Source organism: Labrenzia sp. OB1 (genome assembly GCF_001624695.1).
Taxonomy (GTDB): domain Bacteria; phylum Pseudomonadota; class Alphaproteobacteria; order Rhizobiales; family Stappiaceae; genus Roseibium.
In genome coordinates this window covers 112,401-170,071 of record NZ_JSEP01000011.1, presented here as the reverse complement: position 1 = coordinate 170,071, position 57,671 = coordinate 112,401, and the positions used below count along the sequence as shown (strand labels likewise).

The following is a 57,671-nucleotide window of genomic DNA, read 5'->3' as shown; positions in this document are numbered from 1 at the left end:
CCATGACCTGGCCGCTGGAACCTCTGGGCCTGCGCGAATTTGCCCGTGGCGCCGAGCGCCTGCTTGTCGTCGAGCACAAGCGTGGCTTCATGGAACCGCAGATCAAGGAAATCTCCTATCACTGGCCGCATATGAGCCGCCCGGAAATCTGGGGTAAACGGCGGCCGGACGGAACTCCGTTCCTGTCCGACGTGCTTGAGCTCTCGGTCGCGGAACTCATCGAAGGCCTGATGACCTGGTTGCCGGATGAGGCGGTTTCCGACGATATGCGCGCTGTCGCCAGCCGCATGACCCATCAGGTCATGTGGGCGCAAGGTCACGCGGAACGCGCGGCCCGTATTCCCTATTTCTGTTCGGGATGTCCGCATTCGACCTCCACAAAGACGCCGGAAGGATCCCGCTCGCTGCCGGGAATCGGCTGTCATGCCATGACGGAAATGGCCGGGCGCACCACAGAAGGCCAGATCGCCATGGGCGGCGAGGGCATCCTGTGGGTCGGTCAGCAGCCTTTTTCCGGCGACAGCCACGTGTTCGCCAATGTCGGCGACGGCACCTATTTCCATTCCGGTATTCTGGCGATCCGGCAGGCGCTGGCATCGAATGTGCCGATCACCTACAAGATTCTCTACAATGATGCGGTCGCCATGACCGGCGGCCAGAAAGTCGACGGCCAGCTTTCCGTTCCGCAGATTACCCGCCAGCTCGAGGCGGAAGGGGTGGAACGCATTGCAATCGTTTCGGAGAACCCGGAAAATTACGGCTCCTGGTCACCGATCGCTCCGGGCACGAAGGTCCATCACCGCGACGATCTGATGGATGTCCAGACGGAACTGCAATCCTTCAAGGGCGTTTCCGTCATTGTCTACGATCAGACCTGCGCGGCGGAAAAACGCCGCCGGCGCAAGCGCGGCCTGTTCCCCGATCCGGACAAGCGGCTGTTCATCAATGACCGTGTCTGCGAGGGCTGTGGCGACTGCTCGGTCCAGTCGAACTGCCTGTCGGTCGAGCCGCTGGCGACGCCTTTCGGCGAAAAACGGGTGATCAACCAGTCGAGCTGCAACAAGGACTTTTCCTGCATCAAGGGGTTCTGTCCGTCCTTTGTGGAAATTGAAGGCGCAGAGCTTAAAAAGCCGAAGAAGGCTGATGTCGATATCGATGCGCTGGCGAAAGATCTGCCGCAGCCGGTTCTGGCCTCGCTCGAACGCACCCGCAACGCCCTTGTGGCAGGCATCGGCGGCATGGGCGTGACGACCATCAGCGCCGTACTTGCCATGGCCGCTCATGTGGACGGCAAACAGGCATCCACGCTGGATATGACCGGCCTTGCCCAGAAGGGTGGCCCGGTCACCTCTCATATCCGCTTTGCGGCGAGCGACAGATCCATCGAGGGGCCGCGCGTTCCCGCGGCCAGCCTCGATCTGCTGATCGCCAGCGACATGGTCGTGGCAACCAATGCGGACCAGCTGGCGATGGCTCATCGCGGCAAGACGCTGACCGTGGCGAATACCAAGGTGGCGCCGACAGCCGAATTTGTCCTCAAGCAGACCCTTTCTTTCGATGAAAAACGCATGGACACCGCGCTGAGCGCAGCTTCCGGCACCTATCTTGCCGTGAACGCGGCGGATGTTGCCGAAAAGCTTCTGGGCGATGCCATCTATGCCAACATGCTGCTTGTCGGAATGGCCTATCAGAGCGGCGGCCTGCCGATCACGGATTATGCCATCGAGACGGCCCTGGAACTCAACGGCGCTTCGGTTGCAAGCAATGTCAAGGCATTCCGCGCCGGCCGTGTTCTGGCTGCCGATGCTCAAAAACTGCTGAAGGCGCTTCCGGCCGAGGCAAAGCCGCGCGAATTCAGCCTTGACGAGAAAATCGCCTTCAATGCGCAGGAACTGAGCGCTTACCAGGATGCCGCTTATGCCGCCCGCTACCGGGAACTCGTGGGCAAGGTCAAGGCCGCTGACGAGGTCCACGGGCCGGGGACTTCGCGTCTGACGCGGACAGTGGCCGATCTCCTTTTCAAGGTGATGGCCTACAAGGACGAATATGAAGTCGCCCGGCTTTATTCCGACCCGGCCTTCCGTCAGAAAATTGCACTGCGGTTCGAAAACCCACGCAAGCTCAAGGTGCATCTGGCACCGCCGATCCTTGCCCATCGCAAGGACCCGAAGACCGGCAGGCCGGAAAAGATGGCCTTCGGTCCCTGGGTGTTCAGCGTCTTCAAGGTGCTGGCGAAGTTCAGGGGAATTCGCGGCAAGTGGTTCGATCCCTTTGCCCGAAATGCGGAGCGCCGGGCCGAACGGGAGCTCATCGCCCAGTATGAGGCGGATGTTGTGGAGATCCTGAACCGGCTGCCGGACGGCAACTACGGGCTGCTGGTCGAGTTGGCCCGGGTACCGGACCTCATCCGTGGCTTCGGTCCGGTGAAGGCAGAGAATATGCACAAGGCCGCCGAAAAGCGCCTGATGCTGCTTGAACAGCTACACATGAGCAAGGACGGTGGCAACGATGACGCCGAGGCGTCAAAGCTCATGCTCGACGCCGCGGAATAGAGCGGTGCGCGTTTAAGCGGATTGATGGATTCGGGGAAACGCTTGAGGCCGCGCTTGAATTGCAAATGCGTTCGGGCGACCCCTGAAGCCAATCTAACCGGTAAAAGCTAAACACCTAGACTGCGGATCCCTGCGATCCCGAAAGAGAACGGCGGCGGTTTTCCTGTCGCGCTCTTCCCGGGTCTTCGTCGGCCAGAATGTCCCTGATTATTCCATCGGGAAGGGAGCTCAGGGGTCTGCGCCGTTTGCGGCAGGTCGACCAGCGTGTCCATGCAACAAGAAATTTTCTCAAGATACCATCGCGTTGTGTGGAGCGATGGCAGGAAGGATAAATCCGATGAATTTCAGAGGGCATGTCTATTTCCAATAAAAAAATATATCTCTTTCTTTATTATATCTCGGCACGAGTCGAGGCAATAAGAAAAGGAAAATATTTTTAAATTTCTGAGGCATCGCTGCCAGGTGTGCGAGACCTGAAGTTGCGCGGTGACCGTGCCAGGTGCCGTCTTCTCGCCCGTTGGCACAGCGCAATAAACCGGGGGAAACGAAGCTGATCAGAGATCCAGATACAGCGTCACGCAAGTTTGCCGGATCTTGTACCGGGCCATGAATATCGATCATATGAGCAGGGGTTTGGTCTGCCGACGTCTTTGCATTGCTTTTGTGCTGTGAGCAGCTTCCTGCACGAGAAACGCTTTTCCGGCGGAAATGCAGTCCGCCGGATGTCCCAGTTTTATTGCCTCAAAGCGCAGAAATTCGAGGCCGCGCGCGTTAACAGTGAATGACTGCGGCCACACCGGTGCCGGGGAAACCTCCCTCCGGAGCCTCATTCAGCATGGAAAATCGATTTCTCGGGCGGCTTGCTCACTCGGTTAACTTTGCGTGAATTTCAATAAAGTCGATAATTTTCAATTATTTAACTTCACGCCAAACCTGAAAGTTACAATTGTTCTCAATATTGAAAAAAAGATGATTACATTCTCGGAACGGGCGTTTCGTTCTTTTTTAAAACTCCGCTTCATCTTCGCAGATACCGCCGATAGGCAAAAATTTGAGAACTGGTACCGAAGCATGACGGAAGCGTTGAAAACAGAACTGGTGAACTTTTCGGAGCTGACCGGGGAAGCTGGCAGCGCCAGACGGGCGGAACTGGCCCGACATGTCGCGACACTGTTCGCATTGACCTCCGACCGGTGCTCGGACGAGCAAGTTGATATTTACGACTCGGTTCTCTTACGCCTTGTCGACATGGTCGAGGCGGAGGTCCGGCGCTATGTGGCGGATCAGATGTCCAGTCTTCGCCGCGGACCGGAAGAAACGATCCGCCGGCTTGCCGATGATGACATCGAGGTGGCCGAGCCCATTCTTCTCAGATCGACCGTTCTGCGTGACGCGGACCTGATCGAGATCGCGGCAAAACGCAGCAACGCACACCGTTTCGCGATTGCCCAGCGCGAGGTTCTGTCGGAGGAACTGACGGATATCCTGGTTCGGACCGGGGATATCAAGGTTAAACGGAAGGTGGCTGGCAACGACGGGGCGTGCCTTTCCAATGCATCGGTCATGGCGCTGATCAGCGACGCGGCATCGGATGCCACCCTGCAGCTCTCGCTGAGTGAACGGGCCGATCTTGCCCAGGCGCATATCAGTAGCCTGATCGCGGTGGCCAGCGAAGAAGTTCGCCAGAAGCTGCAGGCGGCAGGGCGCGAGGACGAAGCTGAGCGCGTTGAGGAAGCGGCGCAGGTCGCGGCGCAGCGCATGTCGAACCAGTACTGGCTGAGCCGATATGATTTCGAGACAGCACGCAGCAGGATCATCCTGCTTGCGAAGCGTGGCATGGTCAACGAAGCCGCCTTGCGCCGTTTCGCGTCCGAGGACCGCTTCGCCGAAGTTGTCGCAACCTTTGCCTGGCTGGTCCGCTGCGGCGTGGAGGAAGTGAGCCATTGGATGGTGCGTCCCGATCCGGAGCCTTTCGTGATCCTGGCCAAAGCGTTCGGCTTTTCCTCCATCACCGTCGGGTCCTTGCTTTCCATCGGCCCCTGGCGTCACCGCCTGACGCCGGAAGCCCGCAGCGATGCGATGAACCTGTTCGAGCGGATGAGCGTCGCGGAAGCCAAGCGCAAGATGTCGCATTGGCAGAACATCGTCCTTCATTGAAGTTTGGATCCTCGGCATCTTGATGCCAATCGCCTTCAGGACTTTCAATCGATCCTGATTGGAGGTCTTCAGACAAGTCTTGCGTATTGAAAGGTCCGGTTCGAGCACCGGGCCTTTTTCGTTGGATCGGAGGGCTGCAAGCCGGACAACTTTCAAAAAAACCGGAACCGTGCTTAACAAAGACAGGAACCGTCAACGCGACTTGCCGTGGGGCCCATATGCGCTTTTCAATCAGACTTCCAGCACGTTTCCATCCGGTACGGGGCGGGCTGCGAACGGCAGTCCCCTTGGTGCTGGCCCTGAGCGTTTTCAGTCTCACCGTTTTCGCTGGAATATCCTTGGGGCATGCACAGGGTATTCCCGGCACCTTCAAGGGTCTCGTCGGGGCCGAGCAAAGCGCGGCAACCGGGGCTGCAGGCGCAGCGGCGACACAAGGTGCGGCGGTTGCGCAAGGCGATGAAGACGAGGAAGACGAGGAAGGCGCGGGTGCGGGGCTGATCGAGGCACTGGAAGGGTTTTCCGACGACGCAGTCGAGGCGCGCGACGAATTCAAGTTGATCGTCGGAGAAATTCCGACAATTCACCAATCCATGCTGAACATCCTGCGCACCCATGGCGAGGACCAGGGTCTGGGATGGCTTCCCGCGGCGCTGGCCGACGTGGCGATCGCCATCGCGGTCGGTCTTGCAGCTTATGCGCTGCTTAGCAGGTGGGGGCACCGGCAGTTCGAATTCCTGTACAAGGCGGACGTCTACAGCCGCTCCGACAAGATCATTTATCTGTATCTGCGCGCGCTTTTGATGGCTGTCGGTGTCGCGTTGTTCTTCGCTGTCGGCTCGGTCGTCTATCTTATTCTCGGCACAGGCCTGCAGGCCGCCAACGAAACGGCGCTTGTTGTGCTCAGTGTCGTTTCCGTCTTCATGCTGCTGCGGGTCATCTGGCTCAACCTGCTCGCGCCCGACGCGGAGACACATCGCCTGCTCGCGCTGTCCAACGGCGAGGCAACGGGGCTTTACAGGACACTTCTTGCCGGCTCGGGTGTTTCCCTGGCCACTGTGGCCTTCTGCATCTGGATGGAACGTCTCGGCCTGTCGAATGACGCTCACAAGGTCGCTTTGATCGGCGCTTCGGCGCTCTCCATGCTGATCCTTCTGGGAATTGCCATTGTCTTTCGCAAGGTGATCGCCCGGCTTATCCGGGGACGGGAAGGCGATGCGTGTCCGTTCTGGCGCAAAGTACTTGCCCGTATCTGGCATTATACCGCGGTGCTTTATCTTATGCTGGCCTGGACCATCTCCGCGGTCCGTATTCTTCTGGATCTGCCCGATGCGACCGGACTGGTCGGTGCGCCGATCCAGGTGCTGCTTCTGGCCACCGTCGCCTATGGTGTCCTGATCCTGATTATCGACAGGGTGCTTCTTCCGCGGCTCGACACCGCGGACGCCCAGGCCAGGATTGCCGAGGACATCAAGCGGGCGGAAGAGAGCGAAGGCGGGAACGAGGACCAGGAAAGCGCCCTTGCCCAAGCCCGGGCGGAGGCAGCTGAACGGGAAGCAAGGCGCACACCCTTCCGGGACCTCTTCGACCGGGGCGCAGTCATTCTTGTCGCCTTCGGCTCTCTGGATCTCCTTGCCTCGTGGTGGGGCCTGCCGCTCGCCGGCAGCGGCTCGCTGATCGGTTCCTTTGTCGAGGTACTGCTGGTCGTGTTCCTGGGGTATATGGCTTACGAGGCGGTCAAGATCCTCATAGACCGGCAGATCGCCAAGGAAGCGCCTGCTGAAACGGACGAGGAGGCGGAAGTCGGCGGGGCAGGGGAAAGCCGGATCGCGACGCTGCTGCCCATCTTCCGGAATTTCCTGCTGATCACCATCGTGGTGATCGCCTCCATGGTGGTGTTGTCGGAGCTTGGTGTGAACATCGCCCCGCTCTTCGCCGGTGCCGGTGTCGTCGGCCTGGCTATCGGCTTCGGTGCGCAGACGCTCATCCGCGATATTTTCTCGGGGGCCTTCTACCTGATCGACGACGCCTTTCGTAAAGGCGAATATATCGATATCGGCAGCGCCAAAGGCGTGGTCGAGAAGATCTCGATCCGTTCCATGCAATTGCGCCATCACCGGGGGGCGCTGACGACAATTCCCTTCGGCGAAATCCAGCAGGTGGAGAACTTTTCCCGCGACTGGGCGGTGATGAAGCTCGCCTTCCGCGTCACCTATGACACGGATGTTGAGAAGATGCGCAAGATCATCAAGAATTTCGGCAAGGAGCTAATAGAGGACGAATACTTCGGCCCGATGTTCCTGGCGCCGCTGAAATCCCAGGGCATCATGTCCATGGAGGATTCGGCCATGATCGCCCGCGTGAAATTCACCACCAAACCCGGAAAGCAGTTCGAGTTGCGCAAGGTCGTCTATGCCGGACTGCGGGATCTCTTTGAGGAGAACGGCATCAAGTTCGCCCATCGTCAGGTGACCGTGCGGGTTGCAGGTGAGGAAGATGCGCACGGAACCGTTTCGCCGGGTGCCGCGCAGATTGCTGCGGCAGGTGCGGCCGCGGCCGGAATGATCGGGGAAGAGGACGCAGCGGAAAACGGCGCCGATGCGGACCAACTCTGAAGGTTTTCGTGAGGTTAGACATGCTGAAAAGCGGTTTTACGGTGCCGGCTACGGTTCTGGCCCTGCTCGGGGCGCTTTGTCTGCCGGCTTCCGCTGGATCCTTGCAGGACAAGGCAGGCGAGGCGGAGGCGGCTCTGGGCGCCGGAGACGGGATGGCGGCCGTCACGGCGATGCGGCAGGCCTTGTCCGACGCCTGGCGCGAAGCGCCGCTAGCAGTCGATACGGCGCTTTTCGTGACGGAACCGGCCGACGGTTACGGCATCTACACGGTCCGTACCGGCAACATATTTGCCGAAGGCGAACCGCTCAGAATCTATCTGGAACCTGTAGGCTTCGACTGGATACAGGTGGATGGCCTTCACACATCGCTCCTGACCGTCGATTTCGACCTGACTTCGCCGGACGGTCATGTACTGGCCGGACAGAAGGATTTCGGCCGCTTCGATTTCAGGAGCCATGTGCCAAACACCGAATACATGGTCAACATGACACTCAATGTGAGTGGCGCTCCGGCGGGCGACTATCTGCTGGTCCTGACGGTCAACGATGAAAACAGCGGTGCATCGGCCAAGGTCGAGCTGCCTTTTGCCATCCAATAGCGCCTGTTTGCGCATTCACGGCATGACGGGCTCCGAATTCGGCCATGACCGAATGGACCTTGGCGGCGAAATCCGATATCGGTCCCAGCAGTTAACTTGACGGGACCGGGATGCGGATCGGATTTCAGGCGGGCACGCTCAACGAACGCGGCATGAGCGTTGCGCTTCACGACTATGCAGTGGGCGTGCAGCAGGAGCTGGGTCATGAGGCCTTCGTCTTTCACAACGAGGCGAAAAGCACGCCCTCGGTGGTCGAGAAGTTCGGCCGGTCAGTGACGCTGGTTCCGATGAAACCCGATACCGACAGCCGCCGCGTCAGCGAGCCTTTCAAACTTGATTTCTGCTACTACATCCGGGAAGGGCGTGCCGTGCCTGTCGATATCACCGCCGGGCGCTCCGGCGTTCATGCAGTGTTCCGCCATTTCGAACCGCATGGCGATGTCTATGCCTATGTTTCCGACTGGCTGGCCGACTGGATGAGCGGTGGCCTGGCGCCGGCTGTGCCGCATATTGTCGACCTGCCACAGGCCGAGGGTACGCTGCGCCAGAAACTCGGCATTCCCCGGGAGGCCTTCGTGGTGGGCCGCTACGGCGGTTACGATCAGTTCAACATTCCCTTTGCGCACAGCGCCGTCGAAGAAGCGCTCCGGCGCCGGCCCGATCTTTGGTTCCTGTTCGTTAACACGGAAAAATTCATCGACCATCCAAGGGCTCTGTTTCTGCCGTCGATTGTGGATCCTGTTGAAAAGTCCCGGTTCATCGCGACCTGCGACGCAGGGCTCAACGCCAAGAAAATCGGCGAGAGTTTCGGTCTCGCCATCGCGGAATTCCTGATGGCCGGCCGGCCGGTGTTCAGTTGGGCCGGCGGTATGGACCGGAACCATGTGGTCATGACTCCGAAGCCGGACTGGATCTACCGGACTCGCCGGGAACTGGTGCGCCTGCTGGTCGATTATACGCCGTCATCTGCCGATGGCGACCTGGCGCGCCACTCGGTGAGCCAATTTTTGCCGGGGCCGGTGATGCGGAGGTTCGACGAGGTCTTTCTGTCCGGGGGATGGTCGGCGGGCGCTCTCGAGACGTCCCGTGCCTTCAGGATCAAGCGCCTTGTTCAGGAAAAAGCCCTGCGGGCCCAGTTCAGACTTTGGAAGAGCCTTTGATGCTCACGATACGCCCATGAAGATCCACGACTGTTTCGTCTTTCACAACGAGTTCGACCTGCTGGAGATCCGCCTCCGGGAGATGGGCGATCTTGTCGACCGCTTCGTACTGGTGGAGGCCAATCAGACCCAGCGGGGCGGGGCCAAACCATATTATTTCGCTGAGAACCGGGAGCGTTTCGCGCCCTGGGCCGACAAGATCGTCGATCTTCAGATCGAGTTTCCCGATGAGCTGCCACCGGCTCTGGGCGTCTACAAGAGCCGACGCAAGAAGGACTGGGAGCGGGAAAACTATCAGCGCAACTGCATCGCTCAGGCGCTGGAAAACTGTGCAGAGGACGACCTGATCCTTGTGTCGGATGTCGACGAGATCGTGCGGAAAGAGGTGCTTGAGAAGGTCCTGCGGGACCGGCTTTACATGGGCAGGCTGCTGGTGTTCGAGCAGAGCCTTCACAAGCATCACCTGAACCGGATCGTACCGGGGAAAAGCTGGTTGCTCGGTTCGCGGATGATCGAAAAGAAGTATCTGACGACGCCGCAGCAACTGCGCCGGACAAAGGCTCGGATGACCAAGAAACCCTGGGTGCCGGCGGTTCTCGCCCAACCGTTCCTGAGGCTGCGCAACAACAATCTCACAGGCATCAGCCGGCCGGTGAAAATCATCCCGGAAGCCGGATGGCATTTTTCCTCAATGGGCGGTTTGGAGGCCTTCAGGACCAAGCTGGCATCTGTCGTGCACGGGCAGACAGTCGACACCAGCGACATCGAAAGGCTCTACGAGCGGGAGCTCATCGGAACGGAACTTGTCCCGCAAAGCGGTTTGCCGGGGGCGCTCAAGTCAGGGCTGTTCGATCATATGCTGGCGGATCCGGACAGGGTATAGGAAAGCCGACGAGCCGGAAAGGCAGCGTTGTTCGCGGGTCGTGGCAGCGTTCGGACGGCAATTTCGCGCGTATCCCTCTCACAAATGCAGATACTGCTCCACATGTGCGCGGTTGGCGTTGAAGGCTTCGGTGGTGCCGCTCCAGACGATTTCTCCCTTTTCGATCACGTAGTACCGGTCCGAGATCCTGGAGAGTTCGTCAAGGTTCTTGTCGATCAGCAGGATCGAGAGGCCGCTTGCCTTCAAACGGGCGAGCATGGACCAGATTTCCTCGCGGATCAGCGGTGCCAGTCCTTCGGTGGCTTCGTCGAGGATCAGCAGGTCCGGGTTGGTCATCAGGGCGCGTCCGATAGCCAGCATCTGTTGCTCGCCGCCGGACAACTGGAAACCGAGATTGCGTCTGCGTTCCGCAAGGCGCGGAAAAGCGTCGAAGACTTTGTCTTCCGTCCATCCGCCGGGCTCCGGGCGCGCCGTGGCGCGCAGATTTTCGCTGACAGTGAGAGACGGAAAGACCAGCCGTCCCTCCGGCACTAGCCCAAGCCCCGCCTGGGCGATCCGGTAGGGAGGTTCCCCGGTAAGGTCTTCGCCTCTCACCAGAATCCGGCCTTTGCTGGGTTTCAGAAGACCCATGAGGCAGCGCACGGCGGTGGATTTGCCCATGCCGTTGCGACCCATGAGCGTGGTCACCTGGCCTTCGGCCAGATCGAGATCGATCCCGAACAGGACTTCGGCACGCCCATAGCCTGCATGCAGACCGGTAACGCTCAAAAGCGTGCTCATTGTCCGCTGTCTCCGAGATAGGCCGCCCGGGCCGCAGGGTCGTTTCGCACGTCTTCCGGGGCGCCCTGCGCCACGATCTGTCCGTCGACCAATACCGAAACCGTGTCCGCAAGCTGAAAGATCGCATCCATGTCGTGTTCCACCAACAGCATCGGGATCGTGCGGCGCAGGTCGGCGAGAATATCGATCAGCATCGCGCTCTCCACGCGGCCGAGGCCGGCCATGGGTTCGTCCAGAAGCAGGAAACCCGGAGCACCCGCCAGGGCGATAGCAAGTTCCAGAAGTCGCCTTTCCCCGTGCGACAGGTCGTCGGCGGGTACATGGGCCCGGTCTGCCATGTTGAGGCGCTCCAGCGTCTCCATGGCTGCTTCGTTCAGGTCTTTCTCGCGGGCGGCCGGGCGGAAGAAGCGGAAGCTCGATCCGGACCTGGCCTGCACGGCAAGGGCCACATTCTCCAGAACGGAGAAGGACGGCAGGACCGAGGTCAACTGAAACGTGCGTCCAAGGCCCGCCTGTGCACGTTGCCATGTCTTTCTGGTGGTGATGTCCTGGCCTGCGAGAACGATCTCGCCGGCATCGGCGTGCAGGACGCCGGAGATCTGGTGGATCAGCGTCGTCTTGCCCGCGCCGTTCGGTCCGATGAGCGCGTGGCACTGGCCTTCAGGCACGGATAGCGAGATGTTCCGGCTGACATGTAACGCACCGAAATACTTGTTCAGATTGCGGATTTCCAACGCATTCATGACGCGTTGTCCTCGCTTGTCCGGGGCATACCGGTTCTCGCGGGTGCCGCTACCGGCAAGAGAAGATGGCTTAACCCGCCCTTTGCATGAAGCGCGAGAAGCACCAGTAGCGGTCCGTAGATCAGCCTCCATTCGTGAATGAAGGACCCCAGCACTTCCTCCACGATCACAAGGAAGAACGCGCCAAGAAGCGCGCCGCTGCGGGTTCCAAGCCCCCCCAGGACCACGACCACCAGAAGATCTCCGGAACGCTGCCAGGCCGCCAGAGAGGGGCTGACAAACTCCGCATGCTGCATCGTCAGCAGCCCGGAGACGGCGGCGATCATCCCGGCAATGACATAGGCGGTCAGCCGGTATCGGAAGACCGAAAAGCCAATGATCTCAGTCCGCTCGGGATTGTCGCGCGCGGCCCGGAGCACCCTGCCGAACCGGGAGTTGCCGAGACGGTGAACGCCCCACCACACGAGCAACAGGGTCAGCAGGACCACAAGATAGAGCTGGCCTCCACTCTGCACCACGTCGCTGCCGAAAAAGGTTGCCATCGACCAGAGCGTCAGCCCGTCGTCCCCGCCATAGGGGGCCAGGGAGGTCAGCGTGAAATAGATCATCTGACCGAAGGCAAGTGTAATCATCAGAAAGTAGACCCCGGATGTCCTGAGGGCCAGCGCGCCGGTGATCAGGGCAAAGAGACCTGAGACCAGAAGCGCCAGAAGCAGGAGAACCAGGATGTTCTCGATGCCGCTTTCCAGACCGATGGCCGCTGCATAAGCGCCAATGGCGACGAAGGCCGCGTGACCCAGGCTGATCATCCCGCCCTGGCCAATCAGAAGATCGAGCGATATTGCAGCGATCGCCAGCAGCATCGCCTTGATCAGCAGGCTCAATATGTAGGTCTGGCCGATGAGCGGCAGGACGAACGGGGCGGCAAACAGGAGCGCGAAGATGAGCGCCATGAGCAGGAAGCTGCGGTCCACGCGTATCATGCGGCCCCCTTCGCGGGCAGCAGACCCTGAGGGCGTACGACCAGAATGGCGGCCATCAGGATGTAGATGAGCATCGATGCAAGCGCGGGCCCGACCTGATTGGAGAAAGACGGCGGGAACACCAGTTCCAGCCCCTCGATCAGGAGTGTGCGGCCGAGCGTGTCAAAGAGGCCGACGATCAGAGCGGCCAGAAAAGCGCCCCGGATCGATCCGATGCCGCCGATGATGATGACGACGAAGGCAATGATCAGGATATTGTCCCCCATACCGGGTTCGATCGCGAAGATCGGTGCGGCGATCACGCCGGCAAAGCCCGCCAGCATCGCCCCGACGCCAAAGACGATCATGAACAGTTTCTGGACGTTGACCCCGAGTGCGGACACCATTTCCGGCGTTGTCGCCCCGGCACGGATCAGCATGCCCACCCGGGTCCGGGTCACGGTGAGGTAGAGAATGACGGCAACTGCGAGCCCGGCGAGGATCGTGACGAAGCGGTACACCGGATAGCGCAACTGCTCGGTCAACTGGATCGATCCGGCCAAGAATTCCGGCGGTTCGATTGTCAATGTGCCCGGACCGAAGATGACCTTGGCCAGTTCATTGAGAAAGATGATGATCCCGAATGTCGCCAGCACCTGGGACAGATGATCGCGCCCGTAGAGATGCCGGAAAACGAAATACTCCAGCAACAGGCCGAGCAAAAGCGCGGCGGCCAGGGACAGCACCACCGCAGCGGCAAAGCTGCCGGTCAACTGGTGGAAGGCGAAAACCAGATAGGCCCCCACCATGTATTGCACGCCATGGGCCAGGTTGATGAACCCCATGACCCCGAAGACAAGCGTGAGCCCGGCTGCGATCAGAAACAGGAGCGTACCGTACTGGAGCCCGTTCAGGCACTGGATGAGAAGGAGGGTCAGTGACACCGCGTCAGCCTTTTCATGGATCGGATGCGCCCGCCCCAAGTCGGGGCGGGCGCGATCTGCTTCCTACATTTTGCACTCGGCATGGAAGCTGTCGGCATAGTCGGTGACGACCGTCCGCTTGGCTGTCGTCCAGAACTTGCCATCATCCCGCTTCGCCACTTCAAGCAAATGGAAGTCCTGAACGGGGTAGTGGTTGTTGCTGAAGGCGAAAGACCCGCGCACGGAGGTGAAATCCGCTGCCTCGAGCGCTGCACGCGTGGCGTCCTTGTCGCTCATGTCGCCGCCGGTCTTTTCCAGGGCGCTGGCAATCAGATTGGCCGTGTCATAGGACTGGGCGGCGTAGGAGCCCGGGACATAGCCGTATTTCTCCTCGAAGGCCGAGACGAAGGCCTGATTGGCGTCGTTCTTCATGTCCGGCGCCCAGGCACCGGCGGACAGGAAGCCGACAGCGGCGTCCTGCTGTCCAGGCAAGGTGGTCTCGTCGGTTGTGAAGACCGAGGTGAACTCGATGTTGTCACCCAGGCCCGCAGCTTCAAACTGCTTGACGAGACGCACGCCCATGCCGCCAGGCATGAAGGTGAACAGAGCATCCGCATCCGCAGTGGAGATCTGTGCCAGCTCGGAGGAGAAATCCTGATGGCCGAGAGGCGTGAAGATCTCGTCCGCCACGGTGCCCTTGAAGGTCTGCTTGTAACCGGCAACGTTGTCGCGTCCGGCCTGGTAGTTGGGCACCATGAGGACGACTTTCTCGAAGCCTTCCTCATTGGCAATCATGCCGCTCACCTCGGCGTTCTGGTTGTTCTGGTAGGAGGTGACGAAGAAATAGGGATTGCAGTTCTTTCCGGCGAAGGTCGACGGTCCGGCATTCGGGCTGATCAAAAAGGTATCGGACTGGATCACCGGCTTGAAGATTGCCTGAAGCATGTTCGAAAAGACGGTCCCGACGACAAAGTCGACTTCGTCACGTTCCACCAGCGATTTTGCCTTGAGCAGAGCCACATCAGGCTTGAGCTCGTCGTCCTCGACGATCAGGGTCACATCCTGGCCGCCCAGTTTGCCGCCGTTCTGGTCCAGCGCGAGCTGGAAACCGTCGACGATCTGCTGACCGAGCGCGGCCGGCGGGCCGGACAGGGTCACGACCATCCCGATCTTGACCTCCTCGGCAATCGCAGCTGAAAACAGCGCGGTGCTCGTTACCAACGCCGCCGCCAGGCTCGCAATCGTGAATCTTGCCTTTGCTTTCATGATCATTTTTCCTCTTGTCCCCCCTCCGGGGCTGGTTGAATTGCGGTTTTTCAAAGTGTCCGGGATGTTTTAGCGTTTTTTGTTTTCCCGTCGTTACGTAGGAGCCCTTGATCCTTGTTTTCGGTCAGGTGTCCTCTCTTGTGGCGAAACCGGCCATCTTCGCGTAGCCTTTGACAATCGCCTTGCGATCTTCATATCCCAAAATATCGTCCACGTTGTCAAAACGGCGCGGACTCCGTTTTTCGACTTCGTCGATCACGCGCTCGGGTCCGCCGATCCGGTTGGTGCGCACCACCTCGGCGGTCTTGGGCAGCCGTTCCTTTTCGTAGCGGTAAAGTGCTTCACGCGGATGCTCCGACGCGGCAAGCTCATCGGCAAGACAGCGCGCGTCCAGAATGGCCTGAGCCGCGCCATTGGACCCCACAGGGTACATCGGGTGGGCTGCGTCTCCCAGCAGGGTCACCCGCCCGTGCGTCCAGCGCGGCAGCGGATCGCGGTCGGCCATCGGATACTCGAAGATCGTTCCGCTGGCGCGGACGAGTGCTTCAAGGACCATGCCCGGCACGTTGAATCGCTTTGCATAGGGCAGCACCTTGGCAAGGGACGCCTGCTTGGACCAGCTTTCCGGTGGTGGCGGCGAAACGGAGGCATCGGCCATGCGCACGTTCACCACCCAGTTCATCAACTGCCGTCCATCTTTGGCGGGGGCGATTGGATAGAGCACCAGTTTCCCGCCGAGGCCCCCGGCGATGGCCATGGTCTCGCCGTCCTCCCAGACGGGCCATTCAGCCGCGCCGCGCCACATGACGACACCGGCCCAGCTCGGTACGCCCTCGTCGGGATAGAACTTGCGCCGGCCAACGCTGTGAATGCCGTCGGCGCAGATCAGCACTTCGGCGCGTATGGTGCTCGATCCGGCACCGTCGATGGTGTTGGTGAAATGTGCGGTCACGCCACCTTCGTCCTGCACGAAACCGGACAGGCGCCGCCCGGTCAGGACGGCGTCAGGTCCCATGCGTTCGACCGCCGCATCGTAGAGCATCTTCTGCAGCCGGCCGCGGTGGATGGAAAACTGCGGGAATTCGTGGCCGGCATGAAGCCCGCGCGGTTCTCGCCAGACTTCCTGGCCGATGCGCGTCAGGTAGCGCAGCTCCCGGGTGCGCAGGCCGATCTTGTCCAGCCGCTCCAGCAGACCGAGTTCGGCAAGCTCGGCGATGGAATGGGGCAGGGTGTTGATGCCGACCCCGACCTCGCGAACTTCCGGGGCCTGCTCCACGACCTGTGCCCGGATACCGCGCTTGTGCAGCATCAGCGCAGTGGTCAGCCCGCCAATCCCTGCGCCTGCGATCAGGACAGTCACTGTGAGGCCTCTTCTTCCGGGGGGAGGAAATCGATGGCGTGGGCCGCGGAGACTGCAACGATCTCGGCCGGATCGGCCTCGGGTCCCAGATTGTGAAGCGCCCAGAACAGATCATAGAGCTGCGCGCTTGGGGTGACCCAGAACAGCGTCTTGATCGTGCTTTCGGACTTGTTGAAAATGCCGTGCGGGATGCCGCGTGGCAGTTTGACGAGATCTCCGGGCTCGCCGACGGCTTTCTGCCCGTCGAGAAGGAAATCGAAACGGCCTTCCAGAATATAGAGAAATTCGTCCTGATCCGGATGGATATGCGGCGGCACGAAGGTTCCCGGGGGCAGGGTCGCATGCCAGGAAAAGCACTCCTCGGTCATCTGCTTGGGCACATAGGTCTGGCCCAGAATGTTCCAGCGTATCTCGTCGAGACTGTCACGGGATTTGACGATCCCGGGCACCATGGCGGTCATTTCTGTTTCCTCCGTCTCTCAGGGGCCTGAATAGTGAGGGGCTGCATATCGGGACCCTGAAGTTTGATAGTCATGTGTCCGCACCAGCTTCGTGTTGCAGCTGGTCCTGCGTAACCGAGTCGACAAAGGCCGCCGTGATCGGTGAGTCCGGTTCCCTGAGACCTTCAATGATCGTGAAGTGATTGTGATCGCCTTCAACTTCGCAGCGTACCGGAACGTCCAGCCCTGCCCACATGTCAGTGAGGAGGCGGGTCTGGCGGATGAATTCGGGCCGTTCACCGCCTCCGACCCAGCAGGTCAAGGGTGCGGCTGCCGCCGGTTGCGCCAGCACCGCGCTTTCGGCGCGGGCCTCCTCGAGATCCAGATTGAGTGTCCGGTTCATGGCGGTGTGCAGCAGTGGCCGCAGGTCATGAAGACCACTGATCGAAAGGGTATGGGCAATGCGTTCGAACACGGGGCCCGGCAGCGGGGTGTCGGAGCACAGCATGCGCGTTGCAAGGTGACCGCCGGCCGAGTGCCCGGACAGGCGGATGGGGCCGTCCACCAGCCCGGCAGCGGTTGAAATCGCCCGGCCGATCTGGGCGGTGATCTCATGGATGCGCGCTTCCGGGGCCAGGGTATAGCTGGGCAGACAGACAGCCCAGCCCTTTGCCCGCGCGCCTTCCGCGAAATCCGTCCAGTGCCCCTTTTCCAGCCGCATCCAGAAGCCGCCGTGAACAAAAACGGCAATTCCCCGAGGGGTGTCGTCCGGCCAGACGATGTCCAGCTTTTCCCGCGGATGGTTGCCATAGGGGATGTCCAGTTCCAGACGCTGCCCGCCCGCCTGCAGGTCCGCCCTGTAGGCCGCGGCCCGCGCGGCCCAGAAGGCAGGCAACTCGCCGGAGTTGGCTACATGCTTCATGTTGGCGAAGGCGTCGTCCCAATCGCACAAAGGTTCAAGTGTCATTCGGGCCTATTTCGCATCGGGGGGAGGGAGGAAGTTCACTTCGCGCAGCGCGGACAGGCGCACCAGCTCTGCGGGGTCGCTCACCCCGTCGAGTTCGGTAAACAGCTTGTAGAGTTCGCGCGCCGGCGATACTCCGAAGATGCATTTCGCCGTTCCGCCGGAGCGATTGAAAATGCCATGGGCGATGCCGCGCGGCATCTTGACGGTGTCACCGGCGCCGGCCTTGACCTGCTCATCGGCGAATTCGATGTCCAGTTCACCTTCCAGCATGTAGATCCACTCATCCTGGGTCGGGTGGATATGCGGCGGCACGAAAGTGCCATCGGGAATGGTGGCGTGCCAGACGAACGCATCTTCGCTCAGGAGCTTGGGGACATAGGTGTGCCCCACGACATTCCATGCCAGAGCGTTCATGCCGGCATCGGCCTTCAACACGCCTTTTTCCATTTTCCGGGTTCCTGCTGTTACGGTTAGGACTTTGTGCTCAGCCTACACTGCATTGCATCGGTGTAATCAAGTATCCGAAAAACGAACCCGTCTTCGGCGTCGTTTTAAGCTTGAAGCATTTTGGAAGTCATGCACAAGATCAGGCTGGACCAACCTGGAACCGTTCTGCAAGGAAACCGATGGCCACACCTCAGGCTTTGCCAACGAAGGAATATTTCACGCGCAATCCGGTGGTTCGCACCCGCGACATGGATGAGGCAAAGCACATCATTTCCGGCAAGCTGTGCGATCACAAGCTCGAGGTCTTAGGCTGCCGATCCGGCCTTTTCGTCCGCCACAATGCGGTGAGCGGGCGAAGCATTTCCGCCAATTACCTGCACTATGGCGCCGACGTTACGGTGGATCCGGGACGGCTGGATTCCTTCTATCTGTTTCAGGTGCCGCTGTCCGGAAGCGCCAATATCAGACACCGTGGCGAGGACATGACCGCGACCACGCGGATGGGAGCCATTCTCAACCCGGACCGGGGCGCTTTACTGCATTGGGGGCGCGACTGCAGCAAGCTTTTGCTGCAGGTTGACCGGACCCGGCTGGAAGAGGTTGCCCGGTCAATAACGGGAACCCCGCTCCCGGGGCCGATCAGGTTCAAGATGCAGGTCGATCTGGTCAACGGGCCGGGGCGCGAGTTGAAACGCCTTGTGATGGCCTGCGCTCAGGCAATCGAAAACGGAGACCTGTTCCAGGGTCCGCTGGCGGCAAGGGACCTGAGGGCAGAGGAGGATCTGGCGCATGCGCTGCTGACCCTTCAGCCCAGCAACATCTCGCATATCATCGAACGCTCGGACCGCCGAGCCAATCCCAGGGAAATCCGGATCGCGCTTGAGTATATTCACGCCAATCTGGCCGAGCCGATCAATCTGGCCGACATCGCGCTGGCGGCGGGTATCAACGTGCGCACGCTGCAAAAGGGATTTCAGCGAATTTTCGGCCAAAGCCCGATGCAGGTGCTGCGCAATGCACGGCTGGACAAAGTGCATTATCTGCTGTCGGCCAGAAGGGATCCGCCGAGCGTGGGCGACGCGGCCTATTCCTGCGGCTTCTCACATCTTGGCCGGTTCTCCTCTTACTACAAGGACCGTTTCGGACATTTGCCGAGCGAGCAGCGCTGACGCAATCCGGCCCCATGCGCCCCAAGTCACGTGCCGGGGGCAGCGAGCGCCGTGGTGTCACGGGCACCGGCGATTGCCGCAATTACGCTCTGCAACAAGACTTGCCGGCCTCCGGATTGGCCATGCAGGCGCCCCGCTTTGAAAAACTTCTGGTTTCCGTCGCGTTCAATTGAATTCAGGAGAACACCCGAACGCATTTGTACTGCAAACGCGGCCTTGGGCGCTTTCCTGAATAGGTGAATCCGTCTAAATGCGACATGCTTTAATTGTATCCCATTTCCTCGATGAAGGCGTAGCCGCAGGGATCGCCCAGAGGCCCGCCGTCAGGTGACTTTTCCAGATAGATCAAGGCTGCCCCTTCGAAGAAGTGGTTGGCGCCGCCGGGTAAAGCGTTCTCGCAATTCTCAGCGATGGCATAGAGATAGAGATAGTGCGGCACGCCGAGTGCCTGGATCTTGTCGGAAAATTCGACCTCCAGCGCGGTGGCATACGTGTGACCCGAGAGTGGCGAGGTCCAGTGCGGCGACGCCGGCGGGTTGGCATGGTCGAGGATGTTGACGTCGAAATCCCAATCATCGCCAACAAGCGACTTCCGGGGTTTCAAATAGCGGCCGCCATTGGGCGCATAAGCCTCTGCGCTGCCAGCGGTGAAAAACATGTTGCCGAAACCGTGCAGCGGCGGATGGCCAACCTTGGTTCCGGTGATCCATTGCGGCGTCAGCGGCGGCCAGAATTCGGCGAGGGCGAAGCAGGGGCCGGTATTCAGTCTGAGGGCGATCCAGTTGCCGCGATAGAGCGGCTTGAAAGAACTGGCGCCGGTGGTCAGGAGGTCTCTGAGGCCGTCCGGGCCGCCAGTATGTCTGCTTCCGACCGGTTGGCGCGGCGGCAGGCTTGCCGTCATCTGCCGGTCCATCCACAGACTGCCGCCGGTCACCTCGACGGCGACGCCATCGATTACGAGTTTGCCACCGGTCACGTTGAGCGCGGGCTGGGCGCATTCGTAGGAGCCGTCGACGCCGATCTGTGAGTTTGCGGCGAACAATTCCGAACCGACATAGCCGGAAAGGCCTTCCATGACCGTGCCAAGCTTGTCTTCGAAGTCCAGCGCGAGGGCGTAGTCGGCCGTTGCCGGAGGGGACCCCGATCCGGTTTGGCTGAGAAAACCGGTTCCGCTGCCCTTGAGCGCGTAGCAGCTCCCGGGATGGCCAAGTCGCCCGGACCCGGTATAGGCAACCGTGTGGCTTGGGCCGCCGCCGGAAGGGAACTTCACCGGATCGGCCGGAGGGCCTTTCGGATCGACGATTTCAAGCAGGGGCGCGAAGGAGGCCTGGAAGCCATGATCAGCCGCGTTTGGAACGACAAGGGCATTTTCAAGGGGGGAAAGGGGACCGCCCGTCGAGGCGCCGAAACCATAACCTTGCGAAAACAGATAACTGGATACGCCTCCGCTGCGCCAGCCGATGCCGACCAGGGCTCCTGCAAGGGACGAGGCCGTGGTGAGGCTTGCGCGCAGCAACTGGAACTGCACGCTGACAAGCGTCTGGTCCGCGGTCTCCAGGGTGCCGACATAGTACCACCACTCGTTTTCGAAGGCCGATTGCATGGAAAACAGTCCGGGCAGGGATACCCGGGGAACCGACCAGCTTTCGGTTGGGGCTACCGGCGGGTAAGCCGCCCCGCCGCAGCCGTTCTCGATGCGAACGGCTTGGAAACTGTTGTCGGCAGCCGTGTTGGGGATGGTGCAGCTATAGGGCATGCCGGTAGGCGATTCCGAGCACAGATCCATTGTCACTGTCCGGGAGGTGCCGTCGCTTTGCTTCAGGATCGGGACGTCGCAACTGGCGATCCGCAGCGTGTCCCAGAGCGAGCAGACATGCTTGAAGGTATCGAATCCGACCTGGCAGTCCTGAGCGGCGCAGCAAAAATAGGTTACCAGGTTCGCGTTCACATCGCGAAACTCCGACCTGGGATCCGGCGCCCAGCCGTAGCCCGTGCCGTTGCCGCAGGAGGTGTCTGGCAGTAGATTTTCATCCAGCACCTTAATATCTTCAGCCAGGCAGTTGAAAAAACTGATATCTGCTCCCCAGGAGCTGAAGCCTGCGCTTTGCAGATCCTGAGGGCGGATCGCTTTGATGTCTCTGACCGTGCAATTTTCCACCTGTACACCGACACCGTAGATTTCCAGACCGGTCGCCTTGGCGCCGGTGAAATTGCGCGTCATGCCATCCAGAACGGTCTGGGCGCGGAAGCCGGAAACGATGACATCGGCATTGAGGAACACCGACATTCCGTGGGCATCGTCACAGCATCCGGTGATATCGGCCGCCGAACAGTCATGAAAGGCAAGGCCGCAGCAGAACATGGGCACATAGCCGATGGCCGTGTGGCCGATGGTGTTCGTCTCCCCCTTGAAATGGGTCGTCAGTCCGTCGGCGCTGCAGCCCGAGCATTTCAGGTCAGTGCAGGCCAGAAAGCTGTAGCCCTGCGCGGAGCCGTCCTCGTTGACGAAATCCGAAACCGCGCAGTCCAGAAGATTGGCGCCGCTGCAATCGGTTATCTGGAAACCGGCACAGGAAGGGGCAGTGACGGTGAGATCCGTTACCCTGCACTTGGAGACCGCAACAGTTTCCGACTTGGCGATCAGCATGCCGGAGGGCGTGATGTTGGCCGCGGTGGTGTTTTTATAGCGGCTTCCGGTGACGTGGAGGTTGCCGACCTCAAGGTGAGAGATGTTCTTGGCGTAAAGGCCGTAAAGTGTCGAATTGGCGATGGTGCCGTTCTGGATGCTGACATGGTGCAGTTTGCCGTCTTTATTCAATGCGGTCGCGAGAATCGCCACCAGCTTGACATCCGGCGACGGTGCCTCGATGTCCAGCTTGAAGCCGCCCAGGTCCAGCGACACGTCGTCGGCGCTGATCAGGATGGCGACGCCCGGCCCTTGTGGCTGCCAGCTGACGTCGGTGGTCAGCCGGTAAGTTCCCGGTGTGTCGATCAGGAGGCCTTCGGGCGGAATGGAGGCAATCTCCTGGCCCTGCTGCAGGTGCGGCAAGGGATTGCGCTCGGACAACGGAAATGCGGCTTCGATATCCTTGCGGATGTCGAAGGCCTCGATCAGGGCCCTGGTATCGATATCCTTGAAGATCTCATGTGCGAAAATCCGGTCGAATGGCATCTGACTTCCCTCCCAAAACGGATCTGAAGTTTATAGTAGCATTACTTCGTTACTATAATCATAGGTTGTGTTCTTTAAATCGCAAAGGCTGCTGTTGATGAAATTTCAGCCGGTTTCCCATTGCATGCCGGAACCCGGTATGTCGGGTCCTCGATGCCGATTGAGGTCCGGTGCCGGCTATCCCGTTACGCCGCCGGTCGCATTCCGGCCAATCTGCGCCGGTTTTGATCCCGGTACTTGCAATGCTGGCGCATTTGACATAAACATATCTTTATATCGACATTATTGGCAGAGCGCATGAGTGAAGACCAGATCCTTTCCGTAGACGATACCCTGGCCGCCCTGAGGGCGGTGGGCGAGGCGACACGGTTGCGGCTGATCGCCCTGCTGGCGGAAAGCGAACTGACGGTGAAGGATGCGACCGCCATTCTCGGTCAGAGCCAGCCACGGATCTCCCGGCACCTGAAGCTTCTGGCGGAGGCGGATCTGATCCAGCGTTTTCCGGAAGGCTCCTGGGTCTATTACCGTCTGGCGGATGGACCGGAAGGCGAGCTTGCGCGGGCGCTTGTCGCGCGCATTTCGAAAGAAGACCCGGTTCTGGCGGCCGATCAGGAGCGCTGCCAGGCGATCCGCAAGGCCAAGGCCGAGGAGGCTGCTTCCTATTTCGCGGCCCGTGCGCTCACCTGGGACCGGGAACGCTCGTTGCATGTGTCCGAGGACGATGTGGAAACCGCCATGCGGGCCGCGCTCGGCGACAAGCCGTTCCAGTCTTTCCTGGATCTGGGCACCGGCACCGGCCGCCTGCTGGAAGTGTTTTCCGATCTCTATACCTCCGCGCTGGGCATCGACGCCTCCCATGACATGCTTGCGGTCGCGCGGGCGAACCTTGCCAGATCCGGCCTTGCCAGCGCGCAGGTCCGCCATGGCGACGTCTATGCGCTGAACGTGCCGCCGCGCTCTTTCGATGTTGTTGCGGTTCATCAGGTTCTGCACTTCCTTGACGAACCGGCGCGCGCGCTGAGCGAAGCCGCCCGGGCTCTGCGGCCCGGCGGTCGCCTGCTGCTTGTCGATTTTGCTCCTCATGAGCTTGAGTTCCTGCGTGAGAAACATGCGCACCGCCGGCTCGGCTTCGGCCGTGACCAGATGGAACGCTGGCTGGAAGCTCTTGAACTCGATCTGGAACAGGTCACCGACCTGGTTCCGGCCGAGGGAACCGAAAACAAACTAACCGTTACACTTTGGCTAGCTCGTGACCGACGGATTGTCACCGACCTGCCTGCCCGAGATACGTCCCGAGAGGTCGCCTGAAATGTCTGAATCTTCTTCCCGCCGGTCGCATCAGGCCGCAGCGTCGCCGATAACCGCGTCCTTCGAGTTCTTTCCGCCGAAGTCCGAGAAGATGGCGGAAACCCTCTGGAATACCGTGCAGCGTCTTGCTCCGCTCGAGCCGTCTTTCGTGTCCGTGACCTATGGCGCGGGCGGCACGACGCGGGAACGCACGCACAAGACGGTGGAGCGGATTCTGAGGGAAACGGACCTTGCTCCCGCCGCTCACCTGACTTGCGTCGGGGCCTCCAAAGAGGAAGTCGATGCCATTGTTCGCGACTACTGGGCGCTCGGTGTGCGCCATCTGGTTGCCCTGCGCGGCGACCCGCTGGAGGGCATCGGGACGCGCTATGTCGCGCATGAAAAGGGCTATGCCTATGCGTCCGACCTGGTCGCCGGCATCAAGAAAATCGCCAATTTCGACATCTCCGTGTCCGGTTACCCGGAAAAGCATCCGGAAAGCGGCAACTGGCAGACTGAAATCGACAATCTGAAGCGCAAGGTTGACGCGGGCGCCGACCGGATCATCACCCAGTATTTCTTCGACAATGACATGTTCGATGCTTATCTGGACAGGATCGCGGCGGCCGGGATCAACATTCCGGTGATCCCGGGGATCGTTCCGATCCACAATTTCGAACAGACCATGGTGTTTTCGGCCAAATGCGGCACGTCGATCCCGCAGTGGCTGGCCCGCCGTTTCGCGGGGCTCGCCAACGATCCGGAAACCCGCAAGCTGGTCGGGGTCGCGGTTGCCTGTGAGCAGGTTATGGATCTGGTGGACAGGGGGATCTGCGACTTTCACTTCTACACCATGAACCGCGCCGACCTGACCTATGCCATCTGCCACATGCTGGGCATGGGAAAGCCCGTGCATGAGGATATGGCGGCATAAGGTTCCGGGCTCCGACGCATTCCCGGGGTTCCCATGACCTCTGACCCCACCCGCAAGAGGGAGGGAACCTGGCCTCAACTGCCGGAAGACGGTGTTTGTTTTGCGGGGCGCGATTGAGTTGCGGAGCGCTGGGTTCGGCCCGTCCCGGTGAAAGCCATCGCAGGATCGCCGTGATGGGCTCGCGCTTCGCTTGCCCGGGGCGATCCGTAAAAGGCAGTGCCTGCCGCGCACTTGCCTTGCACATTGAAATTCAAGGGTGTTTCCGAACCGGAAATGCCCTGACAAGAAACAACAAACCAGAAACTCTGGCCAGACACTCTGGAAGGAAATACCCGTGATCAAGTCCGACGCCGTTGAGCGCCTCCGTGACCTTGCCAAATCCCGCATTCTCGTGCTGGACGGCGCGATGGGAACGGAGATCCAGCTTTTGAAGCTGGACGAGGCGGCCTATCGCGGTGCGCGCTTTGCCGACTGGCCGAGCGACGTGAAGGGCAACAACGATCTGCTCAGCCTGACCCTGCCCGATGCCATCCGCCAGATCCACGTCGATTACCTGGAAGCCGGCGCGGATATCGTGGAGACCAATACCTTCTCCTCCACCACTATCGCGCAGGCCGATTACGGCATGGAGGAACTGGCCTACGAGTTGAACCTTGAAAGCGCGAGACTTGCGCGCGAAGCCTGCGACCAGGTGACCGCAAACGATCCCTCGCGGCCCCGGTTTGTCGCAGGTGCCCTCGGCCCGACCAACCGTACGGCGTCGATCTCGCCGGACGTGAACAACCCTGGCTATCGTGCCGTAAGTTTTGACGATTTGCGCATTGCCTATGCGGATGCGGCGCGCGGCCTGATTGCCGGTGGCGCCGATATCCTGCTGGTGGAAACCATCTTCGACACGCTGAACGCCAAGGCCGCGCTGTTTGCCATCGACGAAGTGTTCGAGGAAACCGGCAAGGCCCTGCCGGTGATGATTTCCGGCACGATCACCGACCTTTCCGGCCGCACGCTTTCCGGCCAGACGCCGGAAGCGTTCTGGAATTCGGTCCGCCACACCAATCCGGTCAGCATCGGCCTCAACTGCGCGCTCGGCGCGAAGGAAATGCGGGCCCATGTGGATGAGCTGGGCCGCATCGCGGACACACTGGTCTGCGCCTATCCGAACGCGGGCCTGCCCAATGAATTCGGCGAATATGATGAAAGCCCGGAGCATATGGCCGGACTGGTCGGCGAATTCGCCTCGGCCGGACTGGTGAACATCGTCGGTGGCTGCTGCGGAACCACGCCGGCGCATATCCGGGCGATTGCCGAGGCCGTCGCGGACACGAAACCGCGCGAGATCCCGAAAATCGAGCGGCATATGCGGCTTTCGGGACTCGAGCCATTTGTGGTCACGAAAGAAACCAACTTCGTCAACGTCGGCGAACGGACCAACGTTACCGGCTCGGCCCGCTTCCGCAAACTGATCAAGGAGGACGACTACGCGGCCGCGCTGGAGGTTGCCCGCCAGCAGGTCGAGAACGGCGCCCAGATCATCGACGTCAACATGGACGAGGGACTTCTGGACTCCGAGGAGGCCATGGTCACCTTCCTCAATCTTGTGGCCGCCGAACCGGATATCGCCAAGGTGCCGGTGATGATCGACAGTTCCAAATGGAGCGTGATCGAGGCCGGTCTCAAATGCATCCAGGGCAAGGGGGTGGTGAACTCCATTTCCATGAAGGAAGGCGAAGAAGCCTTCATCGACCAGGCGAAACTCGTCCGCCGCTACGGCGCGGCCGTTGTGGTGATGGCTTTCGACGAGCAGGGACAGGCCGACAGTTTCGAGCGCAAGACCGAGATCTGCGCGCGTTCCTACAAGCTGTTGACGGAAGAGGTCGGGTTCCCGCCGGAAGACATCATTTTCGATCCGAATATTTTCGCGGTCGCAACCGGCATTGAGGAACACAACAACTACGGCGTCGACTTCATCGAGGCGACCGGCTGGATCCGCGAGAACCTGCCGCATGCGCATGTCTCGGGTGGCGTTTCGAACCTGAGTTTTTCGTTCCGCGGCAACGAGGCCGTGCGCGAGGCGATGCATTCGGTGTTTCTCTACCATGCCATCCAGCGCGGAATGGATATGGGCATCGTCAATGCCGGTCAGCTTGCCGTCTACAACGATCTGGACAAGGAGCTGCGCGAGCTGTGCGGTGACGTGGTACTGAACCGCCGCGACGACAGCACCGACCGCATGCTGGAAGCAGCCGAGCGCTGGAAGGGCGAGGGCGGCCAGAAACGGGTGGCGGATCTCACCTGGCGCACCTGGGACGTTGCCAAACGCATGGAACACGCGCTGGTGCATGGCATTGCCGACTACGTGGAAGAGGATACGGAAGAGGCACGCCAGTCCTTCGACCGGCCGCTGCACGTGATCGAGGGGCCGCTGATGGATGGCATGAATGTGGTCGGCGACCTGTTCGGGTCCGGCCAGATGTTCCTGCCGCAGGTGGTCAAATCCGCGCGCGTGATGAAAAAGGCCGTTGCTTATCTGATGCCCTTCATGGAGAAGGAAAAGGAAGAGCTGGGGATCACCGGTCATTCCTCGAATGGCAAAATCCTGATGGCGACAGTGAAAGGCGATGTGCATGACATCGGCAAGAACATCGTCGGCGTCGTTCTCCAGTGCAACAATTTCGAGGTGATCGACCTGGGTGTAATGGTGCCCGCCGCGAAAATTCTTGAAACCGCACGGCAGGAGAAAGTCGACATCATCGGGCTCAGCGGTCTGATCACTCCGTCACTCGACGAGATGTGCCACGTTGCCGGCGAGCTGGAGCGGGAAGGCATGGACCTGCCCTTGCTGATCGGCGGGGCGACGACGTCGAAGATCCACACTGCGGTCAAAGTCCATCCGAATTACCAACGCGGGCAGGCGATCTATGTCACCGACGCCGGGCGCGCGGTGGGAGTTGTCTCCAAGCTGATGAGCGAAGGTGGCCGAGAGCCTTATTTTGACGATATCCGCGTCGAATACGCGGACATCGCCGAAAAACATGCCGCCGGCCGGGGCGCGCAGAAGCGCAGCCCGCTTGCCGTGGCGCGCGAGAATGCCTTCAAATCCGATTTCTCCGGCAAACCTCCGGTGGCGCCGCTGAAACCGGGCAGGACGGTGTTCGAGGATTATCCGCTGGAAGATCTGGTGCCGCTGATCGACTGGACGCCGTTCTTCTCCACCTGGGAGATCAAGGGCCGCTATCCGGCGGTGCTGACCGACAATCGCTACGGTCCGGCGGCCAGGGCGCTTTACGACGATGCGCGGCGGATGCTGGACGAGATCGTCGAGGGCAAGCTCCTGACCGCAAAAGGCGTTGCAACCCTGTGGCCGGCCAATGCGGATGGTGACGACATTCGTCTCTTCACCGACGAGAGCCGCTCCGAAACGCTGGCCACGCTTCATACGCTGCGTCAGCAGATGGAACGGAACGCGGGCGGGCGGGCGAATGTTGCCCTCAGCGACTTTGTAGCGCCGCGGGGCAGCGGCATAAACGACTGGATCGGCGGTTTCGCGGTGACCGCGGGCCATGGCGAAGACGAACTCGCCGCGCGCTATGCGCGGGAAGGGGACGACTACAGCAAGATCCTCTCACAGGCGCTCGCCGACCGGCTCGCGGAAGCCTTCGCGGAAAAGCTGCACCAGATCGTGCGCAAGGACCTTTGGGGCTATGCCGCCGACGAGGCGCTTTCCAATGAGGATACGATCGCCGAGAAATACCAGGGCATCCGTCCAGCCGCCGGTTACCCGGCCCAGCCGGACCACACCGAGAAGGACACGCTGTTCAAACTGCTCGATGCGGAACGCCTGACCGGCATTCAACTGACGGAAAGCCGGGCCATGCTTCCGGGATCGTCGGTCTCGGGTCTCTATTTCAGTCATCCGGACAGCCACTATTTCGGCGTCGGCAAGATCGAAAAAGACCAGGTGGAAGATTATGCGGCCCGCAAGGGATGGGATCTGGCCTATGCCGAACGCTGGCTGGCCCCGATCCTGAATTACGATCCCGCCCGCATGGAGGCGGCCGAGTAGGCTTTTTTACCTTCTGCAAGCTGGAATTTTCACGGCCTTCCGCGGATTACCCCCGGAAGGCCGTTTGTTTTTGGCGTGAACGCCGCTGATGTAACGAAAATAATACGAATTTTGGGCAATATGCACCAAGTGCGCTCTGGATAAGTGCACAATGTGCACCTATATATAAGAGATAATGTGGTGTGCGGGAAACCCGGCGCACCTGAGAGGAGATTGAAATGAACGTCTACACTGCAAAATTTATTCTGGTACAGCACCGTCAGGACTTCAACCGTGACCGCCTGCCGTGGTTGCCGGCGCGGCTCTACCGCAGCTTTCGCGAAGCGCTCCCGAACACTCAGGAGTCCAAGCAGGCTTCCTGAGTTCAGGGCCGAGCTACACTGGCCCCAATAAAAGGAATACGCCCCCGATTAGACGTTTATCATGCTCCCGAGCGTCTACTCACCTGACTACAAGACCCGGCTTCGGCCGGGTTTTTTGTTTTGGTCCACACTTAAGCTGGAAACAGCTTGCAAAGCTCCGCGTGTCCGTTTGGGTGGATGGTCACGACCCGGCTGCCGGCTTCACGTCGCAGCCAGCCCTTGTCCTGGAACCGGTCGAAAAGCGCTGCCCCGAGACTGCCGGCAAGGTGGTTGCGCCGTTCGCTCCAGTCGAGACAGGCGCGGCAGAGTGGGCGGCGGGTGGCGCCGAGGGCGTCCAGATCGATGCCGATCGTGGAGACGAAGTTCCTGCCGCCTTCGGTCAGCCCGAGCCCGCCCTTGTCCGTCGAGACCACCAGAAATCCGCGGGTTTGAAGACTGTCGTACATCCGCACGGCCAGATCGCCGGCGAGATGGTCGTAGCAGACGCGGGCGGCGCGCATTGCCGGGTCCTTCGGGCCCGTGCGGGTGCGCAAATGGCCCTTTCGCGCCGCAAGACCCATGAGCGCTTCCACAACCGTGCCGACCTCCGGACCGGCGAGGGTGAAATACCGGTGCCGGCCCTGTTTGGCCTGGGTCAGCAATCCGCCTTCCATCAGCTTTTTCAAGTGAGAGCTGGCGGTCTGTCCGGTAATCCCGGCCTCGGTGGCAAGTTCCGTTGCCGTCAGAGCTTTGCCGCTCATCAGTGCACTGAGGATGTTGGCGCGGGCGGGATCGCCGATCAGCGATCCTATGCGGGCAATGTCCGGGCCATCTTTCATGGACAGGTCGCCTTCACGGATAGTTGGTCTTTCATGGTTCGATCCTTGTCGAAGCATTCCTGCCGCAGACCATGGCACATGGAACAGGTCAACGGCAACGGAAAGGCATGACCGTCATGATCACCTGTTTCATCCGCTATCACATCGACCCGGCGAAAAAGACGGCCTTCGAACAGTATGCCCGCAACTGGGGTCAGGCGATTCCCCGATGCGGGGCGGATCTGATCGGCTATTTCGCTCCGCATGAAGGTTCCTCCACCCTGGCCTACGGGGTCTATACCATCCAAAATCTGGCAGCTTATGAGGCCTACCGGGCGCGGTTGGCCGCCGATCCGCTTGGGCAGGAAAACTACGCCTTCGCGCAATCGGAAAGATTTATCTTGCGGGAAGACCGGACCTTCCTGAAACTGGCGTCCGCACCGCATGCCGGTAAAGAGAGCAGTCGATGATAGCCGTGATATTCGAGGTCATTCCGCATGCTGACAAGAAGCAGGCCTATCTCGACATGGCCGCCGAGATGCGGCCCTTGGTCGAACAGATCGACGGATTCGTGTCCGTTGAACGGTTTCAAAGCCTGACAGACCCGGAAAAACTCCTGTCCGTGTCTTTTTTCCGGGACGAAAAAGCGCTTGATGAATGGCGCAGCCTGACCCAGCATCGCATGGCGCAAAAGGCCGGGCGGAGCAGTTATTTCAGGGACTACAGGCTCCGCGTGGCACATGTGCTGCGCGACTACGGCATGGAAGAGCGGGACCAGGCGCCTGAAGACAGTCGCGCCGTGAACGGATAAACCAGCTCCATGCAAAACCGCTCTTTCGAATTTGCCCTGCTGGGCTTGCTCGCCCTTTTGTGGGGATCGTCCTATTTCTGGATCGCGCTTGCGTTGCCGACAATTCCGCCGGCGACGCTGATCGCCGTCAGGGTGCTGTCCGCCGCCGTCGCGCTTCTGGCGATCATGGCAGTACGGGGCATCCGGATGCCGCTCGACGCCCGCAGTTGGCGCCTGTTCTTCATACAATCGCTGGTCAACAGCACAGGGCCCTGGCTGCTGCTGGCGTGGGGACAGCAATATGCGGGCACGGCGGTCTCCAGCGTGCTCAATTCCACCTCGCCGCTCTGGGTGTTCGTCTTTTCCTGGCTGCTGATGGGCGGTGCACAGCGCCCGGGGTTTCGCCCGCTTGCAGGAGTGCTTCTCGGTTTCGGGGGGATTATCCTGATCGTGGGTGTCGGTGCGCTGGAGGATCTCGGCAAGAACCTAATCGCCCAGCTCGCAGTCCTGTCGGGTGCGGCGCTGTACGGCATCGCGGCGCTGCAGGGCAGGCGGTTTGCCGGAATGCCGCCAATCGTGACCGCCACCGGAACGCTGATATGTTCCGCGCTGGTGCTCGTGCCGTTCAGCCTGGTAGCCGAGCGTCCCTGGACGCTCTCGCCGGATGCTACCGGTGTTGTCGCGGCTCTGGTCCTCGGCCTTGTCTGCACGGCGCTGGCGTTTCTGATCTATTTTCGCCTGCTTTCGACACTGGGGGCAATGGGGACAGCCAGTCAGGCCTATCTGCGCTCCGGGGTCGGGGTCTTTCTGGGAGTGGTGTTCCTGTCGGAACGGCTGGAGCTGGAAACATTCGCCGGAATCTGTCTTGCCATTTTCGGTGTTGTTCTGATCAACTGGCCCAAGAAAGACAATTCGCGAGTCACGCCCGATGCGGGCAAGGAGGTGCCATGAGTGTTCTGACTGTCTATGAGGCCGGGTCCCGGCCGTCGCTAAAGGCGAGTTCGGAGTATTTTACCGGAACGGTGTGGCAGGATCCGGTGATCCAGGCGCCGGCGCCGGCCAGTCTGCGCGCCCTCAAGGTGACTTTCGAACCCGGTGCGCGCACCAACTGGCACACACATCCGTTTGGGCAGACCCTGCAGATTCTGGACGGTGCCGGGTTCATTCACGTCTGGGGTCAGGAGAAACTTTCCATTCTGCCGGGCGACGTGATCTGGATACCACCGGACGTGAAACACTGGCACGGCGCGGGCCCGACGACCTGTCTGGTGCATATGGCGATGCAGGAAGAACGCGACGGCAAGGCGACCAACTGGCTGGAGCCGGTCGATGAGGCAACCTATGCCGGAGGGATCGAGGCGCGGCGGTAGGCTGTTCGGGTTCCGTGAGACCGTCCGAGCGTCGACACGAAAGCAAATCCCATGAAAATCGCAATTGCCGGTGCGGGGATCGGAGGGCTTGCGGCTGCCATCCTGATCGAGCGCCTCGGACACGAGATTTCCGTCTTCGAGCAGTTTCACGAACCTGCGCCGGTCGGATCCGGGCTGATGATCCAGCCGGTCGGACTGGAGATGTTGAGGCTTGCCGGTGTTGCGGAGGCGGTTCTGGCGCATGCAACGCCGATAGCGCGGGTGCTCGGTCATTCCGCGTCAACCGGCCGGCGGGTTCTGGACGTCTCCTACGGCAGGATCCCGGGTCTGGGCATTCACCGCGCGTCACTGTTTTCCGCCCTTTATGAGAAAGCCCGCGGTCTGGGTCTGGCCTGGCATTGCGGTCATCAGGTAAGCGGATTGAAGGACGGGCGGCTTCGGTTCACGGACGGGTCGGTCTCCGAAAAATTCGATCTTGTGGTCGATGCGTCCGGTGTCAATTCCGTGCTGTCGCCTTTGAAGGCGCGCGCGCTTGCCTTCGGTGCTGTCTGGGGAACGGTTGACTGGGTGCCGGGCGTTCTGGCCGAGGACCACCTGTCGCAACGCTACCGGCGGGCCGACCGGATGATCGGCGTGCTGCCTGTCGGGCGGATGCCCGGCAAGGACACGCGCAAGGCGCCTTGTTCTGGTCGCTCAAGGCCGATGGCCATGCTGAGTGGCTGCGCCGGGGATTGCGGTCCTGGAGAGACGAGGCCGTGTCGCTCTGGCCGGAAGCCGGGCCCTTCATCGACCAGATCACCGAGCCGGACCAGATGACAATGGCGCGTTACAGCCATGGGTCGCTCAGAAAGACCTGGGGAGAGCGGATCGTCTTCATCGGCGATGCGGCACATCGTGCCAGCCCGCAGCTCGGGCAGGGCGCCAACATGGCGCTTCTGGATGCGGCAGTCCTGGCACAGGCCCTTGAAACGTTGTCGTCTGACCAGGCGCTGCCGGCCTATGGCCGTGCCCGGCGCCGGCATGTCGGCGTCTATCAGGCGATCAGCGCCATGTTCACGCCGGCCTATCAGAGCGAGAGCAGGTGGTTGCCGGTACTAAGAGACAATGTTCTTTTTCCGGTGAGCCGCGTTCCGCCCATGCCTGCGCTGCTCTCCCGCCTGATCTCGGGGACGCTGACGCCGTCCGGTGCGCCCTGACGGGTGTCAGGAAGCAAGCCGGCAGCATTCCATCCTCGCGGTTCCAGACATGCGCGACTGCCGGAGCCAATCCATCGGATCGCGCTGTGTGACCTCACAATTGCAGTCGAATTGGCATCGGAAATTGCGCAATGCACGCTGATCGCAGCCGTAGGTGCGACGGAAGTGGGTCAGACGAGTGTGGTGGTCACAAAGGCAGCCCCGCAAACAGGGATGCCGCACGTGATGTTCTGAGGGGTGCAACGGGGGGGCGGGCCATTCCGAAACGTTGCAAACGCAGGGCGATGTCTTTTTGAACCAGATCAGAGCCGCCTAAAGCTTCGGGGCGGGTGACATCGACCGACCGCAGTAAGTATCCCGGACAGGGCTCAGGTTTACCCCAGACGGCACTCTGGCGATTTCGCGCTTGTTTGCGCCATTTGCGGGGAGCCGTCTACCTGTCTTCTCCAAGCGGCAGCCTGACTTCGGCTTCCAGCCCGCCTTCCGGCCGGTTGTTCAGCGCGATGCTGCCGCCGTGGCCATGAATGATCGACCGGGTGATGGCGAGACCAAGACCAATGCCGCCGGTTTCCTCGCTGCGTGATTCCTCAAGTCTGACAAAGGGTTCGAAGACGTCCTTCAATCTGTCTTCAGGGATGCCGGGACCGCTGTCGCGGATGCGGATCACGGCTTCCCGACCTTCTCTGGCAGCAAGCACCGAGACGGCATTGGCGTAACGGATGCCGTTTTCGATCAGGTTGCGGAACGCCCGCTTCAAGGCGACGGGACGGCATGGCAGCACAATCCGTCCATCCGTCTCTACCGTGCAGTCCTTGCCGAAATCCTGCTGGTCGCCGGCAAGCGCCTCGAGAATGGCGCCGAGATCGGCGTTCTCGGCCGTCTCCGTATGGGCTTCGTCCCGCGCAAACCTCAATGCGGCCTCGGTCATCGCGGCCATTTCGTCGAGGGTCTCGATAACCTTTTCGCGGTTTTCGTCGTCGTCGATGAACTCCGCGCGCAGCCGCAGGGACGTGATCGGGGTGCGCAGATCGTGGCTGATGGCCGCGAGCATGCGGGTCCGGTCCCGGACAAAGCGGGTCAGCCTGTCGCGCATGTCGTTGAAGGCGGATGTCAGCGCCCGGACTTCACGCGGTCCGCTGGGTGTCAGCGGTTCCTGCTGCTCGCCGCGGCCGAATTTCTCGGCACTGGCCGCAAGCTCCTTCAACGGACGTGTGACACGCCGCACGGCGAGGCCGATAATAACGACCGACATCAGGGCCGTCAGGCCAAGCTGGACAAGAAGCGGGATGAAGGCGCCGGCCGGTGGCCGATAACTTGTCGCGGTGTTCAGCCAGCGCCCGTCGGTCATCTGGATTGAAACGGACAGATCCTCCGGCTTCTTCATGATCCGGCGCAGGTTCTGAGGGCGTTCCCCGGGAGGCACGGACCGCCAGCTCGCATTGTCGTCCTCAGGGGCTTCAAGCCTGCGCGGGCCGCGTTTTTCGTCCGCGTGAATGTTCACATGGACGATCTGACCGTGATCGAGATCCCTTTTCATATAGTCCTGCAAACGCTGTTCGAAGCGCGATGCGCCCGGCTCGGGCGCCAGCGGCGTCTTGCCTAGCCAGAAGACGGCAAAGCGGCTGCTGCTGGCCTCCAGTATCCGGTCCTGCAGGGCAGGTGGTGTGTCCTCCATGAGTTCGGCCAGCGAAACGGAGCGGGACAGCAGGTTGTCGCGGGCCGCGGCCACGAGCGCGATGCGCCGTTCATCGGCGAAGATCCAGATGCTCAAGGCCTGGGCGACCACGATGGCCAGAAGAAGCAGCACGATAAGTTGGGAGGCCAGTGTGCCCGGCCACAGCAAGGAAGGGGCCCTGCGGAGAAGCGATCCGAAAGTCATTCGGCTTCGCCCTTCACATCCGCCGTGAACATGTAGCCGCCACCCCAGACCGTCTTGATCAGCGCGGGGTCCTTCGCATCGGTCTCGATCTTGCGGCGCAGGCGCGAGACCTGGTTGTCGATAGAGCGGTCGAACACGGCCGGAGTGCGCCCGGTCGTCAGGTCCATGAGCTGATCTCGATTGAGAACCATTTTCGGCCGTTTCAAAAAGGCGCAAAGCAACTGGAACTCACCGCTGGACAGCGCAACCGACGTGCCGTCCGGGTCCTTGAGCTCCCGGCGGGAGACGTTGAGCGACCAGCCGTCGAAATACAGCAGTTCCTGCTCGATCGGGTCGCGTTCGCGGGGTGCCAGCGACGTCCGGCGCAGCACCGCGCGGATGCGGGCGAGCAATTCGCGCGGGTTGAACGGCTTGGTGACATAATCGTCTGCGCCGATTTCAAGGCCGATCACCCGGTCCGTGTCGTCGGCCATCGCCGTCAGCAGGATCACCGGCATGGCGCCGGTTTCGACCAGGTGGCGGCACAGCGACAGGCCGTCCTCTCCCGGCATCATGATGTCCAGGACCACAAGGTCGACGGACGCGGCCTTCAGGGCCTTGCGGGCGTGGGCGGCATTTTCAGCGGTCGTGGCGCGCAGGCCGTTCTTGATCAGATAGCGGGCCAGTGTCTCGCGTATGTCGCGATGGTCGTCCACCACCAGGATATGCGGGCTCGGATCGCTCATTTTCGTCTCCATACGAGAACACCCTGCATTGCCTGGATTCTTTATGACGGCAGGTTGATCTCATTGGCCGCGCCGGAAAGTATCTTGCGAAGCGACCGATCTGTTTGTTTCTACGGTTAAATAGCAGTCTGAACCTAATGGTGCCTATGGAACTTGTAACAAAGTATGTCGGGATGGCCCAGCGGGACAGATGGCGACACTTCGAGCCGGTTTGAAGGGTATTCCTGCGACAATTGCCACCTACCTTCAGCTCATCAACGAACCAAGGAGTTGTTGGAATGAAACCGTTCAGGAAAATTGCAATTGCCGCTCTGGCTGCGAGCGTCGCGGGCGTCGCACTGACTGCCGGTCTGCCTGCTTCGGCCCAAAGCGGGTCTGCAAACGGGGACGGGGGCAAACAGATGCAACAGGCCGCCGGCGAACGTTTCGCCCATATGGGCAAGCGCGGCGGACGTGGTCACGGAGCCGGTCCGGGTGGCCGCCGACATGCGGAGCGTATCTTCGAGCGTTTCGATGTGGATGAGGACGGCGTGATCACCGAGGCGGAAATCTTGGAAGTGCGGACTCAGGGTTTCCAGTCGGCCGATACGGACGGCAGCGGAGATATCAGCCTGGAGGAATTCAAGGCTGAATTCCTGATCCGCTCCAACGACCGGATGGTCCGGGCGTTCCAGTTTGTGGACCGTGACGGCGACGGTACGGTCACGCAGGCAGAGACCGATGTTGTAGCCAACCGTCTGTTCAAGATGATGGACCGGGATGGAAACGGCACCGCTGAACGTGCGCGCGGCGGCAAGCGCGGGCATGCGGAAGGGCATGGGTCTGACGAAAGAAAGCCCCGGGGAGCCATGGAAGGCCAGGGTGGCCCGAGGGACGACAAGGGTGGATCCAGGGCCGAAGCCCGCGGCCACGACGAGCGTGGCGGCCCGAGCGGAGGCCATCACGGCCGCGGCGGTCCGGGCCGGATGTTCCTTGGCCTGTTCGACACCGATGGTGACGGCGCTGTAAGCCGTGAGGATTTCGACGTCAAACGCGCCGAACTCTTCGCTCTGGCCGACACGGACGGCAGCGGGTCCTTCACGCTGGAGGAGTTCGGTCCGCTGTGGCTGAGCCTCAACGAGAACCGTGTCGTCGACATGTTCCAGCGCGCCGATGCCGATGGCAGCCTGGGCATCAGTGCGGACGAGCATGACAAACGCCTGGACAAGATGATGGAACGCGCCGACCGCAATAAGGATGGCGTCATCACCAAAGCCGACTTCAAGGGTGGCAAACACGGCGGAAAAGGCAAAGGCCGGGGCAAACACCACCGCGGCTGATGTTAAATATCCGGCCCCACACGTGGGGCCGGAAGTTCACATGCAAGCGACCCCCGACGTGGGAACGAAAAAGAGGGAGCCGTAACCGCGGCTCCCTCTCGTTTGTTTGTCCCGGTTTCATGTTCAGCCAATCCGGGCCGTTGATAATTCTGCGACGAGAAGAGATCAGTTCTCCTTTTCAGCAGGCTGGACCTTGGCGAGAACGGAGGGGACCAGTTTTTCTGAAAAGCCAGCCGCGAAGCTCCAGATCAGCAACTTGCACAATTCTGAGTTCGGTACGAAATTGCCAAGCCGCAATCTTGCGGAAAGCGAGAGATCATCGGCGCTCGGGTTCAGTCTTTGCGCCAGCAACTCGACGAATTTATCCCTGCTGTCCGTATCCTTGAAAACGGATCTCAGGTTATCCAAAAGTGCCGGTGGTTCAATCACGGCGTCTCGCATGTCCAGTGAATTTCTCAATGCCAAAGAGAACTTTTCATCGAAAAGCGTCTTGGCAAAACCGACGTTTGGAAGTTCGGGAATGATGGTGCCCGCAAGAAGTGAGGATTCAAAGAAAAAGTACAACATGACTGCCGCGATCCCGCCGACGCTGATCCTGACCAGAGTGGATGCGTTACCGGTTTCCCTGAGCATATCTTCTATCGTTGCGCCGACCGTGTAGTTGTTGCGCGTTCCAGTGAGAATGCTGAAACTCGCTCCCAGCAAACCCGCGAAAAACGCAATTTCCAGACCGGCATATGTCAGAAATCCATATCTGTGCTGGGCGACCGCGTAAATCACGATCAGAAACAGGACCAGCAAACCGACGCTGATTGCGGATACCTTCGTCGTATAACGTTCCTTGATCTTGCGGCAGTAGTAGCGCTGGGCATATTTCCAGTGCACTTCGTTCAGAACCTGCTCCAGCAGGCTTCTGAGAGCAATTACATAGGGTTGAGACCATGCGGAAGGTGCTTCCCATTCGACCTTGTCGTCTTTGAATTCTTCCGTCAGTGTCGTGTTCATCTGTTTGAACAGTCTGAAATTTTCCGGCGATACCCTTTCCAGGGAGGCGATCTGGGTGTCCAACTCAGATTGCAGGGAAGCCGCAGGCCGTACATGGGCCAGACGCTTTTCTACCTCATATGCGTCATTCCAGCTGAATTCCTTTTTGCCGAGCAGTTCTTCAATAGCTTCGTTGTAGGCGGCAAGATGCTCAGGAATTCCATTTGGTTGTATTTTTGAGACGTCGAGAGTGACCCTCAGATTTTGTCTGAATTGCTCCAGCATATATTTGTTTTCAGATAGAGATTTATTCTTTTCGAAGACATTTTGACTCTGATTTGTAAATTTGATCATGGTCGATAATTCCAAAATACAAAAAAAGATAAAATTCAGAATAATTCAATTTATAATTTAACCTGGAAGACTTTCAATCATTTTTTCGAAGCGTTGGATTTTATGGTTCGGAATACGAGCCATTAAGGGCGGATCCCACCGACTGCGGTCGTCGCAGCCCGTCTCGCGATTTCACCTTTAAACCCGGTCGTTGCCGAGCGCGGTCATCGCCTTGCTCCTTAAAACCACAAGTCACGGACTGTCCGCCGTCGCGGGGGAGCGCATTGAAGCTGTCCAGGCCGTCGAAGTGATTGATCGGCAGGTCTGCAATCGGTTCCGGGTCGCTGAGGCGCAGGTTCACCGCTGTCCGGTAGGGCTCCGTCCTGACTTGGCTTTACGACCACGTAGTGGGTGATGCAGGCGCACGTCTGGCAAAAGTGAAAGCTGATTTCGCCGTGGTCTTTACGACGGTAGCTGCCTGTTTCTCCGCTCACCACGATTTGGCGACCGAATTTGCCGTAGGCCTAAAGAACACCGTAGCGTCGGCAAATCGTGCAGTTGCAGGCAGCGACGGATTTCGGAAGGGCGTCGAGTGACCAGTGCACCGCGCCGCAGTGGCAATTTCCTTCAAGCATCCTTTCCTCCAATCGATGTTGTCGTCGGCTGCATTCCTTCACGAGTTCTCGCGCAGACAGGAAGCCTATCGAAACCACAGGACAACGCAATGCCGAGGGGCGCCGTGTGACGACCTGCAGAATCTCGCCACTTCCCGGCGCTACCGGCTGAACTCTCCGGCCAGATGATCGATCAGGGCGCGGACCCGGCGGGTGAGATGGCGGTTGGGTGGGTAGAGGGCGTAGACGCCGAAGACGTCTGTTTCATAATCCGGGAGAACCCGTTCCAGTCTGCCGCTGTCGAGCGCCGCCTCGACTGTATACAGCGGTGCGATAGTAATGCCGAGCCCGCCTTCGGCGAGGCGGGCCAGGGCGCCGGGAGAATTTGCCTGTATTGTGGCTTTGTGGCGGACCGCATGTTCACGGCCTCCGGCGCGAAGTCGCCAGACATTGAGATCGACCTGATTGTTGTTGACGAGGCACACATGGGTGGCGAGCGCGTGAGGGGTCTGCGGACGTCCGTGGGCGTTCAGATACTCCGGCGCGGCGCACAGAACGAGCGGCATATTCACGAGCTTGCGGGCGATCAGCGTTGAATCCCTCAAGGATCCGATGCGAATGGCAAGGTCAAAACCTTCCTCGACAATCGCGACCCGGCTGTCGATCAGCGTCATGTCGAGTTCGACATCCGGGTGCCGTTTCAAAAAAGGCAGAAGTGCTGCGGGCAGACGCGTGCTGCCGAAGCCGGTCGGGGCGGTGAGGCGGATCGGTCCGGCCAGCGCCCCCTGGCGCTCGCGCACCAGAGCGTCCAGTTCGTCAAGCTGTTCCAGGATCGGACGGCAGCGCTCCAGATAGGCGGAGCCGACATCCGTCAGCGACACACTGCGGGTCGTGCGGTTGAAGAGCTGGGTCTGAAGCTCGGCCTCCAGATGCCGGACGTATTTGCTGACCAGCTTGGTCGACAGGCCGAGCCGTCTGCCGGCCGCCGTGAAGGAGCATTCCCGGGCGACGGCCATGAATGCCCGCATCGTTTCAATCCTGTCCATCGGACTGTTCTCCGCCGTGACACGCCGTTTTTTATCTCCGTATCGTACATAATTATTGAATAAATGAGGAGATTATTTCCGTTTTGATCAGTGGGCATATTGACTTCAGCGGGCTGTTCACATGAACCGGCACCGCGAACAATCAGGTTTTACGAGGAAACTGCCATGTCCAATGCCATCCGCATTCACAATTTTCCGCTCTCCGGTCACTGCCACCGGGTGGAGCTTTTTGCCAGGCTCACGGGGATCGATCACGAGCTCGTCCTTGTCGATCTCGCCGCCGGTGAACACAAGAAAGAGCCGTTCCTTACACTCAATCCCGCCGGCAAGGTGCCGGTGATCGAGGATGGCGATGTGGTCATTGCCGACAGCACCGCCATCCTGGTCTATCTGGCCCGCAAATACGCCCCGGACTGGATGCAGGCGGATGCGCTGGCGGAAGCGCAGGTTCAAAGGTTCCTGTCGCTCGCCGCCAATGAAATCGCCAACGGCCCGGCGGCTGCGCGTCTTGTGACCGTCTTCGGCGCGGAGCTGGATGCGGAGCGGGCGAAAGCGACCGCAACCTATGCCTTCGATTTGCTGGAAGGTCACCTGGAGGGCCGGGACTGGCTGGTCGGCGACCGTGCCACGATCGCGGACGTCGCGATCTACAGCTACACCGCCCATGCACCGGAAGGGAATGTCTCCCTGGAGCCCTATCCCCGGATCAGGGCATTCCTGAAGCGTGTTGAAGCTCTGCCGGGGTTCGTGGCGATGCCGGTGTCCAAGGTCGGCCTTGCGGCCTGACGATCCGACGCGGCTGCCGGATGCTCAAACGGAAGCGTCCGGCGACCGGCCAGCGTTACACCAGTAAGGCCGAAACCATGCACGAGACAGATCCGCTTGCATCCGCAACACGCTCCGCGTCACCCTTTCACGAGGGCGAACGGCGTATCCAGGAAAAGCTGGGGGAGCGCGATATCGAGACCTGGGCGCGCAAGGTCATTCGCCCGTTCCTGCCCGACCAGCACCGGCATTTCTTTGCGGCCCAGCCCTTTCTGGTTGTCGCCGCACGAGATGGTGACGGACGGCCTTGGGCAACTGTTCTGGAAGGCCCGGAGGGCTTTGTGTCTTCGGCCGATCCGGAACAGTTGCAAATCGCAGCGGCGCCCGTTTCCGGCGATGCGCTGGAAGAAGCGTTTGGCGAGGGGAGCGATATCGGTCTGCTCGGCATAGAACTGGCGACCCGGCGCCGGAACCGGGTGAACGGTACCGTGGCGGCGCGCGAAAAGGACGGTCTTCGCTTCACCGTCGGCCAGTCCTTCGGCAACTGTCCGCAATATATTCGCGAGCGGGCGGTCTGGTGGAGTTCTGTGGTGCCGGACGGAAGGGCAACGCGAGGAAGGGTTCTGACCGAGGGACAGAAGGACTGGATCGCCTCCGCCGACACGTTTTTTCTTGCTACCGGTTATCGTGGCGACGGCGTCGATGCCTCGTTCGGCATGGATGCTTCCCACCGGGGCGGCGAGCGTGGTTTCGTCGAGGTTCTGAGCGGCACGAAGATCCGCTATCCGGACTATGCAGGCAACAGATATTACAACACGCTTGGCAATATCCTGCTCGACAGGCGCGCCGGATTTCTGTTTCTCGATTTCGCGACCGGCAGCCTCCTGCAACTGACAGGTCGTGCCTCGATAGACTGGGACAGCGCGGATGTTGCCAGACTTCCGGGTGCGCGCCAGCTTGTAACACTGGAAATCGAAGAGATTGTCGAGCTGTCTTCTGTCCTGCGCCTGCGCTGGCAGGAGGACGGGGCTTCCGCCCGTTCGCTGCGGCTGGTTGAAAAGCAGCAGGAGAGCGCCGATGTCATGTCCTTCGTGTTCGAGGCGCGTGACGGTGGAGCACTGCCTGCCTTCAAGGCCGGTCAGCACCTGCCGATCGAGCTGCGCATTCCGGGCCTGAGCGGCAAGGTGCAGCGCACATATTCGCTCTCCGGCTCGCCCTTCGACAGGCGCTACCGGATTTCCGTCAAACGGGAGCCGGGCGGGCTGGCCTCGACCTATCTGCATGAAGGGCTGGAAATGGGCGCGATTGTCGACAGTAGGGTCCCGGCCGGAGATTTCGTGCTGCCGGAGGAGATCGGCCCGCTGGTGCTCGTCAGCGCCGGGATCGGCGTCACACCGATGTTGAGCATGTTGCATGCATTCACGCGCGAAGTTGGTGGCCGCCCGGTCTGGTTCGTCCACGGCGCCCGGGACGGCGACCACCACCCGTTTCGGCGTGAAGTCGCCGATCTGATCGAGGCCAGGGCGGATATCGGGATGCACCTATTCTACAGCCGGCCGCAGGCTTCGGACATTCAGGGCAGGGACTTCCACCACGCCGGACGGATCACCGGTGAATTCCTCGCGTCGATCACGGACAGGCCGGAGGCCAGCTATTTCCTGTGCGGTCCCGCGGGTTTTCTGGCGAAGGTGAAATCGGAGCTGGAGGCGGAAGGGGTGCCCGAAAGCAGGATCCGTTCCGAAAGCTTTTGATTTAGAAGCGCAGTTGGCATTGCCTCGTGCGCTCGGCTCCTCCTTGCTCAAAACATCCTTGTTTTTGCGAGCTGAACCGCGAGTAGGCTCCGGATCTCCGTTTCGCTGCGTCCGGGGTGATGCAAGGTGAGAGGAAACGCCAGCCCCTCCTGCGTCATTCCTGATCGGCGCGCAGCTTACGCTGCACTTGCCCGGAATGACTGGCGAGAGGGAGGTGCTCAGCGTCACTCTTCGGGCGGAAAGTCGACGTGGATGTGGTTGCCGTCCGGATCCCAGATGTTAAAGGCGACGGTGCCTGTGCCGGTCTGAACCGCGAGGCGGTATTTTTCGCCGCGTTGCTTCAGCCGGTCTTCGAAGTCCTGTGCGCCTGAGGCCGTGAAGGCGAAATGTTCCAGCTTGAGTTCTTTGTCCGACCCTGTCGCTTCCGGACCCTCTATCCCGACCAGGTGGACCGCAGCCGCCTCACCGGCATAGAGCCAGGCACCGGGAAAGGGAAAATCGGGACGGGGGCCGGGGTTCATGCCCAGAACGTCCGCGTACCAGGCGATCAATTCGTCGAGCCGTGTCGTGCGCAGGTTGACGTGGTCGAGTTTGCCGATCTGCATCATGCTGCCTTCCATTTGATGGAGCAGCCCATGGACGGGATCTGCTCTGCGGGGCCTTCCCCGGTTTTCGCGACCTGCTTCATTGCCTCAAAGAGATCCCGGCGCAGTTCGGGAGCCTGCCTGTTCACGCGCGTCGCATCGAGACGGCCGCGATACTGCAGGGCGAGGTCCCGGTTGAAGCCGAAGAAATCCGGTGTACAGGCCGCATCATAGGCCCGGGCGACGCTCTGGTCGGCGTCATGCATATAGGGGAACGGGAAGGCATGCTCCCGGGCAAGCTTGCGCATATTGTCGAAATTGTCGGCCGGATAGGCGACCGGATCGTTCGAGCAGATCGCCGCGACGCCGATGCCGAGCGCCTTCAGGTCGGCGGCGTCGCGGTTGATCTTGTCGAGCACCGCCAGAACATAGGGGCAGTGATTGCAGATGAACATGAGCAGCAGGCCGTTGTCGCCCTGCAGGTTACCAAGGGTGTAGGCGCCGCCGTCGGTGGCAGGCAGGGTGAAATCCGGTGCCTTCCATCCGAAGTCGCAGACAGGCGGTGTCGCGGCCATTGAGCAATCTCCCGGTCAGCACATCGAAGGGCAGGCCCGAGGCGCCTGCCGGATGTTTTTCTAGGTCTTGATTGTCAAATCTGCCCCCGCAACGCGGTTGATGCAAGCGCCGCCGGACACGATGCGGGGCATTCGGGGTAGCAATTCATATGATCTGGCCGACATCGATCCGGTTTCCGTCAGGATCGGCGAAGACGAAGGCGCGCAGTCCGTAGTCCTTGTCCTGAAGGTGCCGGATAATTCTCAATCCATGTTGCTCGCAGGCCTTCAGGGCCGCATCCGCGTCCGCGACAAGCATATGAGCCTGATTGAATGCAGGGGCCTTGTAGGTCTTTTGCAGAGACAGATGAAGCTCCGCGGCGTCCTTTTTCAGGATCATGAAGCCGACGGGATCGCCGTTCTCGAAGACTTTTTCGAGACCGAATACGGCATGATAAATCTGCAGGGAGCGGTGGATGTCGGTGACCCCGAGGGTCGCGGCGATGCGGCCGAGGCGCTGGCTGGCGGAATTGTCTGAAGGCATACCTTGTCCTTTTGAGTGTTTGGTGGCGCCATGCATCGATTCCGGTCGGTGCCGGTGGCCAATGCGTGTTCGCCGGATCAACGCGGGACCTGCCGGGTTCGGCGAGTATCGGGATGTTGATCTATGCAAAAGTGTCAGGGCGGTGCCTGCAGGTTCAATACCTCACGGACCGCGATGCTGCAATGGCGCAGATGGCCGTAACGGAAAGCCGGGCCCGTTCGGAAAAGTCCCTTCGGGAACCGGTGAGCAGCCATGCGAAAATTTCCGCTTGCATAGATCCGCAAACCGTCGCATATACGCCTCGCCCAAATTCGCACGTGCCCGTGGTCGTCCATGGAGTGTTGAAGAAACGCTTCTTAAGGGACCGCTGCCAGACAATCCGCCAAGGGGCGGGGCAGTATCATCCGGACGGCTTAAAGCAACGACGTAAGAGGGCTTTTTTGGTCTCTGCCGGGGTTTCCAACCTCCGGCGTCACTGAAGAGGCACTTGTTACATCATTGCCCGACGTGCGGCTCGGTTCTCCCGATCCAATCAACGGCATTCCCGACGCGGGAAAGCATTGTGTCTGCCCACCGGCAGCCTCCTTGCCCAACCGTCGCCGCAGTCAACCCGGCCTCCGGTTCCATCCCGGGGGAGGCCCGGTGCGTATTGCGGCACCTGCGACGAGAACCTGCAGCGCGCCCACCGGAACAGATGCGCGACTGCGGCTTGATTTGAGAAAAGGGATATCCCGATGAGCGACCGTATCCGCGACTTCCTGCGCCAGCGCCAAGACGACAGCCCGTGCGTTGTTGTCGATCTCGACATCGTCCGTGAAAATTTCGAAGCCTTTGCGAAGTCTCTGCCGGATACATCCGTTTATTACGCGGTCAAGGCAAACCCGGCACCGGAAGTTCTCTCGCTCCTGGAAAGCCTCGGCTCGTCGTTCGATTGCGCCTCCGTCGGCGAAATCGAAATGGTGCTGGCCACCGGTGCTTCGGCCGACCGCATTTCCTTCGGCAACACCATCAAGAAGGAAAAGGACATCGCGCGGGCCTACCAGCACGGCGTTCGTCTGTTCGCGGTGGACTGCGTTGAGGAAGTCGAGAAAATCGCCCGTGTCGCCTCCGGTTCCAGGGTGTTCTGCCGTGTGCTGTGCGACGGTGCCGGTGCCGAATGGCCGCTGTCGCGCAAGTTCGGCTGCGATCCTGCAATGGCACCCGACGTGCTGGAGCATGCGCATCGCCTCGGGCTGACTGCCTACGGGGTTTCCTTCCATGTCGGTTCCCAGCAGGCCAATCTGCAAGCCTGGGATTTCGCACTGTCGATGGCGGCAGGCGTCTTTCAGGAAATGGCGCTGCGCGGCATCGAACTGAAAATGGTCAACATGGGTGGGGGCTTCCCGACCCGTTATCTGAAGGATGTTCCGGGCGTGCCGAGCTACGGCGAAGCGATCTTCCACGCGCTGACCAAGCACTTCGGCAACCGTCTGCCGTCGACGATCATCGAGCCGGGCCGCGGCATGGTCGGCAACGCTGGCATGATCGAGGCAGAAGTGGTGCTGATCTCCAAAAAGTCCGCCGAAGACGAAATCCGCTGGGTTTATCTGGATATTGGCAAGTTCCACGGTCTTGCCGAAACCATGGACGAGGCGATCCGCTATCCGATCCGCACCCCGCGTGACGGCGACCGGACCGCGCCCTGTGTCCTGGCTGGGCCGACCTGCGACAGTGTCGACGTTCTTTACGAAAAGACGCCTTATGAACTGCCGGTCAGCCTGTCGATCGGCGACAAGGTGCTGATCGAGGCCTGCGGGGCTTACACCACCACCTATTCGTCGGTCGGTTTCAACGGCTTCGCGCCGCTGGCGTCTTTCGTCATCTGAGGCCGTCGCCATGATCGATATTGTGGAGGAGGCGCCGGTTCACATCGGCGCCCGCGACGCTTTGCTTGACCTAAGTTTCGGCGAGGCGCGCTTGGCCAAAACATCGGAACGCCTGCGCGAGGGCCGCCTGCCGGTCTTCGCATTCGCAGCGCTGGACAATTCAGGCAAGCTGGTCGGCACGGTGCGCCTTTGGTCCGTTGCGGACTGCAGCGGGTGCCAAAGCCTGCTGCTCGGTCCGCTGGCTGTCGACCCGGCGTACCGGGGCAACAGGGTTGGCGACCGGTTGATGCGCCATGCGCTCAACCAGGCAGCCATGCACGGCCACGGATCGGTGATCCTGGTCGGCGATCTGCGCTATTATGCCCGCTTCGGCTTTGCGGCGGGGCTGCTGGATGATGTTGCGCTTCCGGGACCGGTCGATCAGGACAGGTTCCTGGGACTCGAAATGGTTCGCGGCCATCTGGGCGGATTGAACGGTCTTTTGGCTGCTGCTGGCAATCTCGACCCGGCAGTCGCTCCCGCACCGCTTTCGAACGGCTTTTCCATTCCGAGAGCAGCCTGAGACCCTTCCAGCACCATGCAGTCCCGGCCTTGAGCCGGGATCTGTTGTAAGGCCCCGGCTCAAGACCGGAACTGCAACTGGAGGATCTGTCGGGTCTGGCACGTCGCAAATCTCAGCAAGCGCTTATCCGCGCAAGTCGATGGTTTCCGTGAAAATCACACCAAACTTGATATTCCGGTGAAAAGCGGTCAAACCTGTAGTCAGGCGCAATAAGTGCACTTTTTACCCGGGCGAATATTCCCGCCGAACCGGACCCGCGATTAAGGTGTCTGGCGGCGGAACAGGAATTGATTGGAGAGAACACCGTGACCGACGACACCAACGGCGGCGCGCCGAAACAACCGGCGAAAACGACGGCCCCGAAACCTGCCCGCAAACCAGCGCGTAAACCGGCCGCCAAGACGGCTGAAAAACCCGCGGCGACAAAACCGGCCACCTCCAGATACACGTCCGCAAAACCCGGGACGGCCGCGAAAAGCGCCACGAAACCGGCGGCTGCCAAACACCCTGGAAGAAAACCCGCAGCCAGGCCCGCCACAGCGAAAGCTCCGGCTGCAAAGCCTGCTGCAGCAAAAAACGCCGCCGCAAAACCGGCCGCGATCAAACCCGTCACGACAAAGTCGGGAGCGACCAAATCGGCGGCGAGCAAAGCTGCTACGGCTAGACCGGCGACCGTGGCTGCCGGTAAACCCGCAGCGGTAAAGCCGGCTGCTGCGAAACCTGCCGCCAAGCCCCCGACCAAACGGGCTGCCGGCAGAAAAGCCCAGCCTGCCAAAACGGCGCCTCCGCAAGCCGCAACAAAAAGGGCCCCCGCGAAAAGGACGGCTGCTCGAACCGCTACGGCGAGGAAGGCCGCAGCTTCCAAGACTGCATCCAGGGCAGCCAAGCCTGCTCCGGCAAGGCGCTCGCAGACCCATGGCACGATCAGCGGACCCGTGGTGATGATCGGGCTCGGTTCCATCGGCAAGGGCACGCTGCCGCTGATCGAGCGGCATTTCGATTTCGACAAGAGCCGTTTCACGGTGATCGACCCTGTCGACACGAACGCGAAGCTGGTGACCGACCGGGGCTACAGGTTTCAGAAAACCGCTTTGACGCCGGAGAACTACAAGGATGTGTTGACGCCGCTTCTCACCGAAGGTGAGGGGCAGGGGTTTGTCGTCAACCTGTCCGTCGACACGTCGTCGCTCGATCTGATGAAGCTCTGCCGCAAGCTCGGCGCGCTTTATATCGATACGGTGGTCGAGCCGTGGCCGGGCTTTTATTTCGACGACAAGGCGTCGGCGGCCAGCCGCACCAACTACGCGCTGCGCGAAACCGTGCGCAAGGAAAAGAAAAGGAAACCGGGCGGCACGACGGCGATGTCCTGCTGCGGCGCCAACCCGGGAATGGTGTCCTGGTTGGTCAAGCAGGCGCTGGTCGATGTCGCCACCGAAACCGGGGTGAAGTTCAAGGAGCCGAAGTCCCGCAAGGACTGGGCGAAGCTGATGAAGAAGACCGGGATCAAGGGCATCCACATTGCCGAGCGTGACACCCAGCGCGCCAGGGAGCCGAAACCGGCGGGCGAATTCTGGAACACCTGGTCGGTGGAGGGGTTTCTGTCCGAAGGGTTCCAGCCGGCCGAACTTGGCTGGGGCACCCACGAGAAATGGAAACCGGCCAACGCCCGGCAACAGAAGAAGGGCTGCAAGGCCGCGATTTATCTGGAGCAGCCGGGCGCCAATACCCGCGTCAGAACCTGGTGCCCGACACCGGGCGCCCAGTACGGTTTCCTGGTGACCCATAACGAGGCGATTTCCATCGCCGACTATTTCACGGTGAATGACGGCAAGAAGGTTTCCTACCGGCCGACCTGCCACTATGCCTATCACCCGGCCAATGTGGCGGTGCTTTCGTTGCACGAACTGTTCGGCTCAGCCGGCAAGGTGCAGGACAAGCTGCATGTTCTAGAAGAAAACGAACTCCAGGACGGCACCGACGAACTGGGCGTGCTGCTCTACGGCCACAAGAAGAACGCCTATTGGTACGGTTCCCAATTGTCGGTGGAAGAAACCCGCAAGCTCGCGCCATATCAGAACGCCACCGGCCTGCAGGTGACGTCAGCGGTCATCGCCGGCATGGTCTGGGCTCTGGAGAATCCGGAAGCCGGCATCGTGGAGACAGACGAGATGGACTACCGCCGCTGCCTGGAAATCCAGCGGCCGTACCTGGGTCCGATCAAGGGCTACTACACCGACTGGACCCCTCTGGAAAGCCGCCCTGGCTTCTACCAGGAGGACATCGACATCAGGGATCCGTGGCAGTTCCGGAACATTCTGGTGCGGTGAGGGGCGCCATTGGGCAGGGGTGGCCTTGCAACCATTCCGCATGAAAAAGCGGGAAATGAGCAAAGCACGTCATGCCCGGTCCGTATCACCGTTTCCGGAACGCAATTGTTGTTCCCGGCAGGCCGGTCCCGGTCCGCGCATGTAGTGCAGTTCCGGCCGGTAGCGGTCAGGGTTCACAGCCGTTCTCAGCGAACGGATCAGGACTCTTATTGCCGAAAACATCCTTTTGGTTTTCCCAGGTTTTCATATCAGCCGGTTCCTGCCGGCAGTCACGAAATGCATCGCTTCACTTTTCAGGGGGCCGGCTGTTTGCGATCGGCAGAGGCGCCAAAGTTCAGGCGGTTGAAGACAATTGCGAGGCCGGCAACGGCGACGGCTGAAAGGTGAATATAGGCGACGGGTGAAATCAGTGCGGCGGCGGCGGCCAGCCGGAGGGCCGCTTCCGGCAAGCTCAGGCGGCGCGCGTCGAAGCGGTTTGCCGCGGAGGTCAGCATCCAGATCATCAGGCCGCTGCGCACAATGATCAGCAGTACATCAAGCGTTCCGGCATCGCCTCCCGCCGCACTCACCAGAAGCATCTGCGGATTGAATGTGAACATGAAGGGAATGGCGAAAATGGCCACGCCGATGCGGGCAGCCGATACGCCTGTGCCGATGGCGCTCCCGCCCGAGATCGCGGCAGCGGCATAGGCGGCGATTGCAACGGGCGGCGTTATCGCGGAGGCGACGCCAAAATAGAATACGAAGAAATGCGCCGTGAGTGCGGAAAGACCAAGTGCCATGATCGCGCTGCCGCTGATGACGATGATCGTCAGATAGGCCGGAAGCGTCGGCATGCCCATACCGAGCAGGATGCAGCCGAGCGCCGCGATGACGAGGGTGAGGGTGAGGCTCTGCGAGGACAGGGCGTCGAGCTGCAAAGCCAGCATCGTCGGCAGACCGGTGGACGACAACGAAGCGACGACAATGCCGATGGCGCCGACCGCCATCATAAGCTGTGCGAAGGTCAGGCCTCCGCGTGCGAAAGCCTCCACAAGCGCGAAGGGGCGCTGGCGCACCGCCGGGTTCATGAAGCTGAGCGGGATGAGAACGGCGAGCGCGGTCAGGGCTGCTCCGGAAGGCGATGCCCCCTGGATCATCGAGATGATGACGACGGCAAGCGGAATGGCCACAAGCGCCAGATTGCGCCAGTCCTGTGCGGTGACCATCATGTCGGACTCGATCGTCTCGGCGACCTCGATCCCGAGCCTGCGGCTCTCGAAGATGACTGATGCGAACAATGCGCCATAAAAAGTGAGCGCCGGGATCAGGGCTGCGACGATGACGGTCAGGTAGCTGACGCCCACGAGATCGGCCATCACGAGTGCTGCTGCTCCCATGATCGGCGGCATGACCTGTCCACCGGTGGACGCCGCGGCTTCCACGCCGCCCGCGAAATTCGCGCTGAATCCCCGCCGTTTGATCATTGGGATGGTGATCACACCGGTTCCCACGACATTGGCGACCGCCGATCCGGAGACAGCGCCAAACAGGCTCGATGCCAGGATCGCGGCATGGGCAGGGCCGCCGCGGAAGCGGCGCATCGTATGAAACGAGACGCGGATCAGCGATCCGCCCGCACCGCATCCCTCAAGCATTGCGCCCAGGATGATGAACGGGAAAACTGTGCTGAGAACGATGTCCATGATGTTGCCGAGCACGCCGTCGTCCAGCACCATCCAGAGGTTTTCGGTCGTCGCCTGAACGAAATCACCACGGAAATCCCAAAGGAACCAAAGGAGGGCAGCTCCGGCGACCAGCGCCAGAGGAGCACCCCAGACCCGCCACGTCATGACCAGGATGACAAGGCAGCCTGCAAGCGATGTCCATGCCTGCCAAGGCTCGAAAAAGACGATGCTCTGATGCATCGCAGTGACATCGACATAAAAGCGCCAGCAGGCCCAGGCGGCCGTGGTGATCAGGAGTGTGTCGAAGAGATAGCCCAACACCTTGAACGGGCCGCGCCCCTGACGCCCGAAAGACGCAAGAACGACGCAGATCAGCACGCTCAACGCGAGCACGCCGCCCCTCATGGGTTCCGCCTCGAACGGCCCGATGCGAGGCATCGGGCCGAACGCGGGAAGTTTGTGACCGAGAGGGATCAGGGCCATGAAGAAAGCGAGTGTCAGAGCCACACGCCTGGCCAGTCGTCCGCTTGAAAGGTCCGTTCGGTCATTCGGCATTATGCAGGTCTCGACCCTTGTTCCGGGCCTCTCCGAGGGTAGGGGTTATTCGGCCGGAGGAACGATGGCGGCGGGAAACTCAATTCCCTGTTCCTCGTAATAGCGCGCGGCCCCGGGATGCAGCGGGACGTTGTTTCCGGCCAAAGGATCATCTGTGGGAAGTTGCGCCAGCACGGCGACCGATTTCTTGTAGCCTTCGACACTGTCCCAGTAGGTCTTGGTCAGGGAGTAGGCCAGGTCGTCGTCCATGCCCTTGTTGACACCGAATACCATCGCATAGGCAGGGATCGAGATGGTTTCATCGCCGTTCACCTGACCGTCATAGGTGCCCGGAGCCACCGAGCTGTTGAGTTCGCCCATCTGGTTAAGGTACTTGGCCCATTCCGCGCTGTTGCGCACCTCTTCGGACACCCCGATCAGCCGTATTTCCCGCTGCAGACCAAGCTGTTGAACTGCGGCGGCTCCAACCGGAAACGCTCCGACGAGGACATCGAACTGTCCATCCTGAAAGGCCTGTATGGCAGCGCCCCAGCCGAGCCGGATAGGGGTGTAATCCGTGTCTTCCTCAAGGCCGCCGGCCAGCCGGATCAGTCCGGTGATCTGCCGGTTGGCCGCACCGGCCGGCGGGCCGATGAAGATGCGTTTGCCTTTCATGTCATCCCAGGAGTCGATCCCGGAATCCGCCCAGACGATAGGATGGAAAACACCGCCCGCGAACGGAAACAGCGAGCGAATGTTCGCTGCGGCTTCCTTCGCGCTGTCACCGGCTTTCTGGTAAGGGCCCGCGGCGCGCTGCATGGCGTTGAAGGCCGGAGGCGGAACGACGGCCGCATCGATACGTCCGATGCCCAGGCTCATCGCAGAGCGTGTCAGGGTCTGGTCCGAGTTGATCAGCAGCGACACGCCGGACTCGGTCAGTGACTTGGCCAGAAGCTGCGGGACCAAGGTCGTAAGACCGGCCGAGTTACCGGTTTCAACCTTGAGCGACTGGGCCAGAGCACTTCCCTGGTAAACGGTGGTCGCGACAACGGCTGCGGCGCATAAAGCGAGTCTTGCAATTCCTATCATGTTTCCTCCTCCTAACAATCAGTCGGCCTTGTCGGTTCAGGCCTTGCTATGGGAACGTTGACATATGATTGCATGCAATTCAAACGCTTTTGGTTGCAATATTCGGCAAAACTTGAAAATAATGGGCGTGAAGGAGAAGTAATTGCATGCAATCCAGAGAGGTTAGCGGTACCAACAGCACGGAGGCGGTGACGGCGCGTCTGAGGGAACTGATTCTGAAGGGCGCACTTCCCCAGGGCGAGCGGGTGACCGAGTCCGGTCTGGCCTCGCTCCTTCAGGTCTCGCGGACACCCATTCGGCTTGCTCTTGCAACGCTTCAGCAGGAAGAGCTTGTGGAGGGAGCCCCGAACCGGGGGTTTCGTGTTCGCCGGTTCACGCTCGAGGATTTGCGGGAGATCATCGAGGTCCGCGCAACGCTCGAAGGCATGGCCGCACGCCTGGCGGCGGAAAAAGGCCTGTCGCAGGAGCAGGAGGACACGCTTGTTCGCTGCATTGACGAGCTGGAGGTGCTGATTGCCTCCGGTGCCTGCGATCATGCGACGTTCCAGAGGTTCTCTGAAATCAACATCGCCTTTCATGCGACAATCACCGAGATCGCCGGCAACGCAGCGCTGACCCGCTCGCTTGAGCGGACCACGAACCTGCCGTTCCGCTCCGCGCCCATGCTCTATGTCCTGCCGCGCGAGGAGGCGCTGATGGCAATGAGCGAATCCCAGCGCGACCACATACGGCTGCTCGATGCCATTCGCCAGTGCCAGGGCGCGCGCGCGGAATTCCTGATGCGCGAACACGCTCTTATCCCGCTTGCCAAGGCCGCGCTCCTGATCGAGCACATGGATGCGGCACTCACGATTCCGGCAGTCGCCGATGGAACATTCTGATCAAAGGGACAACTGATGGCTCGCAGGCCGAATTTTCTTGTTTTCGTCACGGACCAGCAGCGCGCCGACTGGTTGGGGTGTTACGGTCACCCGACCCTGCGTACACCCAATATCGATGCGCTGGCAGCGCGCGGCACCCGGTTTGAGGATTTCCACGTCGCCATGCCGGTCTGCATGCCAAACCGCGCTTCCCTGCTCACCGGCCGTTATCCGTCGATTCACGGTCTGCGGTATAACGGATGTGTTCTTTCCGAGCGGGCCAACACGTTTGTCGAAGTTCTCGCGGCCTCAGGTTACCGCACAGCGGCGATTGGCAAGAGCCACCTGCAGCCCTTTACCGGTCAGCCACCGAAAGGGCAGCTCAGTGCCGAGACCGGTCCCATCGAGGAGGCGTGGAAGCCGGATCCCGTGACCTACGAGGAGGAGGAGCCGGACACCTATTCCAGCGATCAGCCCTACGCGATACGGACACCGTATTACGGCTATCAGCATGTCGAGATGGTGACCGGTCACGGCGATCGCTGCGGCGGACACTACGGTCAGTGGTTCCGGCGCCGCCATGAGAACTGGCGGGAGCTGCACGACCCGGCGAACGAGCTGCCGCACAATTACCAGTGCCCGCAGGCCTATCGGACGCCGGTCCCCGAAGAGAGTTATCCCACGGCATGGATACGGGACCGGGCCGCGGACTGGCTGCGTGTGCAGGCGGGAGAGGAGGATCCCTTCTTTTCCTTCGTGTCGTTTCCCGATCCGCATCATCCGTTCAATCCTCCCGGACGCTACTGGTCCATGTATGAACCCGACCAGTTCGAAGTTGCGCTTCCCTATGAAGCGCATAGAAATCCGCCGCCGCCGCTTCGGCATTTGCGGGACAGGTGGGAGCGCAACGTGCCGGAAGAAATCTCCCAGGCGGCGTTCTATGCGGACGAGCAGGCTCTGCGCGAGGCGATGGCGCTGACGGCCGGCATGACGACGATGATCGACGATGCGATCGGCGATGTGCTGGCCGCACTGGAGGCCTCCGGCCGGGCCGAGGACACGATTGTCATCTTCACGTCCGACCACGGCGACTATCTGGGAGACTTCAATCTGCTGCTGAAGGGCGCGCTTCCTCTGCCCGCCATCACCCGTGTGCCTTTCATCTGGGCCGACCCGAAGGATCCGGTGCGGCGTACGTGCTCTGATCTCGCGTCAACGATCGACATCGCGGCAACCGTACTGGAGAAGGCGGGCGTCAAGCCCTATAGGGGCATGCAGGGGCAAAGCCTCATCGACAGTATTGGAGGGGGGGAAGGGCCGCGCAGCGCGCTGCTGATAGAGCATCACGACGGCGGTGCGCGCATGGGTTTCAATGAACCGGCGCGTGTGCGCTGCCTGCTCACGGATCGTTGGCGGCTGACCTTCTACAAGGATCAGGACTGGGGGGAGCTGTACGACCGGCAGGCCGATCCGCAAGAAACGTTGAACCTTTGGGACGACCCTGAGCATGCATCGGTGCGCTCGGAACTGACTGAACGCCTCGTTCACATGATGATGAGCACCATGGAGGAAAGCCCAAGGGCGACCCGGCTGGCGTGATCCGGATGTCTCCCCTCGAACCTTCTGCCGCGCCACGTTGGTCGGTTCGGCATTGCCCCTGACCCACTACAGGGCGCCGATGTCGCCGACAACGAGGAAGGCCGGCATGAAGCCGCTGCATCACACATTCGGTGCAGCGGCTTCATTGACCAATCTGAAATCCCTGTCGGTGTGCCTGAGAGAGCCGTCTTTCCGCAGCTGGTGAAACGCTCCATGGATGCGTTTCCGGTCACGCATTCTGTTTGCGTCGCGGCAGGGCGGTGAGGACCAGAAGGGCAACCGAAATCCCAATCAGCACAGCACTGCCCGGCCGTTCGAGGAAGACCATCGGGTCTCCGCGCGACAACAACATGGCGCGTCTGAGGTATTCCTCCATCATCGGTCCGAGGATGAAGCCGATGAGAAGCGGAGCGGGTTCGTAGCGATAGAGTCGCAGCACATAGCCGAGAAAGCCGAAGGCGAGCATCGTCCAGACGTCGAACAGGCTGTGATCGATGCTGTAGACGCCGATCGAAATGAGAACGACGACCGCGGGATAGAGAAAATAATGGGGGATCTGCAGCAGCCGCACCCAGATGCCGATCAGCGGAATATTGAGTATCAACAAAAACAGATTGCCGAACAGGAATGAGACAATCAGGCCCCAGAAAAGGGCAGGGTGTTCGGAAATCAGCCGCGGGCCGGGGGTGACGCCATGGATCATCAGGGCGCCGATCATCAGCGCCATGGTGGTGCTGCCGGGAATGCCGAGCGTCAGTGTCGGGATGAACGCGGTCTGGGCGGCGGCATTGTTGGCCGATTCAGGCACCACGACGCCCTCTACCGCCCCCTTCCCGAACTGCGCGCGGTTGCGGGAGACGCGTTTTTCGAGGGCATAGGCGATGGACGAGGCGACCGTCTGGCCGGTGCCGGGCAGCGTTCCGAAGAAACTGCCGATGAGGCTGCCACGCAGCGCAGGGGCAAGCGCGCGCAGCCATTCGTCCGCCTGGGGCAGAAAACGCCGCCATGAGACTTTTTCCGTGGCGTAGGACGGTGTTGCGCCGCGTGCCGAGGTCATCGCCTCGGAGACACCGAAGAGACCCATGGCGACGACCACAAGGCCGACGCCGTCGCGCAGGTCCGGAACGCCGCCGGTAAAGCGCGTGACCCCGCTGTTGACGTCAACGCCGACCGCGCCGAGAAGCACTCCGAGACAGACCATCATCACACCGCGCAAGGTGCCGGAATTGCTGACCACCGAGGCAGCCACCATTCCGAGCAGCATGACGGCGAAATAATCGGCGGGCTGCAGCAACAAGGCGAACTCCGCCAGCACGGGTGCGAGCGCTGCGATCACGAGAATGCCGAACACACCGCCGAAGAACGAGGCGAGGGCGGTCATCAGAAGCGCCACGCCGGCGCGGCCCTGCCTGGCCATGGGATAGCCGTCCAGGCAGGTGATCGACGAAGAGGGCGTTCCGGGAATGTTGAGCAGGATCGAGGCGATGGAACCGCCATATTCGGCGCCGTAGTAAACCCCGGCCAGCATGACCAGCGCGGTCTCGGGCGGCAGGTAGAACGACACCGGAAGCAGCATGGCGACCGCGGCGAGCGGGCCAAGCCCCGGCAGGACGCCGATGAAGGTTCCCAGAAAGGTCCCGAGAAAGCAGTAAAGTAGGTTCGGAAGCGTGGTGGCGGTGGCAAAGCCGAGCGCGAGATTGTCCAGCATCGGATCAGAATCCCTTGACCGCTTCGAGCGGCAGTTTCAGCCCGACAATGAAAATCAGCCAGACACCGGCGACGGCGCCTGCCACTAGCGCTGCCCGCCGTTGGTGCGACAGGCGGCCAACAGCAAAGCTTGCGGCAAGTGCGCAGGCGCCCGCCGCCGGCAGGACGCCGAAGACAGGTGTGACGAACGCAAACAGGGCGACGGCAACGGCAACAGCGCCGACGGACCGCCAGTCCGCAGGCGTGTAGTCCGCAGCCTGCCGCAGATCCCTGACAAGTGCGATGCAGGCAAGGGTGGCAAGAACGAGGCCGGCGATCATCGGGAAGGCGCCGGGTCCCATGCGCCGGGGCGTGCCGGGATCGAGGAACGACAGTGCGCCGAGCCCGAAGAACAGCCCGATGGCCAGAAGCAGAAGCGTTCCGGACTGTTGCTTGAGCCGTTTCAGCATCATGCCCTTGCCTCCGCTGCCATCCCGGGAACGAACTCCGAACCGCCGAAATCATCACCGGGTCTAAGGTCACCGCTCTTCAGGGCCAGAACGACCGGCTGAAGACGTTCGGCGATGTCGTCGGGGACGTCTCCGCCAAGACTGAGGCCGACATAATCGCCCTCCGCCAGACCAAGCGAGACGCTCTCATTGGGTAAATTGCCTGTGGCGACATCGGCAATCGCGCGTTCGACGCCCCGGTCGATGCGGGCGAGGGCAGACGCGAGGAAGACGTCCGGATGAAGCGCCACCCAGTCGAGCGCGTTGCCGATCTGCCAAATTCCCCCCGCACGGCAGGCATCGATCGCTCCGGCGCGGGCGCCGTTCAGCATCGTGAACATGACATCCGCTCCCGCTTTGATCTGCGCATCGGCCCATTGGCGGGTCACCAGGTTGTCGTCCTGGGAGCCGCAGAACGAGGTCAGAACCGCAACCTCGGGGGCGGCGTGGCGCACGCCCTCCACGAAGGCGGCGCGGGCCTTCAGGCCCGGCCTTACACGGTGGCCGGACAGATGGCCGACCGTTCCCGTGCGTGTCATCCAGGCCGCGAGGCAACCGGCGAGAAACGCCGATTGCTCCTGGGCGACATCGTAGCAGGCAAGGTTCGTCAGACGGCTCTCGCCCTGAACGATCGCAAACCGCTTGCGGCCAAAGGCTCTGGCGACGTGCGGCATTACACTGTCCCCCTGACCGCCGATGAAAACCAGCCCGTCAAAATCCGCCATTGCTGCCAGAAGGCTTTCGGTAATGGCGTGCTCATCATAGGCAAGGCCGTCGATGATGCTGATCCTGGCCATGCCGGCGTCCGCTGCCGCCCGAGCACCCGCCAGACCACTGGCGTTGAAACCGTCGTCATTTGCCTCGCCGACGACAACGACTGCAAT

General features: G+C 61.0%; 49 protein-coding genes and 1 pseudogene (2 of these 50 cut by a window edge). 25 read left to right on the top strand and 25 right to left on the bottom strand.

Going from position 1 to position 57,671, the window contains the following annotated elements; translation table 11 throughout:
• The 6 genes from OA90_RS16315 to OA90_RS16290 all read left to right on the top strand — a co-directional run.
• A protein-coding gene (locus tag OA90_RS16315; protein WP_068414054.1) for an indolepyruvate ferredoxin oxidoreductase family protein crosses the window boundary here: on the top strand, positions 1-2,552 show its 3' portion. It extends 970 nt beyond the left edge of the window; only the last 2,552 of its 3,522 coding nucleotides appear in the window; the start codon falls outside the window, past its left edge; it ends in the stop codon at positions 2,550-2,552.
• 1,071 nt (positions 2,553-3,623) lie between these two features.
• Complete coding sequence (locus tag OA90_RS16310) at positions 3,624-4,709, top strand: DUF2336 domain-containing protein (RefSeq protein ID WP_068414053.1); 1,086 nt, start codon at positions 3,624-3,626, stop codon at positions 4,707-4,709.
• Between the two features lie 338 nt (positions 4,710-5,047).
• The gene (locus OA90_RS16305; protein WP_208986165.1) at positions 5,048-7,321 is read left to right on the top strand and encodes a mechanosensitive ion channel domain-containing protein; all 2,274 of its coding nucleotides are present in this window, start codon (positions 5,048-5,050) and stop codon (positions 7,319-7,321) included.
• Between the two features lie 20 nt (positions 7,322-7,341).
• The gene (locus OA90_RS16300) at positions 7,342-7,920 is read left to right on the top strand and encodes a hypothetical protein (protein ID WP_068414050.1); all 579 of its coding nucleotides are present in this window, start codon (positions 7,342-7,344) and stop codon (positions 7,918-7,920) included.
• Positions 7,921-8,030: 110 nt separating this feature from the next.
• Positions 8,031-9,080, top strand: coding sequence for a hypothetical protein (locus tag OA90_RS16295; RefSeq protein ID WP_068414047.1), 1,050 nt, complete (start codon positions 8,031-8,033; stop codon positions 9,078-9,080).
• Positions 9,007-9,963 (top strand): hypothetical protein, encoded by a 957-nt coding sequence (locus OA90_RS16290; protein WP_279625821.1) that lies wholly within the window; start codon positions 9,007-9,009, stop codon positions 9,961-9,963. Before OA90_RS16295 ends, OA90_RS16290 begins: the two co-directional genes overlap by 74 nt.
• A 78-nt stretch (positions 9,964-10,041) precedes the next feature.
• On the opposite strand, the gene OA90_RS16285 is transcribed toward OA90_RS16290, so the two are convergent.
• The 9 genes from OA90_RS16285 to OA90_RS16245 form a co-directional block, all read right to left on the bottom strand.
• The gene (locus tag OA90_RS16285; RefSeq protein ID WP_068414040.1) at positions 10,042-10,743 is read right to left on the bottom strand and encodes an ABC transporter ATP-binding protein; all 702 of its coding nucleotides are present in this window, start codon (positions 10,741-10,743) and stop codon (positions 10,042-10,044) included.
• Positions 10,740-11,486, bottom strand: coding sequence for an ABC transporter ATP-binding protein (locus tag OA90_RS16280; protein WP_068414037.1), 747 nt, complete (start codon positions 11,484-11,486; stop codon positions 10,740-10,742). Before OA90_RS16280 ends, OA90_RS16285 begins: the two co-directional genes overlap by 4 nt.
• The gene (locus OA90_RS16275) at positions 11,483-12,469 is read right to left on the bottom strand and encodes a branched-chain amino acid ABC transporter permease (RefSeq protein WP_068414034.1); all 987 of its coding nucleotides are present in this window, start codon (positions 12,467-12,469) and stop codon (positions 11,483-11,485) included. Before OA90_RS16275 ends, OA90_RS16280 begins: the two co-directional genes overlap by 4 nt.
• A complete protein-coding gene (locus OA90_RS16270) occupies positions 12,466-13,386 on the bottom strand; it encodes a branched-chain amino acid ABC transporter permease (RefSeq protein WP_208986172.1) in 921 nt (306 codons plus the stop codon). The genes OA90_RS16275 and OA90_RS16270 overlap by 4 nt, the downstream gene beginning before the upstream one ends.
• Before the next feature lie 69 nt (positions 13,387-13,455).
• Positions 13,456-14,637: an ABC transporter substrate-binding protein gene (locus OA90_RS16265; protein WP_068414160.1), complete on the bottom strand. Its 1,182-nt coding sequence runs from the start codon at positions 14,635-14,637 to the stop codon at positions 13,456-13,458.
• A gap of 124 nt (positions 14,638-14,761) precedes the next feature.
• On the bottom strand, positions 14,762-15,997 hold the full coding sequence (locus OA90_RS16260; RefSeq protein WP_082837088.1) for a flavin-dependent oxidoreductase: 1,236 nt from the start codon (positions 15,995-15,997) through the stop codon (positions 14,762-14,764).
• Positions 15,994-16,458, bottom strand: coding sequence for a cupin domain-containing protein (locus OA90_RS16255; RefSeq protein ID WP_068414030.1), 465 nt, complete (start codon positions 16,456-16,458; stop codon positions 15,994-15,996). Before OA90_RS16255 ends, OA90_RS16260 begins: the two co-directional genes overlap by 4 nt.
• 70 nt (positions 16,459-16,528) lie before the next feature.
• Positions 16,529-17,404 (bottom strand): alpha/beta hydrolase, encoded by an 876-nt coding sequence (locus tag OA90_RS16250; RefSeq protein ID WP_156510531.1) that lies wholly within the window; start codon positions 17,402-17,404, stop codon positions 16,529-16,531.
• Positions 17,405-17,410: 6 nt separating this feature from the next.
• Complete coding sequence (locus tag OA90_RS16245; RefSeq protein WP_068414026.1) at positions 17,411-17,851, bottom strand: cupin domain-containing protein; 441 nt, start codon at positions 17,849-17,851, stop codon at positions 17,411-17,413.
• Positions 17,852-18,030: 179 nt separating this feature from the next.
• On the opposite strand from OA90_RS16245, the gene OA90_RS16240 reads away from it, so the two are divergent.
• Positions 18,031-19,020 (top strand): AraC family transcriptional regulator, encoded by a 990-nt coding sequence (locus tag OA90_RS16240; protein WP_068414023.1) that lies wholly within the window; start codon positions 18,031-18,033, stop codon positions 19,018-19,020.
• Positions 19,021-19,282: 262 nt separating this feature from the next.
• Here OA90_RS16240 and OA90_RS16235 read toward each other — a convergent pair whose 3' ends face one another.
• Positions 19,283-22,192: a hypothetical protein gene (locus tag OA90_RS16235; RefSeq protein WP_068414020.1), complete on the bottom strand. Its 2,910-nt coding sequence runs from the start codon at positions 22,190-22,192 to the stop codon at positions 19,283-19,285.
• Between the two features lie 297 nt (positions 22,193-22,489).
• Here OA90_RS16235 and OA90_RS16230 point away from each other — a divergent pair, with 297 nt between their 5' ends.
• From OA90_RS16230 to OA90_RS28595, 4 genes are all read left to right on the top strand, one after another.
• Positions 22,490-23,500 carry a metalloregulator ArsR/SmtB family transcription factor gene (locus OA90_RS16230; RefSeq protein WP_068414017.1) on the top strand — a complete coding sequence of 337 codons (1,011 nt, stop codon included), beginning with the start codon at positions 22,490-22,492 and terminating at the stop codon, positions 23,498-23,500.
• Between the two features lies 1 nt (position 23,501).
• A complete protein-coding gene (metF, locus tag OA90_RS16225) occupies positions 23,502-24,413 on the top strand; it encodes a methylenetetrahydrofolate reductase [NAD(P)H] (protein WP_068414015.1) in 912 nt (303 codons plus the stop codon).
• Positions 24,414-24,747: 334 nt separating this feature from the next.
• Positions 24,748-28,476 carry a methionine synthase gene (metH, locus tag OA90_RS16220; RefSeq protein ID WP_068414011.1) on the top strand — a complete coding sequence of 1,243 codons (3,729 nt, stop codon included), beginning with the start codon at positions 24,748-24,750 and terminating at the stop codon, positions 28,474-28,476.
• Between the two features lie 218 nt (positions 28,477-28,694).
• Positions 28,695-28,838: a hypothetical protein gene (locus OA90_RS28595; RefSeq protein WP_156510530.1), complete on the top strand. Its 144-nt coding sequence runs from the start codon at positions 28,695-28,697 to the stop codon at positions 28,836-28,838.
• A 131-nt stretch (positions 28,839-28,969) separates the two neighbouring features.
• On the opposite strand, the gene OA90_RS16215 is transcribed toward OA90_RS28595, so the two are convergent.
• The gene (locus OA90_RS16215) at positions 28,970-29,656 is read right to left on the bottom strand and encodes a winged helix-turn-helix domain-containing protein (RefSeq protein ID WP_068414008.1); all 687 of its coding nucleotides are present in this window, start codon (positions 29,654-29,656) and stop codon (positions 28,970-28,972) included.
• Between the two features lie 116 nt (positions 29,657-29,772).
• Between OA90_RS16215 and OA90_RS16210 the strand changes: the two genes are divergently transcribed.
• From OA90_RS16210 to OA90_RS29795, 6 genes are read left to right on the top strand one after another with little or no spacing between them, the layout of a single operon-like run.
• Positions 29,773-30,105 carry an NIPSNAP family protein gene (locus tag OA90_RS16210; RefSeq protein WP_068414148.1) on the top strand — a complete coding sequence of 111 codons (333 nt, stop codon included), beginning with the start codon at positions 29,773-29,775 and terminating at the stop codon, positions 30,103-30,105.
• Positions 30,102-30,446 (top strand): antibiotic biosynthesis monooxygenase, encoded by a 345-nt coding sequence (locus OA90_RS16205; RefSeq protein WP_068414005.1) that lies wholly within the window; start codon positions 30,102-30,104, stop codon positions 30,444-30,446. Before OA90_RS16210 ends, OA90_RS16205 begins: the two co-directional genes overlap by 4 nt.
• 9 nt (positions 30,447-30,455) lie before the next feature.
• Complete coding sequence (locus tag OA90_RS16200) at positions 30,456-31,376, top strand: EamA family transporter (protein ID WP_068414003.1); 921 nt, start codon at positions 30,456-30,458, stop codon at positions 31,374-31,376.
• Entirely contained in the window at positions 31,373-31,795 is a 423-nt protein-coding gene (locus OA90_RS16195; protein WP_068414000.1) for a cupin domain-containing protein, read from the top strand. The genes OA90_RS16200 and OA90_RS16195 overlap by 4 nt, the downstream gene beginning before the upstream one ends.
• Positions 31,796-31,846: 51 nt before the next feature.
• Positions 31,847-32,611, top strand: coding sequence for an FAD-dependent monooxygenase (locus OA90_RS16190; RefSeq protein WP_199823731.1), 765 nt, complete (start codon positions 31,847-31,849; stop codon positions 32,609-32,611).
• Positions 32,551-32,991, top strand: coding sequence for an FAD-dependent monooxygenase (locus tag OA90_RS29795; protein ID WP_279625820.1), 441 nt, complete (start codon positions 32,551-32,553; stop codon positions 32,989-32,991). The genes OA90_RS16190 and OA90_RS29795 overlap by 61 nt, the downstream gene beginning before the upstream one ends.
• Positions 32,992-33,424: 433 nt before the next feature.
• On the opposite strand, the gene OA90_RS16185 is transcribed toward OA90_RS29795, so the two are convergent.
• Positions 33,425-34,870 carry an ATP-binding protein gene (locus OA90_RS16185; protein WP_068413997.1) on the bottom strand — a complete coding sequence of 482 codons (1,446 nt, stop codon included), beginning with the start codon at positions 34,868-34,870 and terminating at the stop codon, positions 33,425-33,427.
• Positions 34,867-35,595: a response regulator gene (locus OA90_RS16180; protein ID WP_068413993.1), complete on the bottom strand. Its 729-nt coding sequence runs from the start codon at positions 35,593-35,595 to the stop codon at positions 34,867-34,869. The genes OA90_RS16185 and OA90_RS16180 overlap by 4 nt, the downstream gene beginning before the upstream one ends.
• A gap of 278 nt (positions 35,596-35,873) precedes the next feature.
• Between OA90_RS16180 and OA90_RS16175 the strand changes: the two genes are divergently transcribed.
• The gene (locus OA90_RS16175; RefSeq protein WP_068413990.1) at positions 35,874-36,914 is read left to right on the top strand and encodes a calcium-binding protein; all 1,041 of its coding nucleotides are present in this window, start codon (positions 35,874-35,876) and stop codon (positions 36,912-36,914) included.
• Positions 36,915-37,079: 165 nt separating this feature from the next.
• On the opposite strand, the gene OA90_RS16170 is transcribed toward OA90_RS16175, so the two are convergent.
• The 3 genes and pseudogenes from OA90_RS16170 to OA90_RS16165 form a co-directional block, all read right to left on the bottom strand.
• Positions 37,080-38,252: a hypothetical protein gene (locus tag OA90_RS16170; RefSeq protein ID WP_156510529.1), complete on the bottom strand. Its 1,173-nt coding sequence runs from the start codon at positions 38,250-38,252 to the stop codon at positions 37,080-37,082.
• Between the two features lie 218 nt (positions 38,253-38,470).
• Positions 38,471-38,866 (bottom strand): annotated as a pseudogene (locus tag OA90_RS29530) (GFA family protein).
• 140 nt (positions 38,867-39,006) lie between these two features.
• The gene (locus tag OA90_RS16165) at positions 39,007-39,891 is read right to left on the bottom strand and encodes a LysR family transcriptional regulator (protein WP_068413985.1); all 885 of its coding nucleotides are present in this window, start codon (positions 39,889-39,891) and stop codon (positions 39,007-39,009) included.
• A gap of 165 nt (positions 39,892-40,056) precedes the next feature.
• On the opposite strand from OA90_RS16165, the gene OA90_RS16160 reads away from it, so the two are divergent.
• Together OA90_RS16160 and OA90_RS16155 are read left to right on the top strand one after the other, a co-directional pair.
• Positions 40,057-40,677: a glutathione S-transferase gene (locus OA90_RS16160; RefSeq protein WP_068413981.1), complete on the top strand. Its 621-nt coding sequence runs from the start codon at positions 40,057-40,059 to the stop codon at positions 40,675-40,677.
• A gap of 20 nt (positions 40,678-40,697) precedes the next feature.
• On the top strand, positions 40,698-42,407 hold the full coding sequence (locus OA90_RS16155) for a pyridoxamine 5'-phosphate oxidase family protein (RefSeq protein WP_082837087.1): 1,710 nt from the start codon (positions 40,698-40,700) through the stop codon (positions 42,405-42,407).
• A 224-nt stretch (positions 42,408-42,631) separates the two neighbouring features.
• Here the strand turns inward: OA90_RS16155 and OA90_RS16150 are convergent, their stop codons facing one another.
• The 3 genes from OA90_RS16150 to OA90_RS16140 all read right to left on the bottom strand — a co-directional run bounded on the left by OA90_RS16150 (position 42,632) and on the right by OA90_RS16140 (position 44,089).
• Complete coding sequence (locus OA90_RS16150) at positions 42,632-43,015, bottom strand: VOC family protein (RefSeq protein WP_208986164.1); 384 nt, start codon at positions 43,013-43,015, stop codon at positions 42,632-42,634.
• Positions 43,012-43,566 carry a thioredoxin family protein gene (locus tag OA90_RS16145; protein WP_068413978.1) on the bottom strand — a complete coding sequence of 185 codons (555 nt, stop codon included), beginning with the start codon at positions 43,564-43,566 and terminating at the stop codon, positions 43,012-43,014. The genes OA90_RS16150 and OA90_RS16145 overlap by 4 nt, the downstream gene beginning before the upstream one ends.
• A 145-nt stretch (positions 43,567-43,711) precedes the next feature.
• Complete coding sequence (locus OA90_RS16140) at positions 43,712-44,089, bottom strand: VOC family protein (RefSeq protein WP_068413976.1); 378 nt, start codon at positions 44,087-44,089, stop codon at positions 43,712-43,714.
• Between the two features lie 734 nt (positions 44,090-44,823).
• On the opposite strand from OA90_RS16140, the gene OA90_RS16135 reads away from it, so the two are divergent.
• Together OA90_RS16135 and OA90_RS16130 are read left to right on the top strand one after the other, a co-directional pair.
• Positions 44,824-45,954, top strand: coding sequence for a type III PLP-dependent enzyme (locus tag OA90_RS16135; protein ID WP_068413974.1), 1,131 nt, complete (start codon positions 44,824-44,826; stop codon positions 45,952-45,954).
• A 10-nt stretch (positions 45,955-45,964) separates the two neighbouring features.
• Complete coding sequence (locus OA90_RS16130; RefSeq protein ID WP_068413971.1) at positions 45,965-46,516, top strand: N-acetyltransferase; 552 nt, start codon at positions 45,965-45,967, stop codon at positions 46,514-46,516.
• Positions 46,517-46,628: 112 nt separating this feature from the next.
• Here the strand turns inward: OA90_RS16130 and OA90_RS16125 are convergent, their stop codons facing one another.
• Entirely contained in the window at positions 46,629-47,483 is an 855-nt protein-coding gene (locus OA90_RS16125; protein WP_156510528.1) for a hypothetical protein, read from the bottom strand.
• On the opposite strand from OA90_RS16125, the gene OA90_RS16120 reads away from it, so the two are divergent.
• Positions 47,458-48,843, top strand: a complete 1,386-nt coding sequence (locus OA90_RS16120; protein WP_068413965.1) for a homospermidine synthase — start codon at positions 47,458-47,460, stop codon at positions 48,841-48,843. The genes OA90_RS16125 and OA90_RS16120 overlap by 26 nt on opposite strands.
• A gap of 293 nt (positions 48,844-49,136) precedes the next feature.
• Here the strand turns inward: OA90_RS16120 and OA90_RS16115 are convergent, their stop codons facing one another.
• The gene (locus tag OA90_RS16115) at positions 49,137-51,065 is read right to left on the bottom strand and encodes a TRAP transporter fused permease subunit (RefSeq protein WP_156510527.1); all 1,929 of its coding nucleotides are present in this window, start codon (positions 51,063-51,065) and stop codon (positions 49,137-49,139) included.
• 45 nt (positions 51,066-51,110) lie between these two features.
• Positions 51,111-52,133 carry a TAXI family TRAP transporter solute-binding subunit gene (locus OA90_RS16110; RefSeq protein ID WP_068413962.1) on the bottom strand — a complete coding sequence of 341 codons (1,023 nt, stop codon included), beginning with the start codon at positions 52,131-52,133 and terminating at the stop codon, positions 51,111-51,113.
• 146 nt (positions 52,134-52,279) lie between these two features.
• On the opposite strand from OA90_RS16110, the gene OA90_RS16105 reads away from it, so the two are divergent.
• Entirely contained in the window at positions 52,280-53,014 is a 735-nt protein-coding gene (locus tag OA90_RS16105; RefSeq protein ID WP_068413958.1) for a GntR family transcriptional regulator, read from the top strand.
• Positions 53,015-53,029: 15 nt separating this feature from the next.
• A complete protein-coding gene (locus OA90_RS16100; protein WP_068413955.1) occupies positions 53,030-54,592 on the top strand; it encodes a sulfatase-like hydrolase/transferase in 1,563 nt (520 codons plus the stop codon).
• 229 nt (positions 54,593-54,821) lie between these two features.
• Here OA90_RS16100 and OA90_RS16095 read toward each other — a convergent pair whose 3' ends face one another.
• The 3 genes in view from OA90_RS16095 to OA90_RS16085 are tightly spaced (at most 4 nt apart) and all read right to left on the bottom strand, a layout consistent with a single transcriptional unit that may run on beyond the window.
• Positions 54,822-56,300 (bottom strand): tripartite tricarboxylate transporter permease, encoded by a 1,479-nt coding sequence (locus OA90_RS16095; RefSeq protein WP_068413953.1) that lies wholly within the window; start codon positions 56,298-56,300, stop codon positions 54,822-54,824.
• A gap of 4 nt (positions 56,301-56,304) precedes the next feature.
• Complete coding sequence (locus OA90_RS16090) at positions 56,305-56,751, bottom strand: tripartite tricarboxylate transporter TctB family protein (protein WP_068413951.1); 447 nt, start codon at positions 56,749-56,751, stop codon at positions 56,305-56,307.
• A protein-coding gene (locus tag OA90_RS16085; RefSeq protein WP_068413948.1) for a BMP family ABC transporter substrate-binding protein crosses the window boundary here: on the bottom strand, positions 56,748-57,671 show its 3' portion. The gene runs 48 nt beyond the window's last position; 924 of the gene's 972 nt are visible here — the last part of the coding sequence; its start codon lies beyond the right edge, outside the window; it ends in the stop codon at positions 56,748-56,750. Before OA90_RS16085 ends, OA90_RS16090 begins: the two co-directional genes overlap by 4 nt.

Excerpts from the sequence above, each read along its gene's own strand:
- OA90_RS16110 (WP_068413962.1), bottom strand. The coding sequence starts at position 52,133 with ATGATAGGAATTGCAAGACTCGCTTTATGCGCCGCAGCCGTTGTCGCG.
- OA90_RS16115 (WP_156510527.1), bottom strand. The coding sequence starts at position 51,065 with ATGCCGAATGACCGAACGGACCTTTCAAGCGGACGACTGGCCAGGCGT.
- OA90_RS16100 (WP_068413955.1), top strand. The coding sequence starts at position 53,030 with ATGGCTCGCAGGCCGAATTTTCTTGTTTTCGTCACGGACCAGCAGCGC.
- OA90_RS16145 (WP_068413978.1), bottom strand. The coding sequence starts at position 43,566 with ATGGCCGCGACACCGCCTGTCTGCGACTTCGGATGGAAGGCACCGGAT.
- OA90_RS16180 (WP_068413993.1), bottom strand. The coding sequence starts at position 35,595 with ATGAGCGATCCGAGCCCGCATATCCTGGTGGTGGACGACCATCGCGAC.
- OA90_RS16090 (WP_068413951.1), bottom strand. The coding sequence starts at position 56,751 with ATGATGCTGAAACGGCTCAAGCAACAGTCCGGAACGCTTCTGCTTCTG.
- OA90_RS16200 (WP_068414003.1), top strand. The coding sequence starts at position 30,456 with ATGCAAAACCGCTCTTTCGAATTTGCCCTGCTGGGCTTGCTCGCCCTT.
- OA90_RS16265 (WP_068414160.1), bottom strand. The coding sequence starts at position 14,637 with ATGAAAGCAAAGGCAAGATTCACGATTGCGAGCCTGGCGGCGGCGTTG.
- OA90_RS16150 (WP_208986164.1), bottom strand. The coding sequence starts at position 43,015 with ATGATGCAGATCGGCAAACTCGACCACGTCAACCTGCGCACGACACGG.
- OA90_RS16185 (WP_068413997.1), bottom strand. The coding sequence starts at position 34,870 with ATGACTTTCGGATCGCTTCTCCGCAGGGCCCCTTCCTTGCTGTGGCCG.
- OA90_RS16245 (WP_068414026.1), bottom strand. The coding sequence starts at position 17,851 with ATGGAAAAAGGCGTGTTGAAGGCCGATGCCGGCATGAACGCTCTGGCA.
- OA90_RS16210 (WP_068414148.1), top strand. The coding sequence starts at position 29,773 with ATGATCACCTGTTTCATCCGCTATCACATCGACCCGGCGAAAAAGACG.
- OA90_RS16205 (WP_068414005.1), top strand. The coding sequence starts at position 30,102 with ATGATAGCCGTGATATTCGAGGTCATTCCGCATGCTGACAAGAAGCAG.
- OA90_RS16240 (WP_068414023.1), top strand. The coding sequence starts at position 18,031 with ATGGCCACACCTCAGGCTTTGCCAACGAAGGAATATTTCACGCGCAAT.
- OA90_RS16275 (WP_068414034.1), bottom strand. The coding sequence starts at position 12,469 with ATGATACGCGTGGACCGCAGCTTCCTGCTCATGGCGCTCATCTTCGCG.
- OA90_RS16140 (WP_068413976.1), bottom strand. The coding sequence starts at position 44,089 with ATGCCTTCAGACAATTCCGCCAGCCAGCGCCTCGGCCGCATCGCCGCG.
- metF (WP_068414015.1), top strand. The coding sequence starts at position 23,502 with ATGTCTGAATCTTCTTCCCGCCGGTCGCATCAGGCCGCAGCGTCGCCG.
- OA90_RS16230 (WP_068414017.1), top strand. The coding sequence starts at position 22,490 with ATGAGTGAAGACCAGATCCTTTCCGTAGACGATACCCTGGCCGCCCTG.
- OA90_RS16235 (WP_068414020.1), bottom strand. The coding sequence starts at position 22,192 with ATGCCATTCGACCGGATTTTCGCACATGAGATCTTCAAGGATATCGAT.
- OA90_RS16095 (WP_068413953.1), bottom strand. The coding sequence starts at position 56,300 with ATGCTGGACAATCTCGCGCTCGGCTTTGCCACCGCCACCACGCTTCCG.
- OA90_RS16280 (WP_068414037.1), bottom strand. The coding sequence starts at position 11,486 with ATGAATGCGTTGGAAATCCGCAATCTGAACAAGTATTTCGGTGCGTTA.
- OA90_RS16190 (WP_199823731.1), top strand. The coding sequence starts at position 31,847 with ATGAAAATCGCAATTGCCGGTGCGGGGATCGGAGGGCTTGCGGCTGCC.
- OA90_RS16310 (WP_068414053.1), top strand. The coding sequence starts at position 3,624 with ATGACGGAAGCGTTGAAAACAGAACTGGTGAACTTTTCGGAGCTGACC.
- OA90_RS16175 (WP_068413990.1), top strand. The coding sequence starts at position 35,874 with ATGAAACCGTTCAGGAAAATTGCAATTGCCGCTCTGGCTGCGAGCGTC.
- OA90_RS28595 (WP_156510530.1), top strand. The coding sequence starts at position 28,695 with ATGAACGTCTACACTGCAAAATTTATTCTGGTACAGCACCGTCAGGAC.
- OA90_RS16120 (WP_068413965.1), top strand. The coding sequence starts at position 47,458 with ATGATCGGGCTCGGTTCCATCGGCAAGGGCACGCTGCCGCTGATCGAG.
- OA90_RS16250 (WP_156510531.1), bottom strand. The coding sequence starts at position 17,404 with ATGACACTTGAACCTTTGTGCGATTGGGACGACGCCTTCGCCAACATG.
- OA90_RS16255 (WP_068414030.1), bottom strand. The coding sequence starts at position 16,458 with ATGACCGCCATGGTGCCCGGGATCGTCAAATCCCGTGACAGTCTCGAC.
- OA90_RS16285 (WP_068414040.1), bottom strand. The coding sequence starts at position 10,743 with ATGAGCACGCTTTTGAGCGTTACCGGTCTGCATGCAGGCTATGGGCGT.
- OA90_RS16105 (WP_068413958.1), top strand. The coding sequence starts at position 52,280 with ATGCAATCCAGAGAGGTTAGCGGTACCAACAGCACGGAGGCGGTGACG.
- OA90_RS16160 (WP_068413981.1), top strand. The coding sequence starts at position 40,057 with ATGTCCAATGCCATCCGCATTCACAATTTTCCGCTCTCCGGTCACTGC.
- OA90_RS16295 (WP_068414047.1), top strand. The coding sequence starts at position 8,031 with ATGCGGATCGGATTTCAGGCGGGCACGCTCAACGAACGCGGCATGAGC.
- OA90_RS16130 (WP_068413971.1), top strand. The coding sequence starts at position 45,965 with ATGATCGATATTGTGGAGGAGGCGCCGGTTCACATCGGCGCCCGCGAC.
- OA90_RS16135 (WP_068413974.1), top strand. The coding sequence starts at position 44,824 with ATGAGCGACCGTATCCGCGACTTCCTGCGCCAGCGCCAAGACGACAGC.
- OA90_RS16170 (WP_156510529.1), bottom strand. The coding sequence starts at position 38,252 with ATGATCAAATTTACAAATCAGAGTCAAAATGTCTTCGAAAAGAATAAA.
- OA90_RS16300 (WP_068414050.1), top strand. The coding sequence starts at position 7,342 with ATGCTGAAAAGCGGTTTTACGGTGCCGGCTACGGTTCTGGCCCTGCTC.
- OA90_RS16215 (WP_068414008.1), bottom strand. The coding sequence starts at position 29,656 with ATGAAAGATGGCCCGGACATTGCCCGCATAGGATCGCTGATCGGCGAT.
- OA90_RS16165 (WP_068413985.1), bottom strand. The coding sequence starts at position 39,891 with ATGGACAGGATTGAAACGATGCGGGCATTCATGGCCGTCGCCCGGGAA.
- OA90_RS16155 (WP_082837087.1), top strand. The coding sequence starts at position 40,698 with ATGCTCAAACGGAAGCGTCCGGCGACCGGCCAGCGTTACACCAGTAAG.
- OA90_RS16195 (WP_068414000.1), top strand. The coding sequence starts at position 31,373 with ATGAGTGTTCTGACTGTCTATGAGGCCGGGTCCCGGCCGTCGCTAAAG.